This window comes from Citricoccus parietis (assembly GCF_042433045.1).
Lineage (GTDB): Bacteria > Actinomycetota > Actinomycetes > Actinomycetales > Micrococcaceae > Citricoccus > Citricoccus parietis.
In genome coordinates this window covers 1-57,671 of record NZ_JBHLWH010000009.1, presented here as the reverse complement: position 1 = coordinate 57,671, position 57,671 = coordinate 1, and the positions used below count along the sequence as shown (strand labels likewise).

Annotated in this window: 47 protein-coding genes and 1 pseudogene (1 of these 48 running past the window's edge); 37 read left to right on the top strand and 11 right to left on the bottom strand. The window is 65.2% G+C overall.

The features are described 5' to 3' along the window. The 3 genes in view from ACFFIO_RS02640 to ACFFIO_RS02630 are tightly spaced (at most 39 nt apart) and all read right to left on the bottom strand, a layout consistent with a single transcriptional unit that may run on beyond the window. Positions 1–373, bottom strand: partial view of an AraC family transcriptional regulator gene (locus ACFFIO_RS02640; RefSeq protein ID WP_378040067.1) — the start only. Its footprint begins 437 nt before the window's first position; 373 of the gene's 810 nt are visible here — the first part of the coding sequence; it begins with the start codon at positions 371–373; the stop codon falls past the left edge of the window. A 39-nt stretch (positions 374–412) separates the two neighbouring features. After that, on the bottom strand, positions 413–1,198 hold the full coding sequence (locus ACFFIO_RS02635; RefSeq protein WP_378040066.1) for an amino acid ABC transporter ATP-binding protein: 786 nt from the start codon (positions 1,196–1,198) through the stop codon (positions 413–415). After that, the gene (locus ACFFIO_RS02630; protein WP_378040065.1) at positions 1,195–2,727 is read right to left on the bottom strand and encodes an amino acid ABC transporter substrate-binding protein/permease; all 1,533 of its coding nucleotides are present in this window, start codon (positions 2,725–2,727) and stop codon (positions 1,195–1,197) included. The genes ACFFIO_RS02635 and ACFFIO_RS02630 overlap by 4 nt, the downstream gene beginning before the upstream one ends. A 162-nt stretch (positions 2,728–2,889) precedes the next feature. Between ACFFIO_RS02630 and ACFFIO_RS02625 the strand changes: the two genes are divergently transcribed. The 11 genes from ACFFIO_RS02625 to ACFFIO_RS02575 all read left to right on the top strand — a co-directional run bounded on the left by ACFFIO_RS02625 (position 2,890) and on the right by ACFFIO_RS02575 (position 14,245). Next, positions 2,890–5,322, top strand: a complete 2,433-nt coding sequence (locus ACFFIO_RS02625) for a helix-turn-helix transcriptional regulator (protein ID WP_378040064.1) — start codon at positions 2,890–2,892, stop codon at positions 5,320–5,322. 38 nt (positions 5,323–5,360) lie between these two features. Continuing rightward, a complete protein-coding gene (locus ACFFIO_RS02620; RefSeq protein ID WP_378040063.1) occupies positions 5,361–6,545 on the top strand; it encodes a type III polyketide synthase in 1,185 nt (394 codons plus the stop codon). After that, entirely contained in the window at positions 6,542–7,291 is a 750-nt protein-coding gene (locus ACFFIO_RS02615) for a class I SAM-dependent methyltransferase (protein ID WP_378040062.1), read from the top strand. The genes ACFFIO_RS02620 and ACFFIO_RS02615 overlap by 4 nt, the downstream gene beginning before the upstream one ends. After that, positions 7,281–8,483 (top strand): FAD-dependent oxidoreductase, encoded by a 1,203-nt coding sequence (locus tag ACFFIO_RS02610; RefSeq protein WP_378040061.1) that lies wholly within the window; start codon positions 7,281–7,283, stop codon positions 8,481–8,483. The genes ACFFIO_RS02615 and ACFFIO_RS02610 overlap by 11 nt, the downstream gene beginning before the upstream one ends. Beyond that, positions 8,480–9,229, top strand: a complete 750-nt coding sequence (locus ACFFIO_RS02605; RefSeq protein WP_378040060.1) for a TSUP family transporter — start codon at positions 8,480–8,482, stop codon at positions 9,227–9,229. Before ACFFIO_RS02610 ends, ACFFIO_RS02605 begins: the two co-directional genes overlap by 4 nt. A gap of 59 nt (positions 9,230–9,288) precedes the next feature. Continuing rightward, on the top strand, positions 9,289–10,647 hold the full coding sequence (gene glmM / locus ACFFIO_RS02600; protein WP_378040059.1) for a phosphoglucosamine mutase: 1,359 nt from the start codon (positions 9,289–9,291) through the stop codon (positions 10,645–10,647). Positions 10,648–10,649: 2 nt separating this feature from the next. After that, positions 10,650–10,892, top strand: a complete 243-nt coding sequence (locus tag ACFFIO_RS02595; RefSeq protein WP_378040058.1) for a hypothetical protein — start codon at positions 10,650–10,652, stop codon at positions 10,890–10,892. Between the two features lie 79 nt (positions 10,893–10,971). Beyond that, the gene (locus tag ACFFIO_RS02590; protein ID WP_378040057.1) at positions 10,972–11,166 is read left to right on the top strand and encodes a hypothetical protein; all 195 of its coding nucleotides are present in this window, start codon (positions 10,972–10,974) and stop codon (positions 11,164–11,166) included. A 269-nt stretch (positions 11,167–11,435) separates the two neighbouring features. After that, positions 11,436–11,720: a hypothetical protein gene (locus ACFFIO_RS02585; RefSeq protein ID WP_378040056.1), complete on the top strand. Its 285-nt coding sequence runs from the start codon at positions 11,436–11,438 to the stop codon at positions 11,718–11,720. A gap of 171 nt (positions 11,721–11,891) precedes the next feature. Continuing rightward, positions 11,892–13,439, top strand: a complete 1,548-nt coding sequence (locus ACFFIO_RS02580; protein ID WP_378040055.1) for an alpha/beta hydrolase — start codon at positions 11,892–11,894, stop codon at positions 13,437–13,439. Between the two features lie 35 nt (positions 13,440–13,474). Beyond that, the gene (locus ACFFIO_RS02575; protein ID WP_378040054.1) at positions 13,475–14,245 is read left to right on the top strand and encodes a helix-turn-helix domain-containing protein; all 771 of its coding nucleotides are present in this window, start codon (positions 13,475–13,477) and stop codon (positions 14,243–14,245) included. 48 nt (positions 14,246–14,293) lie between these two features. Here the strand turns inward: ACFFIO_RS02575 and mscL are convergent, their stop codons facing one another. From mscL to coaA, 4 genes are all read right to left on the bottom strand, one after another. Next, entirely contained in the window at positions 14,294–14,719 is a 426-nt protein-coding gene (gene mscL, locus ACFFIO_RS02570) for a large conductance mechanosensitive channel protein MscL (protein WP_378040053.1), read from the bottom strand. Positions 14,720–14,820: 101 nt separating this feature from the next. Next, positions 14,821–15,375: an AMIN-like domain-containing (lipo)protein gene (locus ACFFIO_RS02565; protein ID WP_378040052.1), complete on the bottom strand. Its 555-nt coding sequence runs from the start codon at positions 15,373–15,375 to the stop codon at positions 14,821–14,823. Between the two features lie 153 nt (positions 15,376–15,528). Further along, entirely contained in the window at positions 15,529–16,359 is an 831-nt protein-coding gene (locus ACFFIO_RS02560; protein WP_378040051.1) for a M15 family metallopeptidase, read from the bottom strand. Positions 16,360–16,361: 2 nt separating this feature from the next. Beyond that, complete coding sequence (gene coaA / locus ACFFIO_RS02555; protein ID WP_378040050.1) at positions 16,362–17,405, bottom strand: type I pantothenate kinase; 1,044 nt, start codon at positions 17,403–17,405, stop codon at positions 16,362–16,364. A gap of 187 nt (positions 17,406–17,592) precedes the next feature. On the opposite strand from coaA, the gene ACFFIO_RS02550 reads away from it, so the two are divergent. From ACFFIO_RS02550 to ACFFIO_RS02540, 3 genes are all read left to right on the top strand, one after another. Continuing rightward, positions 17,593–18,414, top strand: a complete 822-nt coding sequence (locus ACFFIO_RS02550) for an SGNH/GDSL hydrolase family protein (protein ID WP_378040049.1) — start codon at positions 17,593–17,595, stop codon at positions 18,412–18,414. Between the two features lie 347 nt (positions 18,415–18,761). Next, complete coding sequence (locus tag ACFFIO_RS02545; RefSeq protein WP_378040048.1) at positions 18,762–22,550, top strand: choice-of-anchor G family protein; 3,789 nt, start codon at positions 18,762–18,764, stop codon at positions 22,548–22,550. Positions 22,551–22,743: 193 nt separating this feature from the next. Next, on the top strand, positions 22,744–23,274 hold the full coding sequence (locus ACFFIO_RS02540) for a hypothetical protein (protein WP_378040047.1): 531 nt from the start codon (positions 22,744–22,746) through the stop codon (positions 23,272–23,274). Positions 23,275–23,425: 151 nt separating this feature from the next. Here the strand turns inward: ACFFIO_RS02540 and ACFFIO_RS02535 are convergent, their stop codons facing one another. Then, a complete protein-coding gene (locus ACFFIO_RS02535) occupies positions 23,426–23,719 on the bottom strand; it encodes a cupin domain-containing protein (RefSeq protein ID WP_378040046.1) in 294 nt (97 codons plus the stop codon). A 132-nt stretch (positions 23,720–23,851) separates the two neighbouring features. Between ACFFIO_RS02535 and ACFFIO_RS02530 the strand changes: the two genes are divergently transcribed. Both ACFFIO_RS02530 and ACFFIO_RS02525 read left to right on the top strand, forming a co-directional pair. Beyond that, complete coding sequence (locus tag ACFFIO_RS02530) at positions 23,852–26,329, top strand: molybdopterin oxidoreductase family protein (protein ID WP_378040045.1); 2,478 nt, start codon at positions 23,852–23,854, stop codon at positions 26,327–26,329. Next, on the top strand, positions 26,326–26,808 hold the full coding sequence (locus tag ACFFIO_RS02525; RefSeq protein WP_378040044.1) for a hypothetical protein: 483 nt from the start codon (positions 26,326–26,328) through the stop codon (positions 26,806–26,808). Before ACFFIO_RS02530 ends, ACFFIO_RS02525 begins: the two co-directional genes overlap by 4 nt. A gap of 20 nt (positions 26,809–26,828) precedes the next feature. Here ACFFIO_RS02525 and ACFFIO_RS02520 read toward each other — a convergent pair whose 3' ends face one another. Next, complete coding sequence (locus ACFFIO_RS02520; RefSeq protein ID WP_378040043.1) at positions 26,829–27,881, bottom strand: NAD-dependent epimerase/dehydratase family protein; 1,053 nt, start codon at positions 27,879–27,881, stop codon at positions 26,829–26,831. Then, positions 27,881–29,146, bottom strand: a complete 1,266-nt coding sequence (locus ACFFIO_RS02515) for a zinc-dependent alcohol dehydrogenase (RefSeq protein WP_378040042.1) — start codon at positions 29,144–29,146, stop codon at positions 27,881–27,883. The genes ACFFIO_RS02520 and ACFFIO_RS02515 overlap by 1 nt, the downstream gene beginning before the upstream one ends. 93 nt (positions 29,147–29,239) lie before the next feature. On the opposite strand from ACFFIO_RS02515, the gene glmS reads away from it, so the two are divergent. The 21 genes and pseudogenes from glmS to ACFFIO_RS02410 all read left to right on the top strand — a co-directional run. Then, complete coding sequence (gene glmS, locus ACFFIO_RS02510; protein ID WP_378040041.1) at positions 29,240–31,111, top strand: glutamine--fructose-6-phosphate transaminase (isomerizing); 1,872 nt, start codon at positions 29,240–29,242, stop codon at positions 31,109–31,111. 318 nt (positions 31,112–31,429) lie between these two features. Next, a complete protein-coding gene (locus tag ACFFIO_RS02505; protein ID WP_378040040.1) occupies positions 31,430–33,148 on the top strand; it encodes a polysaccharide biosynthesis protein in 1,719 nt (572 codons plus the stop codon). 61 nt (positions 33,149–33,209) lie between these two features. Continuing rightward, positions 33,210–35,099 (top strand): GNAT family N-acetyltransferase, encoded by a 1,890-nt coding sequence (locus ACFFIO_RS02500; RefSeq protein WP_378040039.1) that lies wholly within the window; start codon positions 33,210–33,212, stop codon positions 35,097–35,099. After that, positions 35,092–36,270 (top strand): DegT/DnrJ/EryC1/StrS family aminotransferase, encoded by a 1,179-nt coding sequence (locus ACFFIO_RS02495; protein ID WP_378040038.1) that lies wholly within the window; start codon positions 35,092–35,094, stop codon positions 36,268–36,270. Before ACFFIO_RS02500 ends, ACFFIO_RS02495 begins: the two co-directional genes overlap by 8 nt. Then, the gene (locus ACFFIO_RS02490) at positions 36,267–36,857 is read left to right on the top strand and encodes a sugar transferase (RefSeq protein WP_378040037.1); all 591 of its coding nucleotides are present in this window, start codon (positions 36,267–36,269) and stop codon (positions 36,855–36,857) included. The genes ACFFIO_RS02495 and ACFFIO_RS02490 overlap by 4 nt, the downstream gene beginning before the upstream one ends. A 46-nt stretch (positions 36,858–36,903) precedes the next feature. Further along, entirely contained in the window at positions 36,904–37,950 is a 1,047-nt protein-coding gene (locus ACFFIO_RS02485) for an SDR family NAD(P)-dependent oxidoreductase (protein ID WP_378040036.1), read from the top strand. Beyond that, the gene (locus ACFFIO_RS02480; protein WP_378040035.1) at positions 37,947–39,050 is read left to right on the top strand and encodes a polysaccharide biosynthesis C-terminal domain-containing protein; all 1,104 of its coding nucleotides are present in this window, start codon (positions 37,947–37,949) and stop codon (positions 39,048–39,050) included. The genes ACFFIO_RS02485 and ACFFIO_RS02480 overlap by 4 nt, the downstream gene beginning before the upstream one ends. A 28-nt stretch (positions 39,051–39,078) precedes the next feature. Further along, the gene (wecB, locus tag ACFFIO_RS02475) at positions 39,079–40,188 is read left to right on the top strand and encodes a non-hydrolyzing UDP-N-acetylglucosamine 2-epimerase (RefSeq protein WP_378040034.1); all 1,110 of its coding nucleotides are present in this window, start codon (positions 39,079–39,081) and stop codon (positions 40,186–40,188) included. A 40-nt stretch (positions 40,189–40,228) separates the two neighbouring features. Continuing rightward, positions 40,229–41,299, top strand: a complete 1,071-nt coding sequence (gene wecB, locus ACFFIO_RS02470; protein WP_378040033.1) for a non-hydrolyzing UDP-N-acetylglucosamine 2-epimerase — start codon at positions 40,229–40,231, stop codon at positions 41,297–41,299. 329 nt (positions 41,300–41,628) lie between these two features. Continuing rightward, positions 41,629–42,504: a glycosyltransferase gene (locus tag ACFFIO_RS02465; protein ID WP_378040032.1), complete on the top strand. Its 876-nt coding sequence runs from the start codon at positions 41,629–41,631 to the stop codon at positions 42,502–42,504. 8 nt (positions 42,505–42,512) lie between these two features. After that, positions 42,513–43,757 (top strand): lipopolysaccharide biosynthesis protein, encoded by a 1,245-nt coding sequence (locus tag ACFFIO_RS02460; protein ID WP_378040031.1) that lies wholly within the window; start codon positions 42,513–42,515, stop codon positions 43,755–43,757. A 55-nt stretch (positions 43,758–43,812) separates the two neighbouring features. Then, positions 43,813–45,237, top strand: coding sequence for an O-antigen polymerase (locus tag ACFFIO_RS02455; protein ID WP_378040030.1), 1,425 nt, complete (start codon positions 43,813–43,815; stop codon positions 45,235–45,237). Between the two features lie 109 nt (positions 45,238–45,346). After that, positions 45,347–46,684, top strand: a complete 1,338-nt coding sequence (locus ACFFIO_RS02450) for a nucleotide sugar dehydrogenase (RefSeq protein ID WP_378040029.1) — start codon at positions 45,347–45,349, stop codon at positions 46,682–46,684. Then, complete coding sequence (locus tag ACFFIO_RS02445; RefSeq protein WP_378040028.1) at positions 46,674–47,288, top strand: acyltransferase; 615 nt, start codon at positions 46,674–46,676, stop codon at positions 47,286–47,288. Before ACFFIO_RS02450 ends, ACFFIO_RS02445 begins: the two co-directional genes overlap by 11 nt. Continuing rightward, the gene (locus ACFFIO_RS02440; protein WP_378040027.1) at positions 47,278–48,399 is read left to right on the top strand and encodes a DegT/DnrJ/EryC1/StrS family aminotransferase; all 1,122 of its coding nucleotides are present in this window, start codon (positions 47,278–47,280) and stop codon (positions 48,397–48,399) included. The genes ACFFIO_RS02445 and ACFFIO_RS02440 overlap by 11 nt, the downstream gene beginning before the upstream one ends. Beyond that, positions 48,399–49,382 (top strand): Gfo/Idh/MocA family oxidoreductase, encoded by a 984-nt coding sequence (locus tag ACFFIO_RS02435; protein ID WP_378040026.1) that lies wholly within the window; start codon positions 48,399–48,401, stop codon positions 49,380–49,382. Before ACFFIO_RS02440 ends, ACFFIO_RS02435 begins: the two co-directional genes overlap by 1 nt. 134 nt (positions 49,383–49,516) lie before the next feature. Further along, positions 49,517–50,515 (top strand): dTDP-glucose 4,6-dehydratase, encoded by a 999-nt coding sequence (gene rfbB, locus ACFFIO_RS02430; RefSeq protein ID WP_378040025.1) that lies wholly within the window; start codon positions 49,517–49,519, stop codon positions 50,513–50,515. Next, positions 50,515–51,984, top strand: coding sequence for a dTDP-4-dehydrorhamnose reductase (gene rfbD, locus ACFFIO_RS02425; RefSeq protein ID WP_378040024.1), 1,470 nt, complete (start codon positions 50,515–50,517; stop codon positions 51,982–51,984). Before rfbB ends, rfbD begins: the two co-directional genes overlap by 1 nt. 75 nt (positions 51,985–52,059) lie before the next feature. After that, the gene (gene glgX / locus ACFFIO_RS02420) at positions 52,060–54,189 is read left to right on the top strand and encodes a glycogen debranching protein GlgX (RefSeq protein WP_378040022.1); all 2,130 of its coding nucleotides are present in this window, start codon (positions 52,060–52,062) and stop codon (positions 54,187–54,189) included. A 14-nt stretch (positions 54,190–54,203) separates the two neighbouring features. After that, positions 54,204–54,866, top strand: a complete 663-nt coding sequence (locus ACFFIO_RS02415) for an ElyC/SanA/YdcF family protein (protein ID WP_378040021.1) — start codon at positions 54,204–54,206, stop codon at positions 54,864–54,866. Positions 54,867–54,927: 61 nt separating this feature from the next. Next, a pseudogene (locus ACFFIO_RS02410) lies at positions 54,928–55,122 on the top strand (4'-phosphopantetheinyl transferase superfamily protein); the annotation flags it as partial. Positions 55,123–55,147: 25 nt separating this feature from the next. Here ACFFIO_RS02410 and ACFFIO_RS02405 read toward each other — a convergent pair. After that, positions 55,148–57,157: a hypothetical protein gene (locus ACFFIO_RS02405; RefSeq protein ID WP_378040020.1), complete on the bottom strand. Its 2,010-nt coding sequence runs from the start codon at positions 57,155–57,157 to the stop codon at positions 55,148–55,150. Positions 57,158–57,671: the final 514 nt, after the last annotated feature.

Here is a 57,671-nt window from a genome sequence, read left to right as displayed (position 1 = left end):
CGGTGACGCGGAGGGAGACCGGTTCGGTGGGCAGGGGCCGGGCGGACTCCGCAGCCATCTCGAGGGAGAAGTACGTGGCCCGGTACACGGTGCCCGCCCGCGCCGCGGCGGAGTGCACGGTCCCGGCCGGCAGCCAGAGTCCGATCGTCGGGGTGACCGTCCAGGTCCGCGGGCCGGCGCGCAGGGTGGAGGGGCCGGCGTCGTTCCAGAGCAGTTCATGCACCGTGTGCGAGTGGTCCGGCCAGTGGGTGGCGGTGTCCAGGGACTCGGCGATGCCCACGCTGGTGAAATCCACCGGCACGGAGCCGGCCGGCTGCAACGGCATCCGCCGGTAGGGGCCGGTGGGTGCGCCGGATGCCTGGGTACTGGACACGTCGACGAGCCTACGCCGGGCCACCCACTGGCCGAGCCGTCAGAGCACCTTGGAGAGGAACTCCTGCAGTCGCGGCTGCTGGGGGTGGTCGAAGATCTCGGACGGGGTGCCGGCCTCCACGATCGTCCCGCCGTCCATGAACAGCACCCGGTCGGCGACCTCGCGGGCGAAGCCCATCTCGTGCGTCACGAGCACCATGGTCATGCCCTCGTCCGCCAGGTCGCGGATGACCTGCAGCACCTCGCCCACCATCTCGGGGTCCAGGGCGGAGGTGGCCTCGTCGAAGAGCATGATCTTCGGGCTCATCGCCAGCGCGCGCGCAATCGCCACGCGCTGCTTCTGGCCACCGGACAACGACGCCGGCCGGGCCCCGGCCTTGTCCGCCAGGCCCACACGGTTCAGCAGTTCCTCGGCACGCTGGCGCGCGGCGGCCTTGGACAGGTTCCCGAGCTCGACGGGGGCCAGCATGATGTTCTCCGCCACGGTCATGTGCGGGAACAGGTTGAACTGCTGGAAGACCATGCCGATGTGCCGGCGGACCTGGTTGATGTCCACCTTCGGGTCCGTGAGGTCGTAGTCGCCGACCTGCACGGTGCCGCTCGTCGCCTCCTCGAGCCGGTTCAGGCAACGCAGGAAGGTGGACTTGCCGGAGCCGGAGGGCCCGATCACGCACACCACCTGGCGCTCGCGGATCTGGCCGGTGATGCCGGTGAGGACGTGGTTGTCCCCGAAGGACTTGTGCAGGTCCTGCACGTCCACCATGACGCGCTCGCCGATGGTGCGGCCGCCGTTCGTTGCCGGTGTCTCGGGTGCCGGTGTGCTCATTTGTTGACCTTCCTATCCACGAAGTTGGCCAGCTGGGTCAGCAGGGTGATGGCCACGAAGTAGATGATGCCGACGATCAGCAACACCTCGGTGACGCGGAAGTTCGCCGCGTAGATCTGCTGCGCCTGGTAGAGCAGTTCGCCGAAGCCGATGGCCAGCAGCAGGGAGGAGTCCTTGAGCATGATGACCAGCTGGTTGATCAGCGAGGGCGTCATGATCTTGAAGGCCTGCGGCAGCACCACACGCTGCATGGACTTGCCGTAGCCCAGGCCCAGGGAGCGGGAGGCCTCCATCTGCCCGGAGTCCACGGACTGCACGGCGCCGCGGACGATCTCGGCGATGTAGGCGGCGCCGTTCAGGGTCAGGGTCAGCACGCCGGCCACCCAGATGTCCACCTCGGTGCCGATCAGCTGCGGCAGGCCGAAGTAGAAGAAGAAGGCCCAGACGAGGATCGGGGTGCCGCGGAAGACGCTGACGAACACGGTGGCGATCCCGCGCAGCACGGGGTTGGTGGAGACCTTGAGGAAGCCGAACATCAGGCCCAGGGCCATGGCCAGGGCGAAGGAGATGCCGGTGACCAGCAGGGTGTTGCCGAGGCCGACCATCAGGGCGGGGAACGTGGTGGTGATCAGTCCCCAGAAGGAGGAGGCGTCCGGGCCGGACTGCGCGTCCTCGGCCAGATAGGTGTCCAGGATCTCCTGGTACTCGCCGGTCTCCTTCAGCTCGGCCAGGCCGGTGTTGAACATCTGCAGCAGCTCGGCGTTCTGGTCCTTGTTCACGGCGAAGCCGTAGTCGCCCACCGGCACCGGATCGGTGACGGTCTTCAGCCCGGAGCCCTGCGTGATGCCGTAGGCCAGCACGGGGTAGTCGTCCATCAGGGCGGTGGCGGAGCCGGCCTTGACCGACTCGACCATGGTGGTGGTCTGGTCCAGGGCGGTGATCTCGAAGCCGTACTCGTCCTGGACGGACTTGGCATACTCCTCGGACTGCGAGCCGGTCTTCACGGCCACGGTCTCGCCCTCGAGGTCCTCCCAGCCCTGCACCTCCTCGTTGGTGCCGTTGACGGCCAGCTGCAGTTCGGCGGTGAAGTAGGGGTCCGAGAAGTCGTAGATCTCCTGGCGTTCCTCCGTGATGCCCATGCCGGCGATCACGCCGTCCACCTGGTCGGAGGAGAGGGCCTGCAGGGCGGCGTTGAAGCCGAGGGAGCGGAACTCCACCTCGAAGCCCTGGTCCTCGGCGATGGCCTTGACCAGGTCGATGTCGATGCCGACGAGCTCGCCGCCGTCCCGGAACTCGAACGGCGCGAAGGTGGTGTCCGTGCCGATGACGTACGTCTCGCCGGTCCCACCGGCCTCGGTCCCACCGGCCTCGGCCCCGGCGGCGGTGACGGCCGTTGTGGCTGAGCCGTCCGTCCCGGATGCGGTGGCTGATGCTGTGGCTGCGGGGGCAAGGCCGAGCAACAGCACCCCCAACGTGGCGAACGCCGCGAGGATGGTCCTCACGGCGGTTCTGAAGCGGGTCTCTCTCACGAGGATGTCCCTTCGAATGGTGGAGTAGTGACTGTTGGGTAGCTTACTCGTGCCGTGACGGTCCTCACGGTCACAGGCGGTAGCACCGGGACAGTCCTGCGTTAGCTGTGCCATCCTTGGATCCCCGACCACCGCACCTGTCCGCATCGAGGCCCCGCACCCATGGCCCTGCTGTCCCTGCCCGATCCCGATACCCTGCCCCACCCTGCCCTGCTGCGCTTTCTGGCTTCGCCCGACGCCGGCGAGCGGCTCCTCGTGGTGCGCGCCCCGGCAGGGACCGAGGCTCAGAGGTTCGCCCACGGCTGGGCGGGTGGTCCGGACCGGGTCCTGACGTGGCCCGTCCGGAACGGCCAGGCGGTGGACGCGGAGGCGATCATCAGCCGCGTGGGCGCACTTCTGGAGGATCCCGACGCCGGCCGGGTCGCCGTCGTCGCCGATCAAGGGGCGCCCGTGGGGCGCCTCGCCGCCGCCGTCCCGGCACGCCTCGCCGGCCCGCGGGACCTGCACCTGACGGAGCACGAGATCCTCACGCTCGCTGCGCACCTCACGGCGGGCCCCGCACCTGACCCGGCACCGGACCCCCAACGGCGCCACACATCAGGTCGGGCCACGGGCACCCCGAGCTCCCCTGGGCACCCCGGACGGCCACCCCTGCCGCTGACCCCGCGCCGGATCCACCTGAAGACCGGCGGCTGGTTCCTGCCGGCCGCCATCCTCATCGCCGACCCGGTGGGAGTGCAGACGGCCCGGCAGTCCCTGTTCTCCGCCATGATGCGGTGGCTGCACCCTCGGGATGCGGACGGCAGCATCTCCCAGGCCGGGTACCTGCCGCGGTTCACGGAGGAGGTCGTCGACGCCTTCCGCCCTCAGGGCTTCCGGGCGATGCCGAGCGCGCGGGACCTGGAGTCGCTGGGCCTGCTGGTCCGGGACGGTATCGGTGGCTGGTTCATGCCGTGGCTGGTCCGGGACTGCCTTCGGGACGCGATGCAGGAGGGCCACCCCCATCGTGTGGCCGAGTTGAACCGAGCCGCGGACGAGGCGCTCGCGGCAACGGGCCAGGTCGAGACCGTCGTCCAGCGAACTGTGGATGCGCGGGACTGGAACCGACTGGAGGGCCTGCTGCTGGAGCATTGGGCCGACCTCTTCGTGTGGAATGAGCCGGCCCTCGCCTCAGCGGTCCACAGCCTTCCGCGTGCCCGGGTGGGAGGGGAGGACGTCACCGGATTCATGCCAGGCCTCCTGAGTGTCGCCGACCCGGACACCGTGCCGTTCACGTTGCCCGCCCATCGGCCTGACTATGACCGGGATGAGGCGTTGCAACGCCTGCGCGCCGGGACCACACGCCTGTATCGCACACCGGGCCGGCGGGCGCTGACCCTCGGCACCATCGAGGTCGCCTACCTGCGCCGGGTGGGGCTGTTCATGGAGTCGGCCGAGGCCGCCCTGCGGCTGGACGTGGCCTTGTCTGCCGCCCTCGCCACTGCGCACGTGCGCCCGGTGATGGCCGGCTTCGTGGGACTGCAGACCGGGATCTCCCTGCATCTGGCGGACCGGCTGGCGGAGGCGAAGACGGCCTACGAGAAGGCCTTTCACTGGGCATTGCGGGGGTCTGCCGAGCCCCTCATCGCCGAGGTGGCAGGCAAGCTTGCCCTCTTGTCCATCCAGCAGGGGAACACGGACCGGGCCCGCTTCTGGGTCGCCAAAGTCGATGAACCGCTGGCCAAGGTGCGGTGGGCGCGGAACGTCGCCGCTTTCGCGGCTGACGTGGCCCATGCACATCTGGACCTGACCGACCTGGACATCGTGTCAGCCCATGCCGTGCTGGACCGGTTGCCACCAGACCTGGACACGGACGAGTTCTGGGCCAGCCATGCAGCCCTGTTGGTGCGTACCGCGATCCTTGAGGGCCGCGGTGCGGAGGCCGCTCGGTGGGTTCTCGGTTGGCGCCAGGAACGGCCTGCCGCGGTCCAATCGCCGCTGGCCAAGCGACTTCTCAGCGAGGCGTTCCACGCGGCGCGGATCAGTACCGGAGACCTGACCGTGGTCCCTGGCTGGGACCGTAGCCAAGCACTGGCGGACCTGGAGGCCCTGCGGAGCCTGTTGGCTGGTGACCCGGATGCCGCCCTGAGGGCCCTGCGCATGCCTGAGCGGACCGGCCAGCGGCACCGGAACCTGTCCGCCCTCATCGGGGTGTTGGCCCGGACCCGGTGCACCCCCGCCACGGTGCCGGAGACAGTCGTTCGCCAATTGGTGTCCATCCACCACTATGGCGGTGAGCTGGCGGACCTCTCCGCCTTCCACACGCTGGGGTGGACGCCCGTCTTCCGGCGCGCGGGCCTGGTGGACGACGCCGGCCTGGCCCGGCTCCAGAAGCTGACCAGTCCGACGATGGCGGAAAGGGAGGCGCCGGTGCTGACCCCGCGGGAACGCGAGGTGCTCCAGTCCCTGCGGGCGGGCCTGTCCCGGCGGGATATCGCCGAGTCCACCTACCGCTCCGAGAACACCATCAAAGGCCAGATCCGCAGCCTGTACGCCAAGCTCGGCGCCTCCAGTGCGGCGGAGGCCGTGGAACGGGCGCGCCACTTCGGTCTCTGACGGTTGTCCCCACCGGGCCCGTCCCCACACAATGAGGCATGACCGCTCTGCTCAGATCGCTGCACACCGCCGTTCCACCCACCGTGCTGCATCAGGAGGAGGTGCGTGACGTGCTGGCCGCGCAACCCGGATTGAGCCGGCTGGGCACCCGGTTGGTCACCGCGGCGTTCAACGCCTCGGGCATCGAGCGCCGGCACACGGTCGTGGAGGAATGGCAGGACGGCGGCCGGGGCGCCGGCAGCGGTGCCGGCACCTTCTTCGACCCGGAGACCGGCCACATCCTCAATCCCAGCACCGGGGTCCGCAACGCGGTCTTCACCGACCACGCCAACGACCTCTACGAGCGGGCCGCCCGGGGTGCGCTCGAGGCCTGCCCCGACCTAGGCCCGGAGGACGTCACCCACGTCATCACCGTCTCCTGCACGGGCTTCTTCTCCCCGGGCCCCGACTACCAGCTGGTCCGCCGCCTCGGCCTGGCCGCCACCACCAAGCGCATCCACCTGGGGTTCATGGGCTGCTATGCCGCCATCCCGGCCCTGCGCGAGGCCGCGGCGCTGTGCGAGGCGGACCCGGCCGCCGTCGTGCTGGTGGTCAGTGCCGAGCTGTGCACCGTGCACGTGCGCGTGGCCAATGACCAGGACACCATCGTGGGCGCCTCGCTGTTCTCGGATGGGGCGGGAGCCGCGATCGTGACAGGGGAGTCGGCGGAGGCGAAAGAGGAAGCAGTCGCCGGCACGGGACGGGCGCCGGCACTGCGGCTGGACGGCTTCGCCACGGTGCTGACGCCAGTGGGGGAGGAGGCCATGGCGTGGAACATCGGCGATCACGGCTTCGAGATGATCCTGGGCACCTATGTCCCGCACATCATCGACGAGCACATCACCGGCGCCCTCGAGCCCCTGTTGGCCGCCGAACCCGAGCTGGCCGCCCGCCCCTACGCGGAACTGGAGCACTGGGCCATCCACCCCGGCGGGCGCAGCATCCTGGACAAGGTGCAGGCCCGGCTGGAGTTGACCGACGCCCAGCTCACACCGGCCCGGGACACCCTGCGGGACTACGGCAACATGTCCAGCGCCACCGTCCTGTTCGTGCTGAAGCACCTGCTGTACGGCACCGACGGCACCGACCCTGCCGCGGAGGGCGAGCGGGTCTGCGCCATGGCCTTCGGGCCCGGGCTGACCGTGGAGTCGGCCCTGATGACGCGCGTCGGTGGGGCCGGTTGAGCAGGTCGGTACGGCCGGGCCCGCGGGTCCGGGGGAGGGGGCCGGTCCCGGACCTGCGCTCCCGCAGCCCGGAGGCCGTCGAGCAGATGGACTACCCGGACTGTGACCTGGAGGCGCTGCACCGGACCTACCGTGGCTTCGGCGTGGTCAACCCGGTGGTCGCCGGCTGGCAGCTGACCTACCGGCGCTGGATCCGCCCGCTGCTGGACCCGGCCCGCACCGTCACGGTCCTGGACATCGGCTCCGGCGGCGGAGACCGGCCCCGCGCCTTGGCACGGCAGGCCCGGCGGGACGGCTCCCGCGTGAACATCACGGCCATTGATCCCGACGCGCGGGCCCACGCCTGGGCGACCGCGCGCCCCGCCGTGCCGGGACTGGCCTTTCGCCGGGCCACCAGCGGGGACCTGGTGGCCGCCGGGGAACGGTATGACGTGGTGGTGTCCAACCACCTGCTGCATCACCTGGACCCGGAGTCGCTCGAAGGCCTGTTGGCCGACTCGGAGCGGCTGGCCGTGCACCGGGCCATCCACTCGGATATCCGCCGCAGCCCCGCCGCCTACGCCCTCTTCTCGGCTGGGGCGGGCCTGGCGAGTCCGCTGTTCCCCAGCTCGTTCATCCGTCCCGACGGGCTCGCCTCGATCCGCCGCAGCTACACCCCGGATGAACTCGCCGCCGTGCTGCGCCCGGGCTGGCGGGTGCAGACACAGCTGCCCTGGCGGAACCTCGCGGTGTGGGATGCACGCTGACGTCCTCATCGTCGGCGCCGGCCCCGTCGGCCTGTTCCTCGCCGGACTCCTCGCGGCCCGGGGCGTGGACGTGGCCGTGCTGGAGCGCCGCGAGCACCCTCCCGAGCACTCGAGGGCCATCGGCCTGCACCCGCCGGCCCTGGATGCGCTCGCCGTCCTGGACCTGGACCGGGCCGCCGTGGCCGAGGGCGTGACGGTGCGCCGCGGGGTCGGCTACGGGGACGGCAGGTTGCTGGGCGAGATCACCTTCGACCGCGCCCATCCGCGGTACCCGTTCGTCCTGACACTGCCGCAGTCACGGACCGAGCAGCTGCTGGCCGGTCACCTTGAGCGGCTCGTCCCCGGTGCCGTGCACCGCGGCGTCGAGGTGGTGGCGGTCGAGGACCACGACGCCGGCGCCCCGGTTCTCGTGTCCGCGCGGACGGTGGCGGGGGAGACCCGCCAGTGGTCGGCCCAGGTGGTGGTGGGCGCCGACGGCGCCCACAGCACGGTGCGGTGGCTAGTCGGCATCGGCGTTGACCGGCGGGACTGGGGAGACAGCTACCTTATGGGGGACTTCGCGGACACCGCACCGGCAGGTCTCGTTGCGCCGGCCGCTGCACCGGACGCTGACCGGACCGCGGTGATCCACCTGCACCGGGACGGCGTGGTCGAGTCCTTCCCGCTGCCCGGCGGTCAACGCCGCTGGGTGGTGCACACCGGCCGGCAGCAGCGGCCGGAGAGTGCTGAGGACCTGGTGGCGTTGGTTCGCGAACGCCGGGGTGAGAACGCGTCGGAACTACCGGAACTGCCTGACGCCGCGACGGCCACCATGATCAGCGCCTTCACGGTGTACCGGCAACTGGCCCGCCGGATGGTGGCGGGCCGGACAGTGGTCATCGGCGATGCGGCGCATGCCATCAGCCCGATCGGCGGCCAGGGCATGACCGTGGGCTGGTTGGACGCACTCGCCCTCGCGCCGTTGCTGAGCGGGCTGTTCCAGGGGCCCCCGGACCTCGGCGCCTTCGAGCGGGTTCGGCTCCGCGCCGCGCGTCGGGCCGCCCGGATGGCGGAGGTGAACATGGTACTGGGACGCCCGCTGGGGGCCGCGGTCCGCCGTGGACGTGACACCCTGGCCCGAGCGGCCCTGGCCACACCAGCCAAGCACCGCCTGGCGCGGCTCTATTCGATGGGAGGGGTGATCCAACGGTGACCCTGGGACTCGTGCTCGCCGCCGTGGCCGCCATCCTGGTCGGCTCGACGCTGCAGCGGCTCTCCGGAACCGGGGTGGGACTGGTGGTGGCCCCCGTACTGGCCCTGCTGATGGGGCCGGCGCTCGGTGTCTTCGTGACGAACTCGACCACGGTGGTCTCCGGCTTCCTCATCATGCTGGCCGTGATCCGGGAGGTGGACTGGAAGCGGTACCTGCTGTTCCTGCCCATGGCCCTGCTGGGTGCGGTCCCGGCGGCCTTCATGGTGCGGGAACTCGACGCGGCGTGGTTGAACATCGTCATCGGCGCGGTGGTGCTGGTGGCTCTGGCCCTGACCTTCGGGACGCCGTCCGTGCCCCGGATTCGCTCGCGATTCCTGACGGCCGCCGCCGGAGCGGTGGGGGGATTCCTCAACACCAGTGCCGGGGTGGCCGCACCGGCCATGGTGATGTACTCGAGGTTCGCCCGCTGGGATCAGCGGTCCTTCGCCGCCACCATGCAGCCGACGTTCATGACCATGGGGATCTTCTCGGTGGCGACGAAGCTGGCGGTGGGCGCCACGACGTTCGACCAGCTCCCGCCGTGGTGGCTGTTCCCGATCATCGTGGTCACCGTGGTAGTCGGCATCCGGCTGGGCGCCTGGCTGGCCGGGAAGGTCTCGCTGGGAACCGCGCGGACGGTGGCCATCACCCTGGCCGGCCTGGGCGGTGCCGTGGCCGTGGTCCGTGGGGTGCTGATGCTGACCTGACGGAACCGAGCCACGCCGTGGCGAGGATTATCGAGTCAGGGGGCATAGAATCCACGGTGATGAGCAGATTATTCGGAACCGACGGCGTCCGTGGCTTGGCCAACGGCATCCTGACCGTCGAATTGTCGATCCAGCTGGCCCAGTCCGCCGCCGTGGTGCTGGGGCACCAGGAGACCCACGGGCGTCGCCCGGTCGCCGTGGTGGCCCGTGACCCCCGCATCAGCGGTGAGTTCATCATCTCTGCGGTCTCGGCCGGTCTGGCCAGTGCGGGCGTGGACGTCTACGACGCCGGCGTGCTTCCCACCCCGGCCGCCGCCTTCCTGGTGGACGACCTGGACGCGGACTTCGGCGTGATGATCTCCGCCTCCCACAACCCGGCCCCGGACAACGGCATCAAGTTCCTGGCGCGCGGTGGCGAGAAGCTCACCGACGATCAGGAAGACGACATCCAGCGGCAGATGGACGAGGAGCCGCATCGGCCAACCGGCGCCGACGTCGGGCGCATCCAGCGCTTCGCGGACGCCGAGGACCGCTACATCCTGCACCTGCTCAAGACCTTGCCGCACCGCCTCGACGGACTGAAGGTCGTGCTCGACTGCGCCCACGGTGCCGCCGCTGGGTGCTCGCCGGAGGTCTTCAAGGCCGCCGGCGCCGACGTCGTGGTGATCGGGGCGGACCCGGACGGCATCAATATCAATGACGGCTACGGCTCCACCCACCTGGAGAAGCTCCAGGCCAAGGTGGTGGAGTCCGGTGCGGACTTCGGGATCGCCCATGACGGCGACGCCGACCGGTGCCTGGCCGTGGACGCCACCGGCACCGTGGTGGACGGGGACCAGATCATGGGGATCCTCGCCGTGGCCCTCAAGGACGGCGGCCGCCTCAAGGATGACACGCTCGTGGTCACCGTGATGAGCAACCTCGGCCTGAAGCTGGCCATGCAGCGTGAGGGTGTCCGCCTGGTGGAGACCAAGGTGGGGGACCGGTACGTGCTGGCCGGCATGAAGCACGGCAGCTACTCCCTGGGCGGTGAGCAGTCCGGCCACGTGATCTTCTCCGACTACGCCACCACCGGTGACGGCGTGCTGACCGGCCTGCAGCTGGGCGCGCGGATGGCCGAGAGCGGCCAGACCCTGGCCGAGCTGGCCGGCGTGATGGAACGCCTCCCGCAGGTGCTCATCAACGTCAAGGACGTGGACCGGGACCGCGCGGCCGAAGATGCCGAGGTCCAGGCTGCGGTGGCCGACGCCGAGGCCCGCCTGGGCGAGACCGGCCGGGTGCTGCTGCGTCCCTCCGGGACCGAGCCCGTGGTCCGCGTGATGGTGGAGGCCTCCGACGAGGAGCAGGCCCGCCGCGAGGCCGAGGACTTGGCCACGGTGGTCGAGCGCGAACTCGCGCTCTCCGCTGACCCGGTCTGAGCGTGAGCGAGGAACGCCCGGCTGAGGAGGATCCGGCTGAGCCGGTCCCGGCCGAGCCGGAACTGACCGAGATCGATCCGGCTGAGACGGACCCCGCCGGAGAAGTGTCCCCGGTCGGCAAGTGGACGGTCTTCCTTCTGTGCGCGGCGGCCACCGTGGTGCTGGTGGCACTGGTCTGTTTCGCCATCAGCCTGCCGACCTGTGAGCATCCGCCGAACTCCTGGGCCCCGTGCATCGGACCGTGAAGATGCTTCTTAGAGTGTCCTTGGCCTCTCGTAGTCTGGGGTCTCTGGTCATAAGCTAGCGGAGAGAGAGGTAGTGACCATGGTTGCAGTTGTCGCAGAAATTCTGACTGTTGAAGAGGCCCGCGAGCGTCTTGGCGCTTTGTGCGCGGAGATCGCATCGGCGTACGGCAGCGTAGAGCATTTCGAAACCCAGGCGCACCATTACGGTCTCGATGCAACCGGATTGGCCAAGTATGATCGCATGCGCGAGCTGGAGTACTTGCTGAGTGAGTGATTCGCCGACACTCCAAGAGTTGTCGACGGTGTTCGCCGAGGATCTGACGAGGACAGTTCAGGCTGTCGTTCCACAGTGTGCGCCATTTTCAGCCACGGCTATCGCGGAAAGCTCGAAGGTCTCCGTCACCCAGAGTCCAGCGCTCGGCATTGTTCTGACCGTTGCACCTTCAAATCCACGCTCACCGGGATGCTCTGACATACGTCATGACCAAGGCTGGTAGCGGCACCCGGAGGGGTCGCCGTCGAGCAGAATCCGAAGACGTCCCCATGATGCAGGAACTTCACTTCCCCATGGGCGGCCACCGGTTCCGACCTGCGCTCGAAGATGTCCTTGAAATGCTGATCGACGAGTTTGGGATCGACAACGACCAAAATGCTCGAGAGGCGTTGAAGCGTGGACGTTTGGTCTGGCGGCAGACACAGACAAAAAGTGCCGTCCGGGACGATCCGGAATCGGCAGTCGAAGTACTGCGTGGCTTGGGTTACGACGTCACTTGGCGCGGCCAGGGCAGCGAACCCGAATCGAGAGTGGACAGGCTTCAAGCCCTGTAGCGCCCAAGCCTTGACCCTGTTCTAGGAACACAGTGTGACCTGACGGTATAGCCCATCGTCAACACTGAGGAACAGCCCATGCGCAGCCAGATGCCTCCACCGTCACGTCATCCTTCAGCACGGCCTTCAGCCCGGCCATCATCACGACGCCGGCCGCTCGCCGTCGGCGCGATGCTCGCGGTCCTGGCCCTCGCCGGCCCGTTGGCGGCCTGCGCCCCGGGAGGTGAACCGCAGCCCACGGGAGAGTCGTCACCCACAGACTCCTCGACGGCTGGACTCGCGCAGTTCTACGGCCAGGATCTGGCGTGGGAGGCGTGCGAGGACTATGCGACCACCTCCACCGAGCAGAAGGTCTACGAGCTGGTGGAGGGCACCGAGTGCGCGCGGATGGCGGTCCCGCTGGACTACGAGGACCCGGAGGGTGAGGAGGCCTCCGTGGCCGTGCTGAGAGTCCCGGCCCGGGGCGAGTCCCAGGGCCCGCTGGTCATCAACCCGGGCGGCCCGGGCGGGTCCGGGTTGATGGGCGCGGTCAACACGGCCGCAGGGATGGCGGAGAGTCCCGTCACCGAGAAGTTTGACGTGGTCGGCTTCGATCCGCGCGGCGTCGGCGCCACCACCCCGGCGATCGACTGCTATTCGGATGCCGAGGCGGACTCCGGGGAGGTCGCGCTGGGTTCCCAGGGCACCACGGTGCAGTTCACGGAGGAGGACACCCGGGCGCTGACGGAACGGTGCGCCGAGGGCTCCGGGGGCATGGAGGCCCTCGCCCATGTGGGCACCCGGGACACCGCTCGGGACATGGACGTGCTGCGAGAGGTCCTGGGCCAGGAGAAGCTCACCTACCTCGGCCAGAGCTACGGCACCCGTCTCGGGGCCGTCTATGCCGAACAGTTCCCCGAGCGGGTCCGGGCCATGATCCTGGACAGTGCCGCGGACCCCTCGCAGGGTACCCTCGAGCGGCGGGTCAAGGCCTACGCCGGCTTCCAGGCCGCCTTCAACGAACTGGCAAAGGCCTGCGCGTCAGAGCCCGATTGCCCCCTGGGTGACGATCCCGCCCAGGCCACCGAGAGGTTCCAGGAGATCGTGCAACCGTTGCGGGAGAATCCGGTGCCCGCACAGGGCGTCGAGCTGACGTTCGACGGCGCGGTCGGCGGGGTGATCTCCGGGCTGTACGCGCCACAGAACTGGGAGGACATCATCACCGGGATCCGGGAGGTCGAGCAGGGCCGCGGGGACACCCTGCTGCAGTTGAGCTACGCGTTCAGTCTGCGCGATCCGGAGGGCGGCTGGCCCAACCAGAATGAGGCGAACCACGCCATCAACTGCCTGGACGAGGATCGTCTGAGCCCGGAGGAGGGAGCCGAGCTGCGGCAGCAGACCTACGAGCAGGCTCCGTTCATGGACCCCGGGGTGGACGTCAGCGACGGCGCCCGCGATGGCTGCGAGCACTGGCCGGCGGAGCCCACGCTCGGCTTTCCCCATGCTGAGGACATCGAGGGCCTGCCGGAGACCCTGGTGGTGGCCCTCACCCAGGATCCGACCACCCCGTATGAGGGCTCGGAGGCCATGGCCGCATCGCTCGGCAGCTCCCTGCTGACGGTGGAGGGGCAGGGGCACACGATCGTCGCCGCAGGCCTCAGTGACTGTGTGAACCAGGTCGCGGCGGACTACCTGATCGAGTTGAAGACACCGGAGGAGGGAGCGAGCTGTACCCTGTGACCTCGGGGGTGAGCGGTGTGTGGAGCACGCGGGAAGTGGCGGAATTGGCGGGGACCACGGTCAACGCCGTGCGTTTCTACCACCGCTCCGGACTGCTGGAGGAGCCCGAGCGCAAGTCCAACGGCTACAAGCAGTACCGGGCCCGTCACCTGGTGCGCCTGCTGCGGATCCGCCGCCTGCGGGACCTGGGGGTGCCCCTGTCCCGGATCGGGGCCGTGGATGCGGAGGGTGACGAGGCGCTGGAGGCGTTGCGGATGCTGGACGCCGAGCTGCAGGAGACCATCCAGCGCCTGCAAGGGGCCCGGGCGGAGGTGGCCGCGATCCTGGAACACCGTGCGCCGCCCGGCGTCCCGGCGGGCTTCGAGGCGGTGGCGCCCCTGATGTCCGAGGCGGACCGGTCCATCGTGTCGATCTACGGGCAGCTGTACGACGAGCAGGCGATGGCAGACGTGCAGCGCATGATCGCCCGGGACACGGACAGGGAATCCCGAGCCATGGCCCGGGAGTTCGCTGAGCTGCCCGAGGACGCTGATGAGGCCTGCCGTCAGGGCCTGGCCGAACGTCTGGCCCCCGTGCTGGCCACGCATCTGACCGACTATCCGTGGCTGACCGACCCCCGGCCCCACCTGTCCCGGGGTCAGTCCGTCACGGACCGCGCCATCGGGGAGGCGATGGCCGAGCTCTACACCCCGGCGCAGCGGGATGTGCTCCGCCGCGTCCTTATCCTTGTCAGCGCCGAGAAGGCCGAGAAGGCCGAGAAGGCCGAGAAGGCCCAGAACGACGCCGACCCGCAGCCTGGTCGGTGAGACCGGCGGCGGGTCGGGCGTGGGGCGGGCGGGGAGTCAGGCCGTGGGTCAGTTCTCCGTCCGCGGCGGCACGGAGCCACCGCTACGGTTCGCGGCCAGGAGATCGCGGATCTCGGTGAGGAGGACGACGTCGTCGGAGATCTCCACGGCGTCCGGGTCGATGCCGAGCTTGCGGTTGCGCATCTCGATCATCTTGTTCATGGGCATCACGATGACGAAGTAGACGGCGGCGGCGATGAGCAGGAAGTTGACGACGGCGGTTAGCAGCACCCCGAACCGGATGTCATTGCCGTTGAGGGTGACCACGGCGAACGAGTCGAAGTCCGGTGATCCCACCACGCCGGAGATGAACGGCATCAGCACGGAATCGACCATGGCAGTGACGACGGCGCCGAAGGCGGAACCGATAACGACGGCAACGGCGAGATCGACGACGTTGCCCTTCATGATGAAGTCTTTGAATCCCTGGAGCATGGCCTCAACGTAGACCGACCGGGTCCCGGCGGCCACCACATCCGGGGTGACACGCCGGGGACACTGATCCTCCCGTCACAGAGACGTGCTGGTCAGAGGCATCACCACCGGTGCGCCACGTCAACGACGAGGCGTGATCCGGTGCCCGGACCGTCGAGGATGAAGGCCCGGAAGGGCAACCGTGCCCGGACGCCGAGCCCGAAGGTGGTCTGGCCCTCGAAGCTGCCGGCATAGGCCACCTGGCGGAAGGTGCTGTACCCGCTGACGTTCTTTGCGTTGGCCCAACTGGCAGGAGCGTAGGTGGGCCGGCCCGAAGTGTTGTAGGCGGGGGATTTGACGATGATCCTCAGATCCGCGGCGCCGGCGAGCGGGACATACTGGCCCGAGCCCTCCCGGTGGACCGAGGCGTAGCGGACGTCATAGCCCTTGACCTTATACCTGAGGTCGATCACCATCCGGTCGTAGCAGGTGTGCCTGGCGGTACGCACACCCGTGATCTGCGCACCACTATGCGTCCCGGCGGCATCGGTGGTGGAGCCCCACGTGATGCCGCAGTATGGGGCCGCGGCGGCCGGGGGCGGGACGGCCGCACTCATGCCCGTGGCGAGTCCCACGGCGAGGACGAAGGTCCCGAGGGTTGCAAGTGGTTTCTTCATGGCCGTGCCTTCTTCCCGGGGCACCACAGCTGCGGCGCCAAGTGGAAGAATTGTGCGCCGGGCGGCGGTGGAGGGACAGCCCGGCCAGGCTCCCGATGCATTGCGATTCGGCGCCCAAATCCGCCCGCTGGACGGCCGTTGGCTACGGTTCGGTCAAGGGGCGGAATCGGGTCCGTAGTCCGGGGCCGGGTCGAAGCCCCAGGCGGTCTCCAGCACCCCACCAGAACGCACGACGCCGGCTGCGGCCTCGGTGCCCACGTACCGCAGGTGCCACGGCTCGGGGGAGTAGCCGGTCACGTCCTCGGCGCCGTCCGGGTAGCGGATGATCCACCCGTGCTCGGCGGCGTGCTCCGCCACCCAGGCGCCTTCCGGGGTGTCCCCGAAGCACTGCTCGAGCGTGCAGGCGCCGTCCGCGGCACCGACGTCCATCGCCAGGCCGGTCTGGTGTTCAGAGAAGCCGGGGCGCGCGGAGATCCGGTCCGCCTCGGCCTGCCCGTACCGTTCCACCCAGCCGCCGTAGGTGCCCTGCTGGTAGCCGTAAGAGCGGTAGGCGCTGACCAGGGTCAGGTCCACGCCCTCGTCGGCCGCCGCAGCGAACAGATCCTCGGCCGCGCCCGCCGCCTCGTCCCGGAGTTCCATCGAAGCCTTCGACGCCGGCACATCCGGAACGTGCAGATCCTCCGGTGCGTAGTCGGCCGGGTCCAGGGGGTTGAGCTTGTTGACCATCACGTGGATCGAGTCGGGGGACCCATGATCCATCGTCGACTCGTCGGGCACGGCGCTGGCTGTGGGAGTCTCCGGCGAGGCGGACGGCGTGACGGGGCTGGACATGATGGGCGGCGAGGCGGAGATCGACGCGGACACTGACGGATGGGCCGTGGCACTGTCCGTGGCGGATCCGGTCGGCGGTTCGTCCGTTGTGGAACAACCGGTCAGCAGCAGAGCCAGGACACCGAGAGTCAGGAGAGAGCGGGCGCCGCGCACGTTCAGACCTTCCGGAGCAGCACGCGGGTGACGGCGTGGCCCACGTCCTTCGTCATCACGAGCTTGGCGCGGCCGCGGGTGGGCAGCACGTTCTGGGTGAGGTTGGGCCCGTTGATGCGGTCCCAGATGTCGGAGGAGGTGGCGATCGCCTCGGCGTCGGACAGGGTGGCGTAGCGGTGGAAGTAGCTCTTGGGGTCCGCGAAGGCCCCGGAGCGCAGGCGCATGAACCGTTCGGTGTACCACTGCCGGATGGCGGGGGTCTTGGCGTCCACGTAGATGGAGTAGTCGAAGAAGTCGGAGACGCTCAGGCCCGCGGTGCCGTCCGAGCGGACCCGGGGCGGGGCGAGAACGTTGAGCCCCTCGATGATGAGCACGTCCGGGCGGTGCACCACCACTTCCTCGTGCGGAAGGATGTCATAGGTGAGGTGGGAGTACATGGGGGCCCGGACCTCCGGGGCGCCCGACTTGATGTCCGCCACGAAGCGCATCAGCCGGCGTCGGTCATAGGACTCCGGGAATCCCTTGCGCTGCATGAGACCGCGGCGTTCCAGCTCGGCGTTGGGGTAGAGGAAGCCGTCCGTGGTGAGCAGCTCCACCCGGGGGGTGTTGGGCCAGCGGCGCAGCATCTCCTGGAGCACGCGGGCCGTGGTGGATTTCCCGACGGCGACGGAACCGGCCACGCCGATCACGAAGGGTGTGCGCCGGGTGGATTCACCGAGGAACTCGTTGGAGGCCCGCCGCAGATGGGCGGCCGCATCAACCTGGATGCTCAGCAGCCGGGAGAGCGGCAGGTAGACCTCGGCGACCTCACGCAGGGAGAGGTGCTCGCCGATGCCGCGCAGCCGGTCGATGTCCGACTGGTCGAAGGGCTGTTCCATCTCATTGGCCAGCCGAGCCCAGGTGTCCCGCTCCAGCTCGATGAAGGGGGAGTAGTGGTTCTCGGAGTCGGCGGGCTCCGGTGGGGAGCCTGCCCAACTGGCGGGGCCGGGCGGAGTGACAGGCGTGGCCTGCGGGAGTCCGGAGCCGGCGGCGTCGGGTGGATTCACCCATCCATTATCCATCCATCCGGGCCCTCACTGTGACGGCGGACTCTTCGGTGACTTGACCTTCCGCGGCGGACTCGTCAAAGCCGGCTCATCGAATGCCTTTTGTCTGCCGGTAGTATCACTCCTCGTGAGAGATAAATTGGTCGGAACGTCGAAGCTTCAATGGGCGGCACTGATACTCCTGGTGATGGCTATCGTGGCCTTGCTGGTGGTCCTCTTCACCCAGCAACAGGCCTACCGGACCGATGCCGAAGCCGCCCGCGGCGGCAATGCGCCCGCTCCGGCGCAGGAGACTTCACCCTCCGCCGAACCCACACCCTCGGCCAGCCCGTCCGCCACGGAGGCGTCCGAGGAGGCCCCTGAGGACCCGGTAGACGCCGTCACCACAGCCGCCCAGGCCGTCGTCAACCGGGGCGACGACTCCGTCATCAACGTGCTCGGGGACTCCACGTCCAACACCAGCAGCGAATGGGTGTACCGCTGGGCCGAGGAGCTCGGCGGGGACGCCGCCGTGACGGTCCATACCTGGAACCCCGAAGAAGGCACCTGGTACCTGGAGCCCCGTACCTACGGCGGGGGTGATCGGGCCATCACCATCTGGAACGGCTCCGCTGCCGAGGGCACCCCCGGCTTCCCGCTGGAGCTGGACGGCATGATCGAACCCGAGGCCGACCTGACGATCCTGAACTATGGGCACTGGGGTGACCCGGAGTTCGTGGCCTCCTCGCTGGAGGACCTGCTCAACACCCTGGACGCCGGTGCCGAGGGCGCCGCTCCCGTGGTCCTCACCGCCCAGAACCCGGCACAGCCCACGTGGATGGGCTACGCGGACACGAACCGGGATGCCATGCGCACCGCTGCCGAGGAGCGTGAGCTGCCGGTGATCAACATCGAGGGCGCCTTCGAGGACTCCGGCGACTGGGAGTCCCTGCTGGCGGACGAGGTCAACCCGAACGAGGACGGCCACCAGCTGTGGGCGGACACCGTCACGGAGTTCTTCGCGGCCTGAACCCCGCCCGCCTTCAGGGGCAAACAGCGGGTGAACTTCATCTGATGGTCATTTCGGGGCCTTGATTCCAGGGGATTTCTGGGATATTTGAACGAGGTTTTTCCCACGTCAGTTGGAAGTTACCAGCAGGTAACCAATGTTGTCTGGTTAGGATGCGAATATGCCACCGTCCGGGGGGATGGGCATGACGCACGCCAGACGGAACGGTTCTTCACACCGCCTGAACTGCACCACTCCCCGCCGGGGCAATCATCTATTGCACCTTTGGGAGTGGGAAATCTATGGCGCAGCACATGGCCCGTCGAAAGCGCAAAAGACTGACGGGATTAGCAGCCGGGGTCGTGACCATGGCGGTCATCGCAGCCCCTGTGGGAGCGGTCCACGCGGCCCCCACGGACGATTCCGAGGCGAGGGCACGGGTCATCGACTCCTCGCTGTTCACCTCCGAGCTGGCCGCCGTCGGCCACTCGGAGAGCGGCAACCCCAGCGACCCGGGACCGAACACCGGCACCGTGGACGCCTCGCTGCTGGGGGCACTCCAGCTCGATCTCGGCGCGCTCCAGCTTCCGGTGGTCGGCACCGCGGGCAGCGCCGGCCTGCTCGAGATCGGGGACCTGGGGTTGCTCAACTCCTACTCGTCGTCCCCCTCCGCTTCCTCTTCCACGGCCAGCTCCGGCGTGATCGGTGAGAACGGCGCCGTCAATCTGGATGCGGCGAACGCCGCCGGCCCCGCGGCCAACACCACCGTGAACCTGACGGACCTGCTGGACCAGCTCCAGGTGGCCGGGCTGACCGACCAGATCGTCCAGGAGATCAGCCTCGAACTGGGCGCCGTGGCCTCCACCGCCACCCAGACAGCGCCAGGGGCGGCCACCACCGACTATGTGGTGACAGACGGCAACCTGGTCATCGACAGCCCGCTGGTGGGTGCCCTCTCGGCAGACCTCCAGACAACCGTCACCGGGGCCGGCGGGATCGCCGACGACCTGGTGGGTTCCGAGGGCCTGATCGGCAGCACCGTCGAGGGACTCGCCACCGAGATCAACATCCCGCTGGTGGCCAGCCTCGACCTCTCCGGCGGGACGGCCGGCGTCAACGGCCTGGACGCGGCCCTGGCCGAGGCCTCCGCCACCCTGCTGGCCGAGCCGTTGCAGGACGCCAACGGGCTGGTGTCCGTCAACCTGGCGGACGGGACCATCCAGGTCGATGTGGCGCAGCTGGCCGGCGGGACCGACGGCGGCCTCAACGGCCTGGCCCCGAACACGCAGGTCCTGACCGCGGACGCCATCGGCCTGATCACCGACGCGGTGGCCGAGGCCCTCGGATCCGTAGACGAGACCGTCAACGAGACGGTGACGGAGGTGCTCAACGCCACCGAGGTGGACATCGCCCTGCCCGTCGAGCTGACCCTGCTCGGGGGCGTCGTGGACGCCGCTGACGGACAGGTCCTGGTCAACGGCACCCTCGGCCAGTTGGCTGGCACCACCGAGGGCCAGCCGGACATCACCCTGGACCTGGATCTGCTTGGGCTTCCGCTCGACACCGTCCTGGACCCGGTGGTCGACTTCCTGGACGATGCGCTGCTGGCACCGCTGGCTGCGGGGCTCGGTCCGATCCTGACGGCGGGCGCCGGCGAGGTGTCCGGCGCCGTGACCGGTCTCGTGGATCCGGTACTGGAGACCGTGGACCCGGTCCTGACCGAGGTGCTCGACGAGATCGTGGACCTCACCATCAATGAGCAGCGCGAGCCGGGCCTGCGGGGCGCCGAGTCGACGACCGTCAACGCCGTGAGCCTGGAACTGCTGCCTGGCGCCCAGGCCGTGGATCTCAACCTGGCCTCCTCCACCGTGCGTGCGGCGCAGATCGCCCCGGAGCTCACCGTGACGCCCGAGATGGTGGCCCCCGGTGACGAGGCCACCGTGAACGGCAGTGACTACCCGCCGAACGCCGAGGTGGATGTGCAGCTTCTGGATCTGGCCGGTGAGCCGGTTCCGGGTACCGCGACCACGGTGACCTCGGATGAGAATGGTGATTTCACGACTACGATCACGGTGCCGGAGGGGACCGAGCCCGGCGCCTTCGAGGTTGAGGGTGTCTCGGGTGATGTTGCTGGGACGGCACCGCTGACTGTCGAGTCGGCAGACGAAGTGGGTCCTGCGGACTTGTCCGTCTCGCCGGGAACCGTTGTTCCCGGTGACGAGGTGACGGTGGATGGCTCCGGTTATCCGCCGAGCGCCGAGGTGGATGTGCAGCTTCTGGATCCGGCCGGTGAGCCGGTTCCGGGTACCGCGACCACGGGGGCCTCGGACGAGAATGGTGATTTCACGACCACGATCACGGTGCCTCAGGGGACCGAGCCGGGTGCCTTCGAGGTTGAGGGTGTCTCGGGTGATGTTGCTGAGACTGCGCCGTTGACGGTTGAGGATGCGGTCGAGGCCGGTCCTGCGGACTTGTCCGTCTCGCCGGGGACTGTTGCTCCGGGTGAGGACGTCACCGTCGATGGCTCCGGTTACCCGCCGAGCGCCGAGGTGGATGTGCAGCTTCTGGATCCGGCCGGTGCGCCGGTTCCGGGTACCGCGACGACGGTGACCTCGGACGAGAATGGTGACTTCACCACCACGATCACGGTGCCTGAGGGGACCGAGCCGGGTGCCTTCGAGGTTGAGGGTGTCTCGGGTGATGTTGCTGAGACTGCACCGCTGACTGTCGAGTCGGCAGACGAAGTGGGTCCTGCGGACTTGTCCGTCTCGCCTGGCACTGTTGCTCCGGGTGAGGACGTCACGGTCGATGGCTCCGGTTACCCGCCGAATGCCGAGGTCGAGGTCCAGCTCCTGGACCCCGAGGGCAATCCCGTCCCGGGCACCGAGAGCGCGGTGACCACGGATGAGAATGGTGACTTCGAGACTACGATCACGGTTCCCGAGGGCACTGAGCCGGGCGACTACGACGTGGTCGCCGAGGCCGGTGATGTGACCGAGACTGCCCCGCTCGAGGTGCAGGATGCGGCGGAGGCCGGCCCGGCCGAGCTTTCCGTCTCACCCGGCACTGTTGCTCCGGGCGAGGACGTGACGGTGGACGGTAGCGGTTACCCGCCGAATGCCGAGGTCGAGGTCCAGCTCCTGGACCCCGAGGGCAATCCCGTCCCGGGCACCGAGAGCGCGGTGACCACGGATGAGAATGGTGACTTCACCACCACGATCACGGTTCCCGAGGGTACCGAGCCGGGCGACTACGACGCCGAAGCGATCTCTGGCGGAATGCAGGAGACGGCGCCGCTGACGGTTGAGGATGCTGACCAGGCCGGTCCTGTGGACCTGTCGGTTTCGCCCGGCACTGTTGCTCCGGGTGATGAGGTGACGGTCGACGGCTCTGGCTTCCCTCCGAACACCGAGGTCGAGGTCCAGCTCCTGGACCCCGAGGGCAACCCGGTGCCTGGCACCGAGACCACGGTGACCACGGATGAGAACGGTGACTTCGAGACCACGATCACGGTCCCTGAGGGCACCGAGCCCGGTGACTACGACGTGGTCGCCGAGGCCGGTGACGAGACCGAGACCGCCCCGCTCGAGGTGGAAGCGCCGGACGCCGGCACGACGCCCGAGTTGTCCGTGGATCCCGGAACCGCAGCCCCCGGCGACGAGGTCATCGTGGAGGGTTCCGGCTACCCGCCGAACACCGAGGTCGAGGTCCAGCTCCTGGACCCCGAGGGCAACCCGGCCCCCGGCACCGAGACCACGGTGACCACGGACGAGAACGGTGACTTCACCACCACGATCACGGTTCCCGAGGGCACCGAACCCGGCGCTTACGAGGTCGAGGCCGTGACCGGCGAGGACTCGGAGGTCGTCCGGCTCGAGGTGCGGGAAGCCGTCCAGGGGGATGACGACCCCGACGGTGACTTCGGTGACACCCCGGGCGGTTCCCCGAACGATCCGGGGAACGACAACGGCAACACCAATCCCGGGAACAACAACTCCGGGAACAACAACTGGAACGGCACCTCGGACCGTCCCGACGGTGATCAGCTGGCCCGCACCGGTGCGGACCACGGCTGGCTGATCGGCGGTGGCCTCCTGCTGCTGCTGCTCGGCGGCGGCCTGATGCTGATGGAGCGCACGATGCGGCGCACCAGCTGACACCGGCCAGCCGGCGAGCCCGTACAACGGTCAGCCGGTAAGCCGACACCACAGAAGCCAGGAGCGGCGGGAGCAATCCCGCCGCTCCTGGCCGTTTCGCAGCAGGCACGGTCCGCCCGAACAGTCACGCCGGCAACACCTCCCACGCCCGGCCACCCTTGCCCTGAGGCTCCAGGACGCGTAGGCAGGGACCATGGACACTCCCCACAATGATCCCCATCAGCTCAACCAGATCAACCAGCACGAGTTGCAGGACTACCTCAATCACCACCTGCTGGGTGCCAAGAGCGGCATCCGCCTGTTCCAGGCCGCCGCGGACACGTGGGACGGCACCGAATACGAGCAGGAGTTCCGTGATCTGTCTGGGGAGGTCACTGAGGAGAAGGAGGAACTCGAGCAGCTGATCGATCGGCTCGGGCTGCGGCAGTCGATCGTGGAGAATGCCCTGGGCGTGGTCGCTGGAGCGGCCGGCCGGCTGAATCCCGTGAACATCACCCGGTCGAAGTCCGAGGGCATGACGCAGGTGGAGATGGACATCCTGCAGAGCGCCTTGCAGGGCAAGGCCGGCATGTACGCCGTGCTGGCCAAGCTGGCGGAGCGCTTTCCCGAGGCCGGCCTGGACGGCCAGCGGATGAAGGACCTCTACCAGCAGGCGCAGGACCAGCAGGCCAGGGTCCGCCGCATCAGCGACGACACGATGGATACCCGCTTCGTCGCCCACTGAGCGAGGGGCCGCCGACCGACCTGGGCATCACGCTCGGCATCACGGCACCAGTTCACGTCGAAACGCGCCGGGCGAATCGGCAGTTATCGCGGCCGTGATGGGGGAGGGGGCCGACCCTGGTGCGTGACGCCAGATACCGCGCGGGGAGCGGCTACTTCAGCTCGACGAACAGCACGTGCGTGTCCGTGGTCCCCACATTGTGGCCCACGTGGTTCTGGGCTGGCAGCCACTGCACCTGGTGCGCCGCGAGCTCCACCGGACGGGTGGTTCCGGCCACGGTGATCTCCCGTTGGAAGTCGCTCAGCGTGACCATCAGGCTGTCCCCGTGGTGGTGTTCGTGGGTCCGGGTTCCCGGGGTGTCCCGGTACTCGAGGACCCGCACTCTCTCGTTCTCGAAGATGATGGCGTAGAGGTCACCGTCGGTCTCGGTGGGATTCTGACTCATGGCTCTCCCCGTGGGGTTCTGACGTGGTGGCAGAACCGTACGCCCGGCACCTGGTGCAGGCAATGACTCCGCAGCTGCGATGGGGGCGAGGCACCCTTGTGCCCTCCGTGAGACGGGCGTAGCAATGGGTGGGTGACTACTACAGACCGGATCGCCGAGCCTTGGGGCACCCGCACCCCCTACTCCGCCGGAGAGTCCTGGCCGGTGCGGGTGGACACCCACCTGGAGGAGGGGCTGGACCCGGACGCCGTGGACCGGTGGGTCCAGACCGCCTCGATCCTGCACTCCAACGGGGACGCCCTGGACATCGCGGTGAAGGACGGGCGGATCGCTGGGGTCCGCGGCCGGGCGGGGGACCGGGTCAACCACGGCCGGCTGGGCGTGAAGGACCTCTACGGCTGGCAGGCCAACGCCTCCCCGGACCGGCTGACCAGGCCGCTGGTGCGAGTGGATGGCGAACTGGTGGAGACGGACTGGGACACCGCCATGGACCGGATCGTGGCCCGCACCCGGGAACTGCTGGACGAACAGGGGGCCAGCGCCCTCGGCTTCTACACCACCGGCCAGCTGTTCGCCGAGGAGTACTACACCCTCGGACTGATCGCCCACGGCGGGCTGGGCACCAACCACGTGGACGGGAACACCCGGCTCTGCACCGCCACGGCGGCTGCCGCCCTCAAGGAGTCCTTCGCCTGCGACGGGCAACCGGGCAGCTACACGGACATCGACCACGCGGACGTCATCGCCCTCTACGGGCACAACATGGCGGAGACACAGTCCGTGCTGTGGATGCGGATCCTGGACCGCCTCTGCGGCCCGAACCCGCCGCAGCTGATCTGCGTGGACCCGCGGCCCACGGAGGTCGCCCGCCACGCCGCCGTGCACCTGGCCCCGCGGCCGGGCACCAACGTGGCCCTGATGAACGGGCTGCTGCATGAGATCATCGCCCGCGAGCAGATCGACCGGGACTACATCAGCGCCCACACGGTGGGCTACGCCGAGCTCGAGCAGCGGGTCCGCGAGTACACCCCGGAGCACGTGGCCCAGATCTGCGACGTCCCGGCCGAGCAGATCCGCGAGGCCGCACGCATCATCGGCGGTGCCGAGCGGCTGCTCTCCACCGTGCTGCAGGGCTTCTACCAGTCCCACCAGGCCACGGCGGCGTCCGTGCAGGTCAACAACGTGCACCTGATCCGCGGCATGCTGGGCCGCCCCGGCTGTGGGATCCTGCAGATGAACGGGCAGCCGACGGCCCAGAACACCCGCGAGTGCGGCGGCGACGGGGACCTGCCGGGCTTCCGCAACTGGTCCAATGATGAGCACGTGGCAGACCTGGCCCGGGTCTGGAACGTGGAGCCGTCCCGCATCCCGCACTACGGGCCGCCCACCCACGTGATGCAGATGATGCGCTACGCGGAGGACGGCTCCATCCGCCTGATGTGGGTGAGCGGCACCAACCCGGCCGTGTCCTTGCCGGAGCTCGCGCGCATCCGCGCGATCTTCGAGCAGGACCGGCTCTTCCTGGTGGTGCAGGACCTGTACCTGACGGAGACGGCCCAGCTGGCCGACGTCGTGCTTCCGGCCGCCACGTGGGGTGAGAAGACCGGGACGTTCACGAATGTGGACCGCACGGTGCACCTGTCCGAGAAGGCCGTGGACCCGCCGGGCGAGGCGAAGCCGGACCTGGACATCTTCCTGGACTACGCACGCCGCCTGGATCTGCGGGACAAGGACGGCGAGCCCCTGGTGACGTGGCACGATCCGGAGTCCGCGTTCGATGCCTGGAAGGAGTGCACGCGGGGACGGCCCTGCGACTACACGGGCCTGAGCTATGACAAGCTCCGCGGGGCGTCGGGCATCCAGTGGCCCTGCAACGAGGACCATCCCGAGGGCACGGAACGGCTCTACGAGGGCGGTTCCTTCTGGAGCGACGCGGCGTACTGCGAGAGCTACGGCAAGGACCTGGTCACCGGCGCCCCACTGGAGCCGGATGAATACAGATCACTGAATCCGGAGTCCAAGGCCGTCATCAAGGCCGCGGCGTACCTGCCCCCGCATGAGGTCACCAGTGAGGATTTTCCCTTCCAGCTCATCACCGGCAGGACGCTCTACCATTTCCACACCCGCACCAAGACGGCCCGCGCCCCGCAGCTGCAGCGGGCCGCCCCGGAGGTCTGGGTGGAACTCTGCACGCGGGACGCCGCCGCGTGGGGGATCGGCGAGGGAGACCTCACCGAGGTCACCACGCCCCGGGGCAGCGTGAAGGCGCAGGCGAGGATCACCGGCATCCGGCCCGGCGTCCTCTTCCTGCCCTTCCACTACGGCTATTGGGACGTCGGTGGCGGCTATGGCCCCGGCGACGGCGGCCGGGCCGCCAACGAGCTGACCATCACCGACTGGGATCCGGCGTCCAAGCAACCCATCTTCAAGACGGCGGCCGCCCAGATCCGCCGCGTGTCAGCCGGCCAGGGCCCGGCTCCCGCACCCACGACGACGGCGTCCGCCCCGGTGGGCGACGTCGGGTTCCGCACGGAGGGGGACCACACCGCGCAGGCCGACGAAGAGGTGCTCGTGGGCGGCGGACTCGGCACCGAGAGGGGACCACGATGAAGCTCGGACTTGTCCTGCACGAACTGCACCATTCGGAGAACGACCTGGCCCAGGAGTTGCTGCATGCCTCCGAACGCCACAAGGTCGACCACTCGATCTACCACCTGGGCCAGGACCTGGCCGAATGGTCCCGGCAGCACGTCCGGGAGATCGCCGAGATCGCCGGCGACTACGGCCAGAAGTTGGACCCTGAGCCGAAGTCGGAACTCGGCACGGCCCGGCGGCTGCGCGAACGCGGCAGCGAGATGCTGGGACGCAAGGGCTTCCCAGAGCTGGCCCTGCTGCACGATCTGCGGGAGATCTACACCAAGGCCTGCGGCGTCTCCGCTGACTGGGAGATGCTCGCGCAGGCGGCCCAAGGCATCCAGCACCTGGACCTGCTGGCCGTGGTCCAGCGCTGCCACCCGGACACCCTGCGGCAGATGAAGTGGGCCAACGCGGCCATCAAGGAGAACTCGACGCAGATCTTGGTCAGTTGACCGGGTGGTTATTCCGGTGGCTATTCCAGCGGCGAGTGCGAGCGGTGTCCCGCGTTGCCGAGGCCCTCGGCACCGTCGAAGCCATCTAGCAACGCTCGGAGGGCCTGCTGAGAGCTGATCGTCTCGCTCCAGCCGGTCGTCTCCCGTAGCTTCGTGGTGTCCATGATCGGGACGGTTTCGGCCATGTCCACCCAGCCGGGGTCGGTCGGCTGCAGCCGGGCGGCGTAGGTGGCGGCGGCCAGCGCCTTGAACACGGAGACGGGCAACTCCAGGTACCGGCGTGAGCCGAGTAGCTGGCCCATCGTCTGGGCATCCAGTACGGGCTCGGCGGCCACGTTGAAGGCGCCGCCGACCCGTTGCCGGACCACCTGCCAATACGCCTCGGCGATGTCCGAAGCGGCGACGGCCTGGAACCGGATGCCCGCCGGGAACGGCAGCACCGGCAGCCGTCCCACCGCCAGCAGCCACGTCAGCAGACGGGCCGGGACCAGGTCGCCGATGAAGTAGTCCTTGATCTCGGGTGCGGGCACCGCCCCGAAGATCAGCCCGGGCCGCAGGCGCGTGACCAGCACGCCGGGATTCTCGCGCTCAAAGGCATCCAGCAGGTCCTCCACTTCGGCCTTCTGAGCGCCGTAGTGGGAGGTGGGGGTCCCGGTGGTCGGGTGGGACTCGTCCACGGGGACGGTCTTGGAGCCCTTGCCATAGGCGCCGATCGAGGAGGCGTAAACCAGGTGCGGGACCCCGGCGTGGGCGACCGCCTGGAACACTGTCCGATTGCCCTCCACATTGACGGCCCGCAGGAACTCCCGGTCTCGATTGGGCCGGATCACCCAAACCAGGTCGACGACCGCGTCCGCGCCGCGCATCGCCGTCTCAAGCCGCGGGCCGGCGTCGGGATCCGTGACATCGATCTTGAGCCATTCCACGCCGTCGAAGGGCGGACCAGCACGGTCCGGGCCGCGCCGGGAGACGCCGACGATGGAGTCCACCTCGCCAGCGGATTTGGCGGCCTGGAGCCGGTGCAGCAGAGCGGTGCCCGCGTTGCCGGTGGCACCGAGGACCACGACGCGCATCAGCGTCCTCCGTCCGCTTCGTGGGATCCGACGTCCGCAGGGAACCTGGTGGTCTCGCCCTCCGTGCCACCTGTTGCGTTGGTGCTGAGCTCGGGCTTGAGGACCACCTTGATGCAGCCGTCCTGCTTCTTCTGGAACGTCTCGTACATCTCCGGGGCGCGGTCCAGCGGCACCTGGTGAGTGGCCAGGTCCAAAACGCCGAGCGGGTCGGAGGGATCGTCCACCAGGGGCATCAGGTCGTCGATCCAGTGCTTCACGTTGCACTGGCCCATGGTGAGAGCAATCTGCTTGTCGAACAGGGTCAGCATGGGCATCGGGTCGGCCATGCCGCCGTAGACGCCGGACAGGGAGATGGTGCCGCCGCGCCGCACGGCATCGATAGCGGTTTGGAGGGCGTTGAGGCGATCCGTGCCGGCGGTCTTCATGGCCAGCCGGCCGATAGCGTCCGGCAGCATGCCGACGGCCTGGTGCGCGAAGCCGGCGACCGGGGAACCGTGTGCCTCCATCCCGACGGCGTCCACCACCGCGTCCGGGCCGCGCCCGTCCGTGGCGAGCCGCAGCCGGGCGCCCACGTGCTTGTCCTGGTCGATGGTCTCGATCCCGTGGCGTTCGGCCATGCCCCGGCGTTCGGCCACCGGATCCACAGCGATGACCCGGTAGCCCAGGTGCTTACCGATGCGGGCGGTGAACTGGCCGACCGGTCCCAGTCCCAGAACCGCCAGGGTGCCGCCCTCGGGGACATGCGCGTACTGCACCGCCTGCCAGGCGGTGGGAAGGATGTCCGAGAGGTAGAGCCACTGCTCGTCCTGGCCGGTGTGCGGGACCTTGATGGGGCCGTAGTCAGCGTTCGGGACGCGCAGGTACTCCGCCTGGCCGCCGGGCACGGAGCCGTAGAGCCGGGAGTAGCCGAACAGAGTGGTGCCGGAGCCTTGCTCGCGGACCTGGTTAGTCTCGCACTGGGACTGCAGCCCGCGCTCGCACATCCAGCAGTGTCCGCACGAGATGGTGAAGGGGATGACCACGCGGTCGCCGGGGGAGAGGTTGGTCACTCCCGAGCCGACCTCCTCGACGATGCCCATGGGCTCGTGGCCGATCACATCGTCCTTGTCCATGAACGGGCCGAGGACCTCATAGAGGTGCAGGTCCGAGCCGCAGATGGCGGTGGAGGTGATCTTGATGATCGCGTCCGTGGGCGCCTCGATGACCGGATCCGGGACGTTCTCGATGCTGACGTGTCGCTTACCTTGCCAAGTGAGTGCCTTCATGATTGTCACGCTATGGGTGGTGGGAGCGTGTGTGAACCCCTCGGGCGTGGTCGGTGCACGGTGCGGGGCTCCCGGCGGGATAACCTAGTGCCCATGTGTGGAATCGTCGGCTACATTGGCCAGCCCTCTTTGTTGGATCAGCACTCGTCCCTGGACGTGCTCATGGAAGGCCTCAAGCGCCTTGAATACCGTGGATATGATTCCGCCGGCATTGCCGTGGTGGCTGACGGTGCTGTGGAGCACCGCAAGAAGGCTGGCAAGCTGGCCAACCTCACGGCGGAACTCGAATCCAGTCCGGTGCCGGTGGCGTCCGTGGGTATCGGTCACACCCGGTGGGCCACCCACGGCGGGCCGACTGACCTGAACGCCCACCCTCATCTGACCGACGGCGACCAGCTGTCCGTCATCCACAACGGCATCATCGAGAACTTCGCCGAGCTGAAGAAGGAACTGCTGGCCGACGGGGTCGCCTTCCGTTCGGAGACCGATACCGAGGTGGCCGCAGCTCTGCTCGGCCACATCTACCGCCACGAGGGCGAACAGGACCTGACGAAGTCCATGCAGTTGGTCAGCCAGCGCCTCGAAGGTGCGTTCACCCTGTTGGCCGTCCACGCCGATCATCCCGACCGCGTCGTGGCCTCCCGCAAGAATTCCCCGCTGGTCGTCGGCCTGGGGGAGGGAGAAAACTTCCTCGGTTCGGACGTCTCCGGCTTCATCGACTTCACCCGCCGCGCGGTGGAACTCGAACAGGATCAGGTGGTCACCATCACCGCCGACTCCGTCGAGATCACCGACTTCTTCGGTAGCCCTGCCCAGGGCAAGGAATTCACCGTCGATTGGGACGCCTCCGCTGCCGAGAAGGGTGGCTTCGCCTCCTTCATGGAGAAGGAAATCCACGACCAGCCGGCTGCCGTGGCAGACACCCTGCTGGGCCGCAGCGACGTTGACGGAAACCTGATCCTCGACGAACTGCGGATCGACGAGGACGAGCTCAAGTCCATCCGGAAGATCATCGTCCTAGCCTGCGGCACCTCCTCCTACGCCGGAATGGTCGCCAAGTACGCCATCGAGCGCTGGTGCCGCATTCCGGTGGAGGTGGAGCTTTCCCATGAGTTCCGGTATCGCGATCCGATCATCGACGCGAACACCCTGATCGTCTCCATCTCCCAGTCCGGCGAGACCATGGACACCCTGATGGCCGTGCGCTATGCCAAGGAGCAGGGCGCCCGCACCGTGTCCATCTGCAACACCAACGGCTCCACGATCCCGCGTGAATCAGATGCCGTGCTCTACACCCACGCCGGCCCTGAGATCGCCGTGGCCTCCACCAAGGCGTTCCTGGCCCAGATCACCGCGGCCTACCTGCTGGGCCTCTATCTGGCCCAGCTGACCAAGAAGCTCTACCGCGAAGAGATCAAGGACATCCTGTCCGACCTCGCCGACATCCCGGCCAAGGTCCAGCAGATCCTGGACAACGCGGACAGCATCAAGGAACTCGCCCGTTCCATGTCTGAGGCTTCCTCTGTGCTGTTCCTGGGCCGCAACGTCGGTTACCCGGTGGCCCTTGAGGGAGCCCTGAAGCTCAAGGAGTTGGCCTACATCCATGCTGAGGGCTTCGCTGCTGGCGAGCTCAAGCACGGCCCGATTGCACTCATCGATGAGGGCCAGCCGGTCTTCGTGGTGGTGCCCTCACCGATGGATCGCCACTCCCTCCACGCGAAGGTGGTCTCCAACATCCAGGAGGTCCGCGCCCGCGGCGCTAAGACCATCGTGGTGGCCGAAGCTGGCGATGAGACTGTCAGGGACTACGCGGAGCGAGTCTTCTACGTCCCGGAGACCCAACCCATGCTCATGCCGCTGTTGACCACTGTCCCGCTGCAGATCTTCGCCTGCGAGCTGGCCACGGCCAAGGGCTATGACGTGGACCAGCCGCGTAACCTGGCTAAGTCCGTGACGGTGGAGTGAGACGAAACACAGAACGGTTCTGACAAGGAGTTTTTACCTGCTGTTCAGAAAGGTGTAACTTCCACATCGGTGAACCCGGAATTGAATCACTTCCAGCAAGCGCCATAGTTCGTCCTAGACGTTTCACGTTGTAGCCCGTGACGTAGTATTCATTTGTCACTCTGTGACCGGCCTGAGGGGGCTGGGTAGAGCACGGCACGGCTGGAACGCGTAGGGCGTGACAGGACTTGCATACCTTGGAGGACCATGAACCGGCGGACTCGAACGCGCGTGGCTAGAACGACTTTCTTCACGGTTGATGTGGTGAGTTGGATCGCCATGATCATGTTGGCCGCCTGGCTGAGGTATGAATTCGATTTCGCTCAGATGGGGTGGGGGCGGTTACTCCTCTTCGGTGTGGTCGCGGCCGTCCTTCAGGGGATTCTCGGCTTCGTCAGTGGCATCTACCGCGGTCGGCATGTCTACGGCACCTTTGACGAGGTCAAGACCCTGACATACATCGTGGTTCTGGTGGGTCTGATCACCACGGTATTGATGCTCGTGGTGGGCAATGTGTTCGAGTCTCCTCGGAGCACAGGCATCATCGCGACTCCCATGGCCCTCTTGTGCATGTTGGGCGTGCGCTATATGTACCGCCTCATGCTGGAGCGTCGTCGCAAGCCGGGCAATAAAGCCACGGCGACCATCGTTTACGGTGCTGGCTACCTGGGTGAGACGGTAGTTCGCCGCATGCAGACAGACGTGGAGTCTGAGTACCGGCCCGTAGCCCTCCTGGACGATGACCCACAGCTCTCCAATCTGGAGATTCGTGGCGTCAAGGTGATGGGTGGTTTCGATGATTTGCCGGACGTCGTCGAGAAGACTGGGGCCAAGGAACTCGTCTTAGCCATTGGCCGCGCTGATTCGACCCTCGTTCGCGACATCTCTGATGCCGCTGGTGCTGTCGGCCTCCATGTTCGAGTGCTTCCCCTTCTGGAACAGATTATGGCTGGGCATACCAGGCTCTCAGACCTGAGGGACATCTCTATTGAGGACCTGATCGGCCGGAACCCTGTGGACACCGAAGTCGAGTCCATCGCCGACTACATCGCCGGCAAACGAGTCTTGGTCACTGGCGCTGGGGGCTCGATTGGATCGGAACTCTGCCGGCAGATCTCGAAGTTTGCCCCTACCGAACTCATCATGCTGGATCGAGATGAGACGGGCCTCCAGATGGCTCAACTCGGGACCGTCGGGCACGGGCTGCTTCATACCCGCGATGTGGTGCTCGCTGACATCCGCGAGGCAGACGCGCTGGAGAAGATCTTCCAGGACCGTAAGCCTGAGGTGGTCTACCACGCCGCTGCGCTCAAGCACCTGCCGATGCTCGAGCAGTACCCCGAGGAAGCATGGAAGACGAACGTCCTGGGCACCCTCAACGTTCTCAACGCGGCCCGGAACGCGAACGTGGAGACTTTCATCAATATCAGCACGGACAAGGCTGCGAATCCTACGAGCGTGCTGGGGCACTCGAAGCGGGTCGCAGAAAAGCTGACCGCGTGGATGGCTCAGGAGACGGACCGTCCCTACCTTTCCGTCCGGTTCGGCAACGTCATCGGCAGCCGTGGTTCGATGCTGCCGACGTTCCAGTCCCTCATTGAAAGGGGTGGACCGGTGACGGTCACTCACCCGGACGTGACGCGGTACTTCATGACCATCCCGGAGGCCTGCCAGTTGGTGGTCCAGGCCGGTGCCATCGGAGCCCCCGCTGAGGTACTGATTCTGGATATGGGCGAGCCGGTCAAGATCCTCGACATCGCGGAGCGGATGATCGAGATGTCCGGCAAGGACGTCGAGATCACCTTCACTGGCCTCCGCGAGGGCGAGAAGATGCACGAGGAGTTGGTGGGCTTGGGGGAGGGCGACGAACGCCCGTTCCACCCCAAAATCTCCCACGCCCACGTCCATACCCTGTCGCCCAGTGACATGGATGTACACGTCTGGTTGGAGCGCTGTGGCAAGCACGAACCCCAGCATGAATCACCCGGTGTCGCGTGAATCTCCATACGGATACGACCCTGATGGACACGGCTACGACTAAAGGACGGTGGTCGGCGGCATGAAGATCGGGATGATCACCCAGTGGTACGACCCGGAACCCGGCCCGGCTTCCCTGCCCGGGGTCCTCGCCCGAGAACTGGTCAAGCGGGGGCACAGCGTCAACGTGGTGACAGGGTTTCCCAATTATCCCGAAGGCTTGCTGGCCGACGGATACCAGCTCCAGCCGCGCCTGCGGGAGACCCTCGACGGGGTCAACGTCACTCGAACTTTCCTCTTTCCGAGCCACGACGACTCGCTGGCTAAGAGGTTGATCAACTACGGCTCCTTCGGGGCAAGCGCCACCGCGCTGGGGCTCGACTCCCTCCGCGGGGCGGATGTGGTCTGGGTCAACTACTCTCCGATCACGGTGGCCCTCCCGATGCTTGTTCAGAGGTATCTGCGGGGCACCCCGATCATCAGCGAAGTGGCCGACCTGTGGCCGGACACCGTCATGGTGTCCGGGTTCCCGGCGGGCAGCGCCGTCGGAAAGGTCGCCGCACCGGTGCTCAACGCATGGGTCTCCTCCATGTACCGGGCCTCCGACGCTGTCGTGCACATCGCCCCCAGTGTGGGAGGCATCCTCGCCGAACGAGGCGTTCCAGCTGGGAAAATCACCTATGTCCCGAAGCCGGCCAATGAGCAGGTGTTCCATCCCGGGGGTCAATCCATGAGGGTGGAACTGGGCATCGGGGAGGACCAGATCGTCCTCGTCTACGCGGGTGCCATGGGGCAGGCCCAGGGACTCGACACCTTGATGACGGCGTGCAAGTCCCTGGACCCCGAGCGGTTCGTGTGTCTCATGGCGGGCGGAGGCAATACCGAGGAGCATCTTCGTTCCCTCGCCGAGTCTGCACCCTCTGTGCGCTTCATCGGCCGTGTCCCACAGGAGCAAATGACTGATCTCATGGCGACGGCGGACATCGCCTACATCAGCCTGGTGGAGGATCCACTCACTCCCCTAACGATGCCGAGCAAGACCCAGGCGATCCTTGCCTCCGGAACCGCCGCGCTGGTGGCCGCCATCGGTGACGTGGTCGACGTGGTGTCGTCGTCGGGTGCGGGACTGGCCGTCAACCAGACGGACCCGGCCAGCATCGCTGCGGGGATTCGGCAGTTGGCGGCGCTGGGACGAGACGGATTGTCAACGATGGGCGCCACCGCGCGGAAGACCTACCAGGACCAGTTCAGCCTCGCCGCCACCACGGATCTCGCCGAACACACCATGGCCGTGGCGGCCGGACGCACCGCTCTGGACGACACCGGCACCCCGTCCCTAAGCACCGTTCCGCTGCGGAGGGTCCATATTGAGTCGGTCGCGAGACTTCATCAACAGGCCTTCCCGGAATTCTTCCTCACGAAGCTGGGCCCGGGTTTCCTGCGGGAGTTCTACCAGGGCTTCCTGGAGGACCCGACGGCGGTATCCTCCGTGCTGCTCGACGGTTCCGGCAGAGTGCGGGGCGCGGCGGTGGGAACCACAGAACCCGCGGGCTTCTTCAAGCGCCTCCTGAAACGACGACTCGTGGGATTCGCCACCAAGAGTGCGGCGATCGCGTTGAAGAACCCGGTACACGCGCCGCGGTTGCTGCGCGCTGTGGCCTACCGTGGGGAGGTCTCTGACAACCTGCCCGGAGCGGCCCTTTTGAGTTCCATTTGTGTTGACCCGGACCTGCAGGGTCAGGGTGCCGGTCGCCAGCTGTTGGACGCCTGGACCAACCAGGCGCAACGGCAAGGAGCCTCGTCCGTCATGCTGACCACCGACGCGGAGGGGAACGATAGCGTGAATGCCTTCTACAGCCGCCTCGGGTGGACCCTGCATGACGAGTATTCGACGCCGGAGAACCGACGCATGAACCGATACGTCAAAGCAGTGAATACGTCTGCCTCCGAAAGGATCTCTGAGGATGCCTGAGAACACTGAGACCGTCCCCTTCCTGCCGTTCGCCCGGCCGGACATCACCGAGGCTGAGATCGAGGCAGTCACCGAGACGATTCGTTCGGGCTGGCTGACTACCGGCCCGAATGCCGCCGCCTTCGAGAAAGAGATGGCGGAGTTCCTGGGCGGCGAAGACATCATGTGTGTGGCCGTCAACTCGGCGACAGCTGGACTCCACCTGGCAGTGGAAGCACTAGGAATCGGTCCGGGCGACGAAGTGCTCGTCCCGACCTGGACCTTTACTTCCACGGCAGAAGTGGTCCGTTATGTGGGCGCGGATCCGATATTGGTAGACGTTGACCCAGCAACTCTCAACATCGACTTCCAAGACGCCGAGCGGAAGATCACTGACCGCACCAAGGCCATAATGCCAGTGCATCTGGCCGGGATCCCGGTGGATGCCCGAGAGCTGGAGGACTTCGCGACCCGGCATCAGCTGCTGGTGGTCGAAGATGCGGCCCACGCTTTCCCCGTGAGGTCGAACGGAAAGCACGTCGGAAACTCGACCTCGGACGCGGTGGTGTTCAGCTTCTATGCGACCAAGACGATCACCACCGGTGAGGGCGGCATGGTGATGGTTCGTTCCGAGGACCTGGCCCAGCGCATGCGCACCATGCGCCTGCACGGGATCAGTAGAGACGTGTTCAACCGCTACCAATCGACGGTGCCGGCCTGGCGCTACGATGTCGTGGCACCCGGGTTCAAGTACAACCTTCCGGACACTGCCGCGGCCATGGGCCGTGTCCAACTCGGTCGAGCTGTGGAGATGCGGGACAGACGAAGAGCGATCGCCCATCGATATCTGGAGGCGTTCCGGGATCTGCCCATCGAGTTGCCGCTGGTCCCCGAGGACCCTGAGAACCACGCGTGGCACCTCTTCATGCTTCGCATCGACGCCGGGACGGCGGGACTACACCGTGACGAGTTCATTAACCGCATGAGCAACGAAGGTGTCGGAACCTCGGTCCACTTCATCCCTCTCCACCTGCACCCGTACTGGAAAGACGCTTGCGGTGCGGACGATGCTGACTTCCCCGTGGCCACCCGGGAGTTCGAGAGGGCGGTGAGCCTCCCGATCTTCTCCTCCATGACCGATGGGGACGTGGACAAGGTCATCGGCGCAGTCGGGCGGGTGCTGACGAGGTGATCAAACGGGTCCTCGACACGGTCGTCTCGGCAGCGGCCTTAGTGGTCACCAGCCCCGCACTGGCTGTCGTGGCCGTCACCATCAAAGCGACGTCTCCGGGCCCTGTGCTCTTCACCCAGGAACGTGTCGGGCAGTACGGCCGAACGTTCAAGATTCACAAGTTCCGGACCATGCGACCCGACCACGATGGACTGGCCGTATCCGGCACTGGAGATCCAAGGGTGACCCGCATCGGCACGATCCTCCGCAAGACCAAGCTGGACGAAATCCCGCAGTTCTACGATGTGCTCCGCGGAGATATGTCGCTGGTGGGACCTCGTCCGGAGGTTCCCGAGTATGTTGCCCAATGGCCCACAGAGATGCGACCGATCATCCTGTCAGTGAAGCCGGGAATCACGGATCCGGCGTCCATCGAGTTTCGGAACGAGGGCGACGAACTGGCGCTGGCCCGGGATCCTGAGTCGCATTATGTGGACTCGATCCTTCCGAGAAAGGCCGCTGCATACGTGGACTACGTGCAGCGTAGGTCTCTGGTGGGGGATCTGAAAATTCTTGGCAACACCGCGAAGGTGGTGCTGTTCCGGTGAGATCGGTCAGCAGACAGACAATGACGAGCAATCATGGAGGACAACAGTGAGTGACAAGAGCGAACCGAAGCAGGCGGTTCCCGAGTCCGTGCTGATTACCGGCGGCACTGGCAGCTTCGGCCACCGTATGGTGCGTTACCTACTCGACCAGGGCAGTGACCGGGTCCACGTCCTGAGCCGCGATGAAGCCAAGCAGGATCAGATGCGCCATGACCTCGGTGACAACCGGATCCGTTACTTCCTCGGCGATGTCCGAGACTATGACAGCATCCGTGCGGCCATGCTGGGAGTGACGCATGTCTTCCATGCAGCGGCGCTCAAGCAGGTGCCGTCGGCGGAGTTCTTCCCGATGCAGGCTGTCAAGACCAACGTCACGGGCAGCGAGAACGTCGTCAAGGCCGCGGAGGAGGTTGGCGTCGAATCCGTGGTGTGCCTCAGCACGGACAAGGCGGTGTACCCGGTCAACGCCATGGGCATGACTAAAGCACTGATGGAAAAGGTCGCCCAATCGCACGGTCTGGAGAATCCGCAGGCCAAGACCGTGGTTTCTTGCGTGCGCTATGGCAACGTCCTGTACTCCCGGGGCAGTGTGGTCCCGCTGTTCATCAACCAGCTCAAGGCCGGCAAGAAGATCACCGTCACGGATCCGGACATGACGCGCTTCATGATGAGTCTCGATCAGAGCGTGGACCTGGTGCACTATGCGATGAACAATGCCGAACAAGGCGACCTGTTCATCCGCAAGGTCCCCTCGTGCACCATCGGGACGTTGGCCGCCGCTGTCTGTGAACTCTTCGAACGGGTACCGGACATGAACATCATCGGCACACGCCATGGGGAGAAGCTCTCAGAGCAGCTGGCCACCCGCGAGGAATTGGCGCGCGCAGTGGATCATGGCGACTATTTCCGGGTGACTGCAGACAAGCGGCAGCTTGACTACACACCCTTCTTCGAGGAGGGCAGCAAGACTGTGAACACCTACGAGGACTACGACTCGCACACCGCCCGGCACATGGATGTCGAGGAGACCAAGGACCTTCTCCTGAGTCTTCCGGAGATCCAACGCGAGCGGAAGAACTGGGGGCTGGCGTGAGCATCATCGCTGCAACCGGCTCCGGTGGATTTCTGGGGTGGCATCTACGGATCCGCAACTTCTCCAGGACGGGTGAGGACCTCCGTTCCATTCACCTCGGTGATGGCTTCGATCTGGCTGATGCGACCGCGGCCATTGACGGTGCTGACCGGCTCGTTCACGTGGCGGGAGTCAACCGTGGCACCGCTGAAGAGGTCGCTCAGGGGAATCGCCTGATGGCCGGGCAAATCGCAGAGGCCCTCAGGAACGCTCCGAGCCGGCCGGAGACGGTGGTGTACGCCAACTCCATCCAGGCGGGCAACGGATCCGAGTACGGCTCTGCCAAGGAGGACACAGCGCGCATCCTGGAGGACGCTTGCGAAGAGCTGGGCCTGACTTTCGTGGACCTGCTCCTCCCGAACCTTTTCGGCGAGCACGGGAAGCCGTTCTACAACTCCGTGGTGGCGACGTTCTGCCATCTGACGGCCAACGGGGAGCCTGTCCTGGTACAGCAGGACAGGGAACTCCAGCTCATGCACGCCCAGGTGGCGGCAGAAGCCCTCCTGGACGCCCAGGCGTCTCAGGACCTTGAAACCTACCGGACATCGGACGTTTCCGTTTCGGAGATCGCCCAGAAGCTGTCCGACTTCCACGAGATCTACTCTCGGTCGGAGATCCCGGATCTGACGGACTCTTTCGACCGGGACCTGTTCAACACCTACCGGTCCTTCGCCTTCGAGGCCCGGCCTGCGCAGCCGCTCGAGCCGCGCGCCGATCACCGGGGACACTTGGTGGAGACGGTCAAGAGCCATGGAGGTGAGGGACAGACGTTCTTCTCCACCACGAGACCGGGCGTGGTCCGCGGCCAGCATTACCACCTGCGGAAGATCGAACGTTTCGTGGTGCTAGCCGGTGAGGCCTCACTCGGGCTGCGGCGCATGTTCTCCACGGAGACGATGACGATCAACGTCAACGGTGACCAGCCCCAGGCTGTGGATATGCCCATCGGCTGGGTGCACAACATCTGCAACACGGGCACGGACGATGACGTCCTCACCCAATTCTGGACCAACGAGATCTTCAACCCCGATGACACCGACACGTTCTACCAGGAAGTCTGAGGCTGCTGTGGCCAAGAAGTTGAAAGTCATGACCGTTGTGGGGACCCGGCCGGAGATCATCCGGATGGCGTGCGTGATCCGCCGGCTGGAGGGTACTGCGGACCACGTCTTGGTGCACACGGGCCAGAATTACGACTACAACCTCAACGAGGTGTTCTTCCGGGACCTGGGGCTGCGGAGCCCGGACCATGTCCTGAACGTGGACACCTCGTCCCTCGGAGCGGTACTGGGAGACGTGCTGCGGGGCACCGAACGGGTTCTTCTGGAGGAAAAGCCGGACGCCATGGTGGTCCTGGGGGACACCAACAGCTGTGTCTCTGCCATTATGGGCAAGCGGCTCAAGGTGCCGGTGTTCCACCTCGAAGCCGGAAACCGCTCCTTCGACCCCAACGTTCCCGAGGAGATCAACCGACACCTCGTGGACCATGTGAGCGACTACAACCTCGTCTACACCGAGCACTCGCGGCGCAACCTGCTCTCGGAGGGACTGCACCCGCGCGATGTGATGGTGATGGGTTCGCCGATGCTGGAGGTGCTGACGAGCTACCGCGATCAGATCGACGCCTCGGACGTGCTGGACCGCCTCGGGCTGGAGCCGGGCGGATACCTGTTGGCCAGCGTCCACCGTGAGGAGAACGTGGACCGTAAGGACCGACTGGAGCAGGTCCTTGCCTCACTGCAGGCAGTGGCCGCCGATCAGGACGTCCCGTTCCTTGTCTCGACCCATCCCAGGACGCGCAAGCGGATTGAGCAGTACGGTTTGGAGACCAACAGCAACCTCCGCCTTCACGAGCCCCTTGGCTTCCACGACTACAACAAGCTCCAGCTGGCGGCTCGTTGCGTGATCTCCGACTCGGGCACCATCTCGGAGGAGTCGTCGATGCTGGGTTTCCCTGCAGTCACGCTCCGTGACGCGATCGAACGCCCGGAGGCATTGGATACTGGCGCCATCATTACTACCGGACTTGAACCGAAAGATGTCGTCGATGCCGTGAGGATCACCATCGAACAGCACCAGGTGGATGGGGCGGTCTCGGTTCCCTACGACTATCAGATCACGGACTCGTCGCGCAGAGTAGTGAACTTCATTCGCTCCTCGGCAACGACTCATCACATGCGAAAGGGCATTCGACGTTAATTATGCGACCACGTGACAATGTGCCAACCCGGGGAGAATCATGAGAATCGCATCAATAGTTGGAGCAAGACCGCAGTTCATCAAGCTTGCCCCAATTTCTCAAGCTATAAAAGAATTGGACAACCATCTGGAGCACACAATCGTCCATACGGGTCAGCACTATGACCCTTCGATGTCACAAGCCATTTTCGACGGTCTTCAGATACCTACGCCAGATTTCAACCTCGGCGTAGGCTCTGCCTCGCATGGAGCACAAACAGGCGAGATGATCGCCGGACTAGAGAAGATCTTGCAGCAGCAACGGCCCGACGTAGTTTTGGTGTATGGAGACACCAACTCGACACTAGCTGGAGCTTTGGCAGCGGTGAAGATCGGTATAAAGGTGGCTCACTTAGAGTCGGGATTGCGTTCATTTAATCGGCAAATGCCCGAAGAAATAAATCGAATAGCAGCCGATCATATCTCCGACTTGCTTCTGGCGCCTACGGAAACTGCGATGGGCCACTTAGCTGATGAAGGACTATCCGGAAGGAGCGTACTAGTTGGGGACGTTATGACGGACGTCTGTTTCCAGGTGCGAGACAACATTCTAGACGGCTCTCCGCGCGTGCCCAATTCATCTGAGTATCCAGCCAAATACTTGCTCGCTACCCTGCATAGAGCAGAGAACACCGACGACCCAGTCCTCCTGAGGCGATGGCTCCAAGCATTGCAGAACTTAGACCGTGACGTGGTTCTGGTGGCGCACCCTAGATTGGTAGCAAAGGCTGCGGACGCAGGGATTGAGATTCAATGTGGTGCCGTGCGAGCCATTGAGCCCCTTCCGTACCACCAACTTGTGGCCACGGTTCTCGATTCTGACGGAGTAATAACGGATTCAGGAGGCTTGCAAAAAGAAGCCTTCCTGCTAGGCAAACTTTGCACGACCATGCGCCGGGAAACAGAATGGGTAGAGACTCTGGACAACAGTTGGAACGTGTTGGCATCTCAACCGAGTGAGTTGCAGAACTTGGTTAACAGGCCTGTGCCGACGGCACATAGAGTTCCGTATTACGGGTCGGGAGATGCAGCTGAAAAGAGTGTGCAATTGTTAAGAGAGACATTCAAATGAGCGAACGTTTCGATTCAATTGTACTGACCCTCCAGCCGTACAGGTTTGGAACAAGGGCCCGTAAGGCGGCGCGCCTACTCGCAGAGCACTCGCGGGTAGGATACATTTCGTTGTCGAAAGCTGGGAGAACCGGTCGGTGGGGCGACGCTGGCGTTTCGGAGGAAGAGAATATTCGCGTCACTCAAGTTCGAGTGGGCAGAATACGACTCGAGCCGACACTAGCGAATGTAGTTAAGAACCTATCTCTTACATATCTACCAGCACTCTTCCGTCTGGGGCTGGAAACGATTCGAAGCCCAGCCTCAGTTGCTTTCGCCAATGGACCAGTGATGTTGCCTCTGGCGCTTATGCATAAAATTCGGTATTCGTCAGACATTGTGTTGGACGTACCGGAACGTCCGGGAATGGTAACCGTTTCAGGTTCTGCTGCGTCGCTATTCAGTAAGTTCGAAAGAGTTTTGTTAAAGATCAGCCGACCTTTTGTCGCGCAAACCCTGGTAGTAACCTATGCGGATGTCGACTACATGAAGTCTCTCGGGTTCGAGTCAGTACGATTGGTCAGAAACGTCCCTATGTCTGATTGGAAAGCCCCCTATTTACCCCCTCCCATTGCCGTTCAGGGCGATGGCGATAGGAAATTGGGATTGATCGCTATGGGTTCTGTATTCGAAGGCCGAGCCTACGAGAAGTTGATAAAGGCAGTAGCGATCGCGTCAGCGCAAATTGAGATTGAGCTGACCGTGTGCGGTCCGGGGCGGCCGGGATACCTCACCGATTTGAGATCCCTTGCTGACGACTTGCGGATCGGCGATAGGGTGAATTTTATTGAGCCGGTATCAATAGAGAATGTATCGGCGATGTATCTATCGGCCGATATAGGTATGGTCCTCTATGAGTCGGCTGATCCAGGGAATGATGGGCTTAGCAACAAAATATTTGAATGTGTCGCAAGCGGGCGTCCCGTGATCGCATCCGATCTTCCGGAGAATCACAGGTTTGTTGAAGAGAATGGGGCCGGATGGCTTGCCGGCGATTCCGTTGAGGACCTCGCGCGAGTGATCGTGTCAGCGGCAGAGCCGGATAGTGTCCAAAGCAAGGCATCACATTGTCGGCGCATCGGCGACGAATTCCTTAAGTGGGAAACGGAGTTCCCCCTACAATTCTTCTGTGAACGAGAGGCGCCGGCGCGAGCGTCGGGGGCCTAGCCATTCCCATGTTGAAGACTTCTGCTCTTATCGCTGGAGCTACAGCATGCGGTCAACTGATCGCTTTTATCGGTTCTCTAGTCTTGGTGCGCATATATACGCCAGAAGCCATGGGAATCTACTCAACAATCGTGGCAATCTCCACTTGTCTAGCTCCTCTAATTTCGGGCCGCCTGGAGATGGCGTTGCCGATTGTTCAGAATGACAGGTCGGCCGTCAAGCTAGCTGCGTTGTCGATTTTTGGGGCATTGTTAATTTCCGCTATAATTGCAGGTTCTATTGCATTTGCGTCGCTCCTGGACTCGCCAATATCGACCATAGAACCTATGTGGTGGTGGGCATTGCCTTTGGTGTCCTTCTCGCTCGTCTGTTTTCTTTGTGGTAATCAACTAGCCGTTAGATTTGGTTCTTACCGTTCGTTAGCAATTCGGGGCGTCTTATATCCCTCGCTCATGTCAGGCGCTCAGGTACTTTTCGGTCTAGCGATGTTTGGTAGCAGCGGATTAGTCTGGGGACTTGCGTTTGGACATATTGTTACTGCTGCTACTCTTTGGGCACCGGCTATTAAGCGCACGCGGAATCGGAGCGGCAGGAGCTACTCTTCAAAGCGACTATTGAGGAAGTACAAAGAGTTCCCGATTTTTCTGGCTCCCTCGGGGGTAGTCAACGCTCTATCCGTGCAGCTCCCGCAACTGGGAATAGCTCTCATGTTTGGAATGGCCATTGCTGGCCAGTTTGGGATGATGGCCAAGATACTTGCAGTCCCTGTAGCTTTAGTAGGTCAGTCCATCGGGTATGTATACGCTGGCGAAATTGCGAGGCTTAAGCGGGACGGTACTTCATCGATTGTTCGGATTTTTGATCGCCTCGCGATTCGACTTGCTGCCGTAGCGCTGTTGATGGTGTGTTTTATCGTAACGCTGGGAGAACCGGTTTTCGCGTGGTTGCTAGGTGAACCTTGGCGTATGGCTGGACAGTTGGCGGTAATGTACTCAGCCTCCACAGCCTTGCAACTTGTAACAGCTCCTCTGTCGCAAACGCTAATAATCGCCGGGCACACCAAGTCTCAGCTGGCAGTGGACTTGGGCCGCACACTACTTATTTTGGCGACCTTCATTATCATGTCAAACCTTGATGCTTCTGTGGAGGCCACAGTCTTGGCGGTGGGGCTGTCTTCAGCGGGCGGATACTTGATTCTTTGGTTTCTGAACCGCAGGGCGGCTGCAAATATTCAAGGGAGCAACGGAGGGTGAGTTGCCCAGATCAACGGGGATGAGTCGGGCTAGCCTCCTGGAAGGGGCCGTTTAAGTGATTGAGATCGGGCTATTGGCGATGCTGGGAGTATTCGTCGTCCACGTAGTTGTAACGACCAAAAGTCTGCGGCTATTGAATCCTGGTTCAATATTTTTGGGCATGCAACTTCTGATGGCTTACGGGACCTCAAGCCTACTCGATCTGTCTATTGAAGCTGACGCTGTCCACTGGTCTGTCATCGTCGTCTCATATTTCGCCTTCGCATTTGCGAGTTTGATTCTCTGTATTTCGGATCATCTGTACTCACGAAGGTCAGGTCGAGCTTCAGCTCGGCCTGCTTACATTGTCGCAGTTGGCGCACGTCCGGCCGTGGTCGCGCTCGTTGTACTGTCAGTCTTGATCAGTGCAGCTTACTTCGCGGCTGTTGGTTACAATGTGCTTCTCGAGGGCTTAGGCGGCTCGCTATCGTCTGATGAGGCCGCTCAAATGCGGAAAAATTCGTATTCCGGAGATCAATATTTCTTCCCTGGATATGTAAATCAGTTTAAAAATTCATTGCTTCCTGCTTTGGTGCTAGTGCTGGTAGTTTGGGCGTACTCTGCACGAAAAGCCTACCGACATATTATGTCGGTAGGCCTCTCCATCGTTTCTTTGATTTTTCTCATGGGTACGGGTCAACGAGGTGCGACGGTTACGGTGTTTATTATCACTGTTGTTTTCGCGGGCTACCTGGGTTCCAGATACCTACGAAGGACGGTAATTTTGGTTGCCGCCATTGGCATTCCTATCTTCTTTCTCGGCTCTCTCGTTCTCGGGCGCTCAAGTGCGGAATATGAAGCCGCTGACACGGGACTGGAGCGTGCAGGCGTCTTGTTTGGTGAACTCGTTGCTCGGATCGTTGATTCGAACCAAGGGTCGTCCCTTGAGGCGTTTCGATACGTGCATAGCATTCCGCCCGTATGGGGCCGCGATTGGCTGGATACGCTGGTTGGGCTCTTGCCGGGGGCGTCCGGGACGAACTTGGCCAACATCGTCTACAAGAACATGTATGGGACCCTCGAAGGCACTGCGCCACCTTCACTTTGGGGCTCCGTCTTCCATAACTTGGGATTCGGCGGTTTAGTTGTCTTTGCTCTTGCGCTCGGTGCGCTCTACTACTTCATCGGTCGTTCCATGGCCAGTGCTGCGGTGTCGAATACATTGGCTGCAGTTGGCATGGCTGGAACGGCGGCGGTTCTAGGAACATGGATCGCTGGCGGTCCAGAGTACTTGGCTAACACCGGGATCGGCGTGTATGTGCTTCTGTGGATCTGGGGTCGGAGAATTGCTGGCGAGAGCGGGCAGCGCATGACCGACATGGACTCGATTGTACGAGTTGGGAATGTGGGTAATAGCGGCCTGGTGCCACCTATTCATGTCGGGGTCAGTTCCCCTCGTGGGCTCAGTGTCCGGCGGGTTGTGGGGAGAAGTGATGTCTAGGCTTGAGGAGCTTGAGGCGGGAGCCGCCGGAGCTTCTCAGGATTCGTGAAGCTTCCGTCAGTTTCGGGAATTGGTTATCGGATTTGTTTGTTGAACGGAAGGCTTTAAAGTGAAAATTGCCGTTGTGGCATTAGGGAAGATTGGGCTTCCGCTCGCGGTTCAGTTTGCTTCCAAAAGGCATGCTGTAGTGGGCGTTGATGTAAACCAAGCTATCGTTGATCAGGTGAATTCCGCTCAGGAGCCATTTCCTGGGGAATCCGGTCTTCAGGAGCGACTACGTGATGTTGTGGGCGACGGATATCTTCGGGCAACTGTCAACTATGCTGAGGCAGTCCCTGGCGCCGATGCCGTCGTGGTTGTCGTCCCGTTGTTTGTCGACGACCAGGCCCGCCCTGATTTCGGTTGGATGGACGCCGCGACAATTGAGCTGGCGAAGCACCTGACGCCTGGGACGTTGGTGTCCTATGAGACCACGCTTCCGGTGGGGACCACTCGCAACCGGTGGAAGCCGATGATAGAAGAGGGCTCAGGCCTCACCGAGGGTAAGGACTTCGACTTGGTCTTCTCGCCCGAACGCGTGCTCACCGGACGCGTATTCGCTGACCTCCGGAAATACCCGAAGCTCATCGGCGGGCTTAGCGATGAGGGCTCGAGAACAGCCCGGGAATTCTATGAGTCCGTCTTGGATTTTGACGATCGAGATGATCTGGCCCGCCCCAACGGAGTCTGGGACCTTGGTTCTGCTGAGGCGTCTGAACTTGCAAAGCTCGCCGAGACGACCTATCGAGACGTTAACATCGGTTTGGCCAACCAGTTTGCGCGCTTCGCCGCGGAGCAGAACATCGACATCTACAAGGTGATCGAGGCCTCCAACTCGCAGCCCTACTCGCACATCCACCGTCCTGGCATCGCCGTGGGTGGCCACTGCATCCCGGTGTATCCGCGCCTGTACCTGTGGAATGATCCCGCGGCGACGATCGTCCGGTCAGCTCGTGAAGCCAATGCCGGAATGCCGGACTACACGGTCGGTCTGCTCGAAGGCGTGCATGGAGACCTTCAGGGACAGAACGTCGTCGTTCTCGGGGCTGCCTACCGTGGCGGGGTCAAGGAGACTGCGTTCTCCGGCGTCTTCAGCTCGGTGAGCGCATTGGAGACCAGGGGAGCCGCGGTTTTCGTCCATGATCCGATGTACTCGGACGAGGAACTAGCCAACTACGGATTCGCCGCATACACGCAGGGTTCAACTCCTGTGGACGCAGCCGTTCTCCAGGCTGACCACGCTGAATACAGGGAGTGGACGCCGACCGATCTGCCCGGAATCCGCACCCTGATCGACGGCCGGAGCATTCTCGAAGCTGGCAAGTGGGAGGGCGTGACGGTCCGCACTATCGGTCGTCCCAAGGACCAGTCTGCATCCGGAGATTGGACCGGTGGACGTGAGCGTTGACCCGAGCGCCTTCGTGGCCGGTACGGCTGACATCGCAGAGGACGCTTCGATTCGCGACGGCGCCAAGGTCTGGCATCTGGCCCAGGTGAGAGAGGGGGCCGAGATCGGTCCCCGCGCCATCGTGGGTCGGGGGGCGTACATCGGGACGGGTGTGAGCGTCGGAGCGGACTGCAAGATTCAGAACTATGCGCTCGTCTATGAGCCGGCGGTGATCGAAGAGGGCGTGTTCATCGGTCCGGCAGCCGTTCTCACAAACGACACCTATCCCCGCGCCATCGCACCAGACGGTTCCCAGAAGTCCGCGGACGACTGGGAGGCAGTCGGGGTGACCTTGCAGCGCGGCGCCTCCGTGGGCGCCAGAGCCGTGTGCGTCGCCCCGGTGACCATCGGAGCCTGGGCTATGGTCGCGGCCGGATCCGTGGTCGCCAGGGACGTTCCTGATTTCGCTCTCGTGGCCGGCGTCCCGGCGCGCCGGATCGGGTGGGTCGGAAGGGCTGGGCGCAAGCTCGAGCTGGACGGAGACGCCTGGGTGTGCCCGGTCAGCGGAGACCGGTATGTGGAAGCGAACGGACGATTGGAATTGGGGATGCAGCATGGCATTTGATGGAACCACCATCCCGGTGGCCAAGCCACTGATCGGAGCAGAAGAGCGCAATGCGGTGGACCGGGTCATGTCCACTGGCAGGGTTGCCCAGGGGCCAGAGGTTGCTGCCTTTGAAACGGAGTTTAGCGACGTCCTCGTCCCGGGCGCGCACAGCGTGGCCGTGAACTCCGGGACCTCAGCGCTCCACCTAGGACTCCTGGCGGCTGGTATCGGCCTCGGAGACGAGGTCATCGTTCCTGCATTCACTTTTGCGGCGACGGCCAACTCGGTCGCCCTCACCGGGGCAATCCCGGTGTTTGCCGACATCGATCCGAGCACCTTCAACCTCGATCCTGCCTCGGCAGCTGCAGCCGTGACGGAGCGGACCCGGGCGATCATGCCCGTGCACCTCTACGGGCAGGCTGCTGACATGGACGCTTTTGATGACCTGGCCAAGAAGCACGGCCTCGCGATTCTTGAGGATGCTGCCCAGGCCCATGCCTCATCGTGGAATGGAAAACCCGTCGGTTCCTTCGGGACCTTTGCAGCGTTCAGTCTCTACCCCACCAAGAACATGACGTCTGGCGAAGGAGGCATGGTGACCACGAACGACCACGAGTTCGCTCGTCGGGTGCGGGTATTGCGCAACCAGGGGATGGAGAAGCAGTACCGGAATGAGGTCGTCGGCCTCAACAACCGCATGACGGACATCCACGCGGCGATTGGTCGGGTTCAGCTCACCAAGATCCTCGACTGGACCGCCCGGCGTCAGGCGAATGCCGCAGTACTCCATGAAGGCCTCGCGGGCTTGAGCGGCGTGGTCACTCCCTCTGTGGCGGACCGGGCCACGCACGTGTATCACCAGTACACCATCCGACTTTCCGGCAGTACGGCGCGGGAACGGGACGCATTCGTCACGGCCCTGAAGGACGAACACGGGGTGGGCGCCGGGGTGTACTACCCGATCCCCGTCAATCGACTCGACTCGTTCTTGGTGGAGGCTGACCTGCCCCAGACCGAGAGCGCCGCGCAGGAAGTGCTCTCGCTTCCTGTCCACCCGGCCTTGGAGGAAGAAGACCTCCAGAGAATCGTCACAGCCGTCGCTTCAGTGGCGCGAGCGGGGGCTTCCTAATGATCCGGGTCGGCCTCATCGGGCTGGGCATGATGGGCCGTCACCACGCCCGCGTCCTCCGGAACCTGGACGGCGTCGAACTGGTGGCGGTCTCCGACCCGGGTGGAGACGTTCACGGAGTTGCGTCCGGCATCCCGCTGTACACTGACGTCGACGAATTCATCGCTCACGGCCTCGACGCCGCCGTCGTGGCAGTGCCGACGGCATTTCACGAAACCATCGGCTTGAAACTTGCCGAGGCGGGAATCCACGCCTTCATTGAGAAGCCCATCGCCGCCGACTCCGAATCCGGTCAGCGGCTTGTCGACGCCTTTGCGGCTCGGGGCCTCGTTGGAGCAGTAGGTCACATCGAACGGTTCAACCCGGCCCTACAGGAGCTCAAACGGCGGTTGGAGGGAGGAGAACTGGGCAAGGTCCACCAGATCGCCACGCGTCGCCAGGGGCCGTTCCCCGGCCGTATCACCGACGTCGGAGTCGCCAGAGATTTGGGGACGCATGACTTGGACCTGACCATGTGGTTGGGCGGGGAGCGTTTCGCCGAGATCCACTCTCAATCCGCCATCCTGGTCCGCGACGGCCGGGAAGACCTCATCGCCGTCACCGGCCGGCTCAGGAACGGTGTCATCACAAACCACCTCGTCAATTGGCTCTCACCGATGAAGGAACGCGTCACCACCGTGACCGGTGAGGCGGGGGCATTCGTGGCTGATACCCTCACAGCCGATCTGACGTTCTACGAGAACGGCAGCGTCGAAACAGAATGGGAGGCCCTGGCCAGTTTCCGCGGTGTCAAGGAAGGCAACGTCACACGATTCGCCTTCCCCAAGCCGGAACCGCTGAAGACCGAACACGAGGCCTTCCGCGACGCGATCATGCACGGCGCCGAGGGGATCGTGACCTTGGAAGACGGGCTCCACACACTCCGGGCAGCGGAGGCCGTTATCAACGGTCCGTCAGTCTCCGGAACCTTCAACGGAGAATGAGTGATCCGAGCGGATCGGGGCAATCAACATGCTGCCCCGGTTCGTGCGGTTCGATCGAGGAGTTGCTGGTGACAGGTGCTGGTTAAGTAGCCGGTACCGGAGACTCCGGAAAAACTCACCTCTACGGTAAGCACGTGAGCACTTTCCTCGTCACCGGCGGAGCCGGCTTCATCGGGTCCAACTTCGTCCATTACGCCTTGGAGTCCACGGACCACCGCGTCGTCGTGCTGGACAAGTTAACCTATGCCGGCAACCGCGCCTCCCTGACGGGCCTCCCTGCGAACCGGATGACGTTCATGCAGGGGGACATCGCGGACGTCGACCTCCTGGACGAGCTCATGCCCCAGGTGGATGCCGTGGTGCACTACGCGGCCGAGTCCCACAATGACAATTCGCTCAACGACCCGCGGCCCTTCGTGGACACCAACATCCTGGGGACCTACGCGCTCATTGAGGCCGCCCGCCGGCATGATGTCCGCTTCCACCACATCTCCACGGACGAGGTTTACGGCGACCTGGAACTGGACGATCCGGAGCGGTTCACGGAGAGCACTCCGTACAACCCGTCCAGCCCATACTCCTCCACCAAGGCCAGCTCGGACCTGCTGGTGCGGGCCTGGATACGGTCCTTCGGCCTGCGCGCCACCATCTCCAATTGCTCCAACAACTATGGCCCCTACCAGCACGTGGAGAAGTTCATTCCGCGCCAAATCACGAACGTGATGGACGGAGTGCGGCCCCGGCTCTACGGGGAGGGGCTCAACGTGCGGGACTGGATCCACGCGAACGACCACTCGTCGGCCGTGTTAACCATCCTTGAGCGCGGCCGACTGGGGGAGACGTACCTCATCGGAGCGGACGGGGAGCAGAATAACAAGGACGTCATTGAGGCAATCCTCGAGATCATGGGCGAGCCCGCTGGCGCCTACGACCACGTGGTCGACCGCCCCGGACACGACCTGCGCTACGCAATCGACTCCACCAAGCTGCATACCGAGTTGGGCTGGTTCCCGCAATACTTCGACTTCCACGCGGGTCTGGAGGCCACCGTGCAGTGGTATCGGGATAATGAACGGTGGTGGCGGCCTCAGAAGGCCGCTGCGGAGGCCAAGTACCAGTTGACGGGACAGTGATGGGCACAGCTCAGACGGCTCAGACCACAGAGACGGAACGCGCGACGGCGGCCGTCCGAATCTCGAAGCCCCTCGCCGCCCAGCCCACCACCATCCCCGGGCTCACTCTCTTCAACCTTCCCGTCCACGGTGACAATCGCGGCTGGTTCAAGGAGAACTGGCAGCGGCAGAAGATGACCGAGCTCGGCCTGCCCGATTTCGGGCCGGTGCAGAACAACATCTCCTTCAACGCCAGCCGCGGCACCACCCGCGGAATCCACGCCGAACCCTGGGACAAGTACATTTCTGTGGCCACCGGCTCGGTGTTCGGCGCCTGGGTGGACCTTCGCCAAGGCAGCACCTTCGGCCGGGTGTTCACCGCCGTGATCGACCCGTCCACCGCGATCTTCGTGCCGCGCGGGGTCGGCAACGCCTTTCAGTCTCTCGAGGACAACACCGCCTACACCTACCTGGTCAACGACCACTGGTCCGCCGAGGCCGAGGAGCAGTACACCTTTCTCAGCCTCGCCGACTCCACGGCGGCCATCGACTGGCCCATCCCCTTGGATCAGGCTGAGCTCTCGGACAAGGACCGCGCCCACCCGCAACTGGCCGAGGTGGAGCCCATGGCCCCGGCGACCACGCTGGTGCTCGGGGCCACCGGACAACTCGGCCGGGAACTGTTCCGCCAGCTGGCCGACCGTCCCGGCGTGGAGTTCCTGGGACGGGACCGGTTCGACCTGGCCGATCCGGCCGCCGTCGGGCGCATCGACTGGCGCCGCGTGGACACCGTGGTGAACGCCGCCGGCTACACCGCGGTGGACGAGGCCGAGACCGTGGACGGCGGCCGGGCTGCCTGGGCGACCAACGCCGAGGGCGTGGCGAGGCTGGCGCAGGCCTGCGCGCAGCACCAGGTGACATTGATCCACGTCTCCACGGACTACGTGTTCGACGGCGCCAAGGAGGGCGCCTACACCGAGTCCGACCCGCTGCGACCGGTGAACGCCTACGGCACTTCCAAGGCCGCGGGAGACCTGGCCGTCGGTGTGGTGCCGCGGCACTACCTGCTGCGGACCTCGTGGGTGATCGGGGACGGGAAGAACTTCGTGCGCACCATGCAGCGACTGGCCGAGCGCGGGATCGCCGCGTCCGTGGTCTCCGACCAGGTCGGCCGGCTGACCTTCACCCGGGACCTGGCCGAGGCCATCATTCACCTGCGTAATGGCAACGCTCCCTATGGGACGTACAACGTGACGAACGGCGGGGAGCCGGGGAGTTGGGCGGAGGTCGCCCGGCTCGTCTACACGCACGCCGGCCGGCAGCAGCAGGACGTCACCGAGGTGACCACCGAAGAGTACTTCGCCGGCAAGTCTGTGGCGCGCAGGCCGCTGAACTCGGTGCTGGACCTGACCAAGCTCGAGGCCTCCGGATTCACGCCGCGGGACCAGTGGGAGGCCCTCGAGGAGCACCTCGCGGCCTCACAGGCGTAGACCCGGATCACACCAGCATCTGGGCTCCATCACCATAGACTGTTCTTCGGAATCCGCTTCCATCCGAGGAGACACATGGTCGAGACCACTGCCGGCGTGCCCTACCCCCTGGGCGCCACACCGGACGAGGACGGGACGAACTTCGCTCTCTCCGTCGGCGAGGACGCCGAGAAGGTCGAGTTGTGCCTCGTGGATGCAAAAGGCGCCGAGACCTGCGTGGAGCTGATTGAGCGCTCTGGGAACACCTGGCATGCGCACGTGGCCGGCGTGGGGGACGGACAGAAGTACGCGTACCGCGTGCACGGCCCCTGGGACCCGGCGTCCGGTCTGCGATACAACGCTGCGAAGATCCTGCTGGACCCGTACGCCAAGGCGATCACGGGCGACTTCAACTGGGGCCAGTACCAGTTCTCCTACGACTTCGAGGACCACGACGCGATCGACACCTCGGACTCGCTGGGCCACACCATGCTGGGCGTGGTGGTGGACGATTCCTTCGATTGGGGCGAGGACGAGCAGCCGGACATCCCCTTCAACGAGACCGTCATCTACGAGACCCACGTCAAGGGCATGACCAAGTTGCACCCGGAGGTACCCGAGGAGGCGCGGGGGACCTACGCCGGATTGGCCCACCCCGCGGTGCTGGAGCATCTCACGAAGCTGGGCGTGACGGCCGTGGAGCTGATGCCGGTGCACCAGTTCACCAACGACTCCTCCTTGCAGGACAAGGGGCTCTCCAACTACTGGGGGTACAACACCCTCGGCTACTTCGCCCCGCAGAACACGTACTCCTCGGCCGGAGACACCGGCGGGCAGGTGCGTGAGTTCAAACAGATGGTCAAGGACCTGCACGCCGCCGGGCTCGAGGTGATCCTGGACGTGGTCTACAACCACACCGCCGAGGGCAATCACATGGGTCCGACACTGTCCTTCCGAGGCATCGACAACGTGAACTACTACCACCTGGTGGAGGGTGACGAGCGCCACTACATGGACTACACCGGGACCGGGAACTCGCTGAACCTCTCCCACCCCATGGTGTTGCAGCTGGTCATGGACTCCCTGCGCTACTGGGTGCAGGAGATGCACGTGGACGGATTTCGGTTCGACCTAGCCACCACGTTGACCCGTTCGGAGGGCGAGCGGGGCCCGGACATGCTGGGTGGGTTCTTCGACGTGGTCCGCCAGGATCCCGTCCTGCGCACCGTGAAGCTCATCGCCGAACCCTGGGATGTGGGTTGGGCCGGCTACCAGGTGGGCAACTTCCCGGGGCTGTGGAGCGAGTGGAACGGGAAGTACCGGGACTCCGTGCGGGACTTCTGGCGCGGCGAGCCCGGGACGCTAGCGGAGTTCGCCACCCGCATCACCGGCTCGGCTGACCTCTACGAGGACGATGGGCGCACCCCTCGGGCCTCGGTGAACTTCGTCACCGCCCACGACGGCTTTACGTTGCGGGACCTGGTCTCCTACAACGAGAAGCACAACGAAGCCAACGGCGAGGACAACAACGACGGCGAATCCCACAACAGCTCGTGGAACTGCGGTGAGGAAGGGGACTCCGAGGACGCCGAGGTCCTCAAGCTCCGTGCCCAGCAACAGCGGAACTACCTGGCTACGCTGATGATCAGCCAGGGCGTGCCGATGATCAGCCACGGCGACGAGCTGGGGCGAACGCAGCAGGGCAACAACAACGTCTACGCCCAGGACAACGAGCTGTCCTGGATCCACTGGGATGACGCTGACGAGGACCTCATCGAGTTCACCTCGCGGGTGGTGGCACTCCGGCAGGATCACCCCGTGTTCCGGCGCCGGCGGTACTTCGACGGCCGGCCCGCTGCGCGGTCCGATGCGATGGCGCTGCCGGACATCGTGTGGCTCGAGCCGGATGCCACGGCCAAGGACGAGTCCGACTGGGAGACCTACTACGCCAAGTCGATTGCCTTCTTCCTCAACGGGCACGACTTGGCCGAGTCCGAGCGAAGTGGCGAAGACCACGGCAACGGGGGTGACCACGACTTCTACATGTTGCTCAACGCGTACTGGGAGCCCGTGGAGTACACCCTGCCCGGTGAGCCGTTCCCGGCCGCCTGGGATCTGGTGGTGGACACCGCCGACGCCACCCCGGACACCACCGAGTTCTCCGCCGGGGACCGGATCTCCGTGCCCGGCCGGGGCATCGTGATCCTGCGGTCTGCCCAGCGGTGAAGCTGGACCACCTGATGGACGGCCGGGATGGCGACGGCAGGGCTCGCGATGCCCGAGTGCGGCGCCTGCGGACCGCGACCGGTCGACGTCGGTTGCGCCGCTGGATCTTGCGCGGAGCGGGACTGGTGGTGATCGTGTTCCTGGGGGTCGGCGTCGTGCTGGCGTGGCTGACCGTGAACCCGCGGGTGAACCCCGCGCCGCGGGTGGACGCGTTGATCGTGCTGTCCACCCAGGCCGGTGCCCATGACGAAGCCCGGCGCCTGGCCGAGGAGGGCGTGACTGATCTACTGCTGGTCTCGACTCCGGAGGATGCTCCGGCGAGCCTCTGCCAGGAGTCACCGGGAGGGGCCACCGTAGGGTGTTTTGCTCCGGATCCAGTAACCACGCAGGGGGAGGCGATCGTCGGGACTGAGCTGGCGCGCCAGCACGGGGTGGAGAGCCTCGGGGTGTTGACGTTCGACCACCACATCGAACGGTCCCGCATGCTGATGGACCGGTGCTGGGACGGCGAACTGCACATGTACGAGTTCCACCCCGAGCGCGGAAAGCGCGGGTACGTGTACGACTTCGTCTACGCCATGGCGGCCTACGCGAAGACGTTCATGACCCCGGGGTGTGCGGCCGAGCCGCCGGAGTGGTTGCAGACTCCCATCGACAAGGTCAAACTGGGTCGCTGAAATCTGATGCTGGTTCCAGACCTGTCGCCACGAGTTGTCGCCAGGTCGATAAGATGGCCGAATGATCGTCGGCATCGGCATCGGCGTGGACGTCTTCCTGGTAACCCGTTTCAAGCAGCAACTGGCCAAAGCACCGGCCCTGCGGGACCGCCTCTTCACGCCAGCCGAGCGCGAACTCAACACCCGTTCCCTCGCCGCCCGCTTCGCCGCCAAGGAAGCTGTGGCCAAGGCCCTCGGCGCCCCGGCCGGCATGAACTGACAGCACTGCCAGATCGACATGGTCACGCTGCGGCGAGTGCGGCCTGTGCCCTGAATGCAGCTACCGCACTGGCTCGAAGCGTGAGGATAGCGGTCCCATCCGTGACGGTGCCGCCCACTTTGGACACGGCAGGGTCGCCGCCAGTACCGCTCGTCCCTGCTGTGATTACCTCGAACACTCGCGCCGAGTTGGCAGCCTTGACCCATTCACCGAGGACGTATGCCGTCGATGGTGCCCTGACCTTGGAGTATGCCGCGCCCGCTGTAATGCACCGCCACCCGGGAACGTCCCCGGAGTTGGTCGCGGTCTTGTCGATCGCGTCACCGGCCAGGAAGGTCCCCATGGTAGGCAGGATGTTGCAGGCGTAGCGGGTTCGGTAGCCCATGGAGCCAGTGCGGACGGGGAGGTTGGTCGGGTAGAAGGTGACGCTGTTGCCGCCGTCGTCGATGTTGTGCCACTCGGCCAGGCGGCGGGATGCGGAGATGAGGCGCACGGCACCACCAGAGGCGCTGCCAGGGGTTGCCGCGATGTTCCGGAGACGGAGGGTTTCCTGCTCACCATTCGAGAACCAGACGGCATGCTCTGCGCCGGGGCCCGAGTGGTCCACGCCGTCGATGGTGATCTCCTTGCCCTCTGAGGCGGCGCACATGACGCGCACCGACGCCCGGTATCCTGCCGCGCCATCCAGGCCGGGAGCGTGGGATCGGACTCCACGGATGGTCAGGCGGCGCGTATCTGCACCGGCGATGGTGTTGACGAGGACGGCGACACGGCCACAGTTCCGCGAAGCGGTGATGTCCGCAACCACGTCTTGCAGATCAATCAGCGTGAGGACTTCTCGCCCAGTGTCCACGCCGGAGATGTTGGCGATGGTGCCGCCACGCACGTTGGCAATGTAGGCCACTCGGGTGCATCGGTTCCCAACGACGTTGGACACGGCGAGCCCATTGAACCGAGAGGATGAGGCGGTGAGGGTCGTCTGGATGGAGTTGAGAGAGAGCACCGAGTCAACAATGTCCCGCCCGGAGATGTTGCTGATGGTGGTGGAGTAGGACTGTTCGTTGTCCCCGCCCTGCAACTGGACCTTGATGAGGTTCATGTTGATGGTGTGGCCGCGAACGCCGTCCACGTTCAGTCCGGTGCCATCCTGCAAGTAAGCCCCATGCTGACCGGGGATGCTGTAGGCGTAGAAGTCCCGAACGTTGAGGTCCAGGCAGGGACGACCGGCGATCATGCCGATGGAGCAATGGGAAACGGTTGCACCCTCAACGCTGTTGCGCGCCCCGGTGGCGATGTAGATCCCGAAGCATCCAGCGTCCCCGGCGGCGATGGTGGTACTGCCGTTGCCGTGGACGCCTCGGATGCGGGGACGGGCGATCTTCAGGTCATCGAAGCCCGGGTTGTAGATCGCGGCACGGGCAAAGTTATCCATGATGGTGTCCGAGATGGACACGTTGTTCCCAGCGACGGCGAAGGCGACAGAGTCGATGGTGAGGCTGCCGGAGGTGTGCGGCGCGTAGTCCGTGGCATACCCGGAGTACTTGCCACCCACAACGGTGGACCCTTCTCCGAGGGAGAACATGGGAGTGTCAGCGGCGGTCATTCGAGTGTTCGCCTTGGACATGTCCACATACACGCCGGCGGGAACGGCCACCGTGCTTGCCAGGGTGAAGTCTCCGACGACCTGCCGGACCCCGAGGATTCCCGCATCATTGAGGAAGGCTTGCAAGGTGGCCGTCTGATTCCCCAGCGGCAAGGCAGTCTTAGCGGCCACTCGTGCGGCGGTCTCTGCACTCTGTGCGTTTAGCGCAGTCTGGATTGGATCGTCCGGGGTCTGGATGCCATGGACTGTTGCGGCATTAAGCGCGGTACGGGTTTGGGTTCCCTCGGTCTTGATCTTGGTGGCAATCTGCGCGTCATCCGCCTCGATCACGTTCTTCGGGATGTTCGCGGCGGCTGAAGTCACGAGCCCGGCCACCACCGCCACGGCGGCTCGTCGTGTCGGTTTGCTGCCCATGGATGAGGCCTTCATCTGTGCCGCCTTGCGTTGGAACGGTGATCCCCTCCGTTCCAACGAAGGTAGGTCGAACCTGATCTGCTGGGAACACGAGTCCGTACTCGTCGACCACTTTCAGGGTCTCGACCAACAGGGGGCCGTGCTTTCCCCCGCCAGCGTTGCGCAGCCACATCGTCAAGGGGGATCTTGGCTGCAAGTTCTGCCTGGACGCTGTTTCCTCCGGAGTCGATCCTGACAGTCAGGGCATAGAAAGAACCTGGGACCGCGGGCGAGGTGCGGGGAGCGGACAATTTCACTCGACCGTCACCACATATCCAACTCGGCCTTGGCTCGTGGTTGCTCCACCTCTCGCGTGATCGCAACCCGCCTGCACTCGACTCGCCGAAGGCGAAGACCATGACCTCGCCCGTCCTGGTCCTCGTCCTGCATGCCGGGCAAGCAAGACATCCGCTGGAACGTGAGTGAGTATTTGAGGGTCTGGGAGCCACCCAGTATTGCCTTTCAGAGCCACCTGTATTGCCGTTGAGAG

Coding starts and splice junctions, on each gene's coding strand:
- ACFFIO_RS02635 (WP_378040066.1), bottom strand. CDS start 1,198: ATGAGCACACCGGCACCCGAGACACCGGCAACGAACGGCGGCCGCACC.
- ACFFIO_RS02625 (WP_378040064.1), top strand. CDS start 2,890: ATGGCCCTGCTGTCCCTGCCCGATCCCGATACCCTGCCCCACCCTGCC.
- ACFFIO_RS02620 (WP_378040063.1), top strand. CDS start 5,361: ATGACCGCTCTGCTCAGATCGCTGCACACCGCCGTTCCACCCACCGTG.
- ACFFIO_RS02610 (WP_378040061.1), top strand. CDS start 7,281: ATGCACGCTGACGTCCTCATCGTCGGCGCCGGCCCCGTCGGCCTGTTC.
- glmM (WP_378040059.1), top strand. CDS start 9,289: ATGAGCAGATTATTCGGAACCGACGGCGTCCGTGGCTTGGCCAACGGC.
- ACFFIO_RS02590 (WP_378040057.1), top strand. CDS start 10,972: ATGGTTGCAGTTGTCGCAGAAATTCTGACTGTTGAAGAGGCCCGCGAG.
- ACFFIO_RS02585 (WP_378040056.1), top strand. CDS start 11,436: ATGATGCAGGAACTTCACTTCCCCATGGGCGGCCACCGGTTCCGACCT.
- ACFFIO_RS02580 (WP_378040055.1), top strand. CDS start 11,892: ATGCTCGCGGTCCTGGCCCTCGCCGGCCCGTTGGCGGCCTGCGCCCCG.
- mscL (WP_378040053.1), bottom strand. CDS start 14,719: ATGCTCCAGGGATTCAAAGACTTCATCATGAAGGGCAACGTCGTCGAT.
- ACFFIO_RS02565 (WP_378040052.1), bottom strand. CDS start 15,375: ATGAAGAAACCACTTGCAACCCTCGGGACCTTCGTCCTCGCCGTGGGA.
- ACFFIO_RS02550 (WP_378040049.1), top strand. CDS start 17,593: ATGGCTATCGTGGCCTTGCTGGTGGTCCTCTTCACCCAGCAACAGGCC.
- ACFFIO_RS02545 (WP_378040048.1), top strand. CDS start 18,762: ATGGCGGTCATCGCAGCCCCTGTGGGAGCGGTCCACGCGGCCCCCACG.
- ACFFIO_RS02540 (WP_378040047.1), top strand. CDS start 22,744: ATGGACACTCCCCACAATGATCCCCATCAGCTCAACCAGATCAACCAG.
- ACFFIO_RS02535 (WP_378040046.1), bottom strand. CDS start 23,719: ATGAGTCAGAATCCCACCGAGACCGACGGTGACCTCTACGCCATCATC.
- ACFFIO_RS02525 (WP_378040044.1), top strand. CDS start 26,326: ATGAAGCTCGGACTTGTCCTGCACGAACTGCACCATTCGGAGAACGAC.
- ACFFIO_RS02520 (WP_378040043.1), bottom strand. CDS start 27,881: ATGCGCGTCGTGGTCCTCGGTGCCACCGGCAACGCGGGCACCGCTCTG.
- ACFFIO_RS02515 (WP_378040042.1), bottom strand. CDS start 29,146: ATGAAGGCACTCACTTGGCAAGGTAAGCGACACGTCAGCATCGAGAAC.
- glmS (WP_378040041.1), top strand. CDS start 29,240: ATGTGTGGAATCGTCGGCTACATTGGCCAGCCCTCTTTGTTGGATCAG.
- ACFFIO_RS02505 (WP_378040040.1), top strand. CDS start 31,430: ATGATCATGTTGGCCGCCTGGCTGAGGTATGAATTCGATTTCGCTCAG.
- ACFFIO_RS02500 (WP_378040039.1), top strand. CDS start 33,210: ATGAAGATCGGGATGATCACCCAGTGGTACGACCCGGAACCCGGCCCG.
- ACFFIO_RS02495 (WP_378040038.1), top strand. CDS start 35,092: ATGCCTGAGAACACTGAGACCGTCCCCTTCCTGCCGTTCGCCCGGCCG.
- wecB (WP_378040034.1), top strand. CDS start 39,079: ATGACCGTTGTGGGGACCCGGCCGGAGATCATCCGGATGGCGTGCGTG.
- wecB (WP_378040033.1), top strand. CDS start 40,229: ATGAGAATCGCATCAATAGTTGGAGCAAGACCGCAGTTCATCAAGCTT.
- ACFFIO_RS02465 (WP_378040032.1), top strand. CDS start 41,629: ATGTTGCCTCTGGCGCTTATGCATAAAATTCGGTATTCGTCAGACATT.
- ACFFIO_RS02460 (WP_378040031.1), top strand. CDS start 42,513: ATGTTGAAGACTTCTGCTCTTATCGCTGGAGCTACAGCATGCGGTCAA.
- ACFFIO_RS02440 (WP_378040027.1), top strand. CDS start 47,278: ATGGCATTTGATGGAACCACCATCCCGGTGGCCAAGCCACTGATCGGA.
- ACFFIO_RS02435 (WP_378040026.1), top strand. CDS start 48,399: ATGATCCGGGTCGGCCTCATCGGGCTGGGCATGATGGGCCGTCACCAC.
- rfbD (WP_378040024.1), top strand. CDS start 50,515: ATGGGCACAGCTCAGACGGCTCAGACCACAGAGACGGAACGCGCGACG.
- glgX (WP_378040022.1), top strand. CDS start 52,060: ATGGTCGAGACCACTGCCGGCGTGCCCTACCCCCTGGGCGCCACACCG.
- ACFFIO_RS02415 (WP_378040021.1), top strand. CDS start 54,204: ATGGACGGCCGGGATGGCGACGGCAGGGCTCGCGATGCCCGAGTGCGG.
- ACFFIO_RS02405 (WP_378040020.1), bottom strand. CDS start 57,157: ATGAAGGCCTCATCCATGGGCAGCAAACCGACACGACGAGCCGCCGTG.